The following is a 48,484-nucleotide window of genomic DNA, read 5'->3' on the forward strand; positions in this document are numbered from 1 at the left end:
ATAGTACTATGGCCTCTGCTGACTTCTCATGATAAATCTTGTTTCAACCATGGTTCATACTCTGTTTTCCCATGTCCATGAGACCTCCCCAGGTAAGAACAACAACCTTCCTCCCATGTAACCGTCACATTTACTGTAAAGAGTTCGGGTAGTATTGGACTTTGTTTTGTTAAGCAAACTCATCCTCCCTAAATCAGCCTTATGTGATTTCTGTTCGTCGGTTCAGGATTTTGCCTTCGGCTTCCTTCAGATTCCACGTCGCCATGGACACCCTTGCCTTCAGCTAACGGTTCCTACTACCAAGCCCGTAGTGGACTTTCACCACCAAGTTGTTGCCCATGCTGGGCACACTTAAAAATAGGTGTACAACTAGTTGTACACCTATTTTTAGTTTATTCTTATGGATTCCAAATTACTCTATCATATTGTCTCTAAAAAATACTATCATCCCATAGTTCGCAAGTATTTCCATAAACTGATCATGAGTTGAGCCTTCTAAGGCTTTCATCTGATTATTATCTTGATATCTTCTTTCATTTTTCTCAATCTCTTCTTCAAATATATCAATGGCTTCTTCTCTGGTTTCTAAGTTTTTAAGTAAATCTATGTATCTATCATATTCTCTAGATAACTCGTCAATTACAAATTGATCTAATTCAGGATAACGTCTTACATATTCTTTTAATACTTCTTCTTTATCTTTAATCTTAAACATAGAGCACACTCCTTTCCACTAAAGTAGTACCCTATTATTACCCAAAATTATAATAAATATTCAACTTTAAAACCATTTTTTTACTTCTTCCAATAATTTAAAATTGGTTAAATCATAATGCAAAGGAGTCACCGTTACATACCCTTCCTTTAAATAATATCTATCTGTATCCTTTTCTATTTCTGTTTCTCGTCTACCTTTTAACTTTAATATCTTTTCTCCTTTTTCATTATAGTCCATAAAATAATAATCGTAAATTACCCCACCTATTTTACAAACCTTTATACCTAATATATCTTCTTCATTTCTATATGGTATATTTATATTTAGAACTATATTAGATTTACTTAATTGCTCTTTAGATTCTTCTAATACTTTTTTTGCATATTTAGCAGCAATATCAAACTTTGCATTGCCATCTACTAATTCAGCTGACACTGCTATGGAAGGTATCTTATAAATATTTGCTTCTATAGCTGCTGATACTGTTCCTGAATAAAGAATATCCATCCCTGAATTTAATCCTATATTTGTACCAGAAAAAACCATATCCACAGGACCATCGGCTAAAACTTCTAAACCAGTTCTAACACAATCAGCTGGTGTACCAGATATACTATATGCTTTGGATTTAATCCCTTCTAACTCTACTTCCTTCACTACTAAAGGTTGAAACAATGTAATAGCATGACTCTGTGCAGATCTTTGAATTTCAGGTGCTACTATAATCACTTCATGATCTTTTTCTAATTCTTTTGCTAATGTATATATTCCCTCCGCCATTATTCCATCATCATTTGTTAATAGTATCCTCATAAATAGTCCTCCTTAATATCTTAGAATTTTGTAAATGTAATTTCTGTCTTTATCTCTTCTCCACCTCTATTTATTGTTAAAATTGCTTTATCTCCAATTCTATATTTATATAATATTTTTCTCAACTGAGTCATAGTTTCAACATTTTGGTTATCTAACTTAACTATTACATCTAAAGGTTTTAAATCTGCATTTACTGCTGGTGAATTGGGAAATAGTTTTACAATTACAACTCCATTATTTGTTTTTAACTTAACTCCAGATTGTCTTTCATACCTATCTACCTCTATACCTTGGAAACCAATATATACATTATTGAAACTACCTTCCTTGATTACTTCCTCTGCAATTGATTTAACAAGATTTATTGGTATGGCAAAACCCAAACCTTCTCCAGTCTGAATTTTTGCAGTATTTAATCCAATTACTTCTCCTTTATTATTTAAAAGTGGTCCACCGCTATTTCCTGGATTTATAGAGGCATCAGTTTGTATCAAGTCTTCTATTACATTATATTGATCTACTCTAATAGAACGATGTAATCCTGAAATTATCCCAGAAGTTACAGACCTTTGGAAATCAAGTCCCAGTGGATTACCTATTGCAATTGCTAATTGACCAACTTCTAATAAATCCGAATCACCTAAATCTGCTACTTTGAGATTTCTAGCCTCTACCTTCACTATTGCTAAATCAAGAGCCGAATCATACCATAAAACTTTACCGGGCATTTTATCCATATTTTCAATAAGAACAGTTATGCTCTTTGCCTTCCCATCTCCTATTACATGTGAATTAGTTAGAATATATCCATTCGAATCTATTATTACCCCTGAACCAACTCCCTCTGTATCCCTAGCCCAAAAGAATTCCCTAACTTCTTGAACTGTAGTTATGCCTACTACAGAGCCTATATTCTTTTTCGCCACAGCAGTTACTGTAGAAATATCTTCCGTAGGAGTTATATTTATCTTGTTTATATTTTCAACTTCTTCTCTTACAAAAATATCTGGCATGGGCAATATTTTGCCATATAAGTAAGTTGGCGCAATATATACACTTAAAACTCCACCTATAATTGCTCCCACCAATGCTACTATAAAGTATGAAAAAAGTCCCCTTTTCTTAGGTGGTCTATTATAGCTATAGTAATTATAGTCCCCCATTCTAATACCTCCTTATAGATTATAAATTATTGTTGCTTTATCCCTATAGGTTAAATCCAACTTAATATCCTTATTGACATCTATTCCATGATTTGACAACAGATTACTAACAGTTTTATAAGCAATCTCAGGTGTATTATTATCTCTACTTAAATGCCCTAACAATACAATTTCTTCATTTCCCTGTATAATTTCTCCTAAAGTCATAGCTGCATCATCATTGGATAGATGTCCATTGGCACTAAGTATTCTCTGTTTTAATGGCCATGGATAATTACCTTTCTTTAGCATATCTATATCATGATTAGCTTCTAACAAATAAAGATTAGAATTTTTTATATTTGATTTAATATTATCATTTACTTTTCCCGTATCAGTTATAATGCTAATTTTAACCTTATTATAAAAAAATATATAACCAACTGGTTCCAATGCATCATGAAAAATATTAATTGGATAAACTTGAATATCCCTAATATTGAAATAATTTTCAGATTTAAATATTTTTATATTCTTATCCTGTATCTTTCCAATTGTCTTATTCATACCTATCCATGTACTTTCATTGGCATATATAGGTAAGTCATATCTTCTTGAAAAAACTCCTACTCCTTTTACATGATCAATATGTTCATGAGTCACCACTATTCCATCTATATCCTTTGGATTCACCCCTATTGATGATAATAACTGCTCCAATCTTTTCCCAGAAAATCCAGCATCTATTAATATTTTTGATTTCTCAGTTTCAATATATTGACAGTTCCCAGAGCTACCACTAGATAAGGAACAAAATTTAACTTCCACAATAATTTCCCCTTTTTTATATTATAGTTTATATATGTAAAAAAAAGAAGAATTTCTAATTCTTCTTTTAATAATTATCTATTATTATCTTATACCCATCATCAAACAAAACTCTCCATGCTGGGAATGTATTTCCCTTTCTTGGATCATTTGGCTCCTTAACATATTTTTGTTCCATCGGACCAAAGTAATAGCATAAGGAGATATCTTTTATAGTTTTTCCATACACTTCTTCCTTACCTAGCAAGCTAAGTATAGCCTTTGGAGCAGTACTAATATATATAGGTGTCTCCCCTTCGTTTAACACCTTTAGCCATATTCTGTCTAACTTTCTGACTCCTCTACTATCTATTTCCATAGTGGTATTAGCTTTCTCTAGATATTTATCCTTATATATCTTTGAAAATTCTAGATAATAAGTATCCCCTTCATTTTTAATATATGATAATAACATATCTGAAGTATCATAATTTCTTTCCTCAAGAAATTTAATTGCAATGGTTTTAGCAAGTTCATTATTTAAATTCTTATATTTATTTTCTTGTTTTTTATTTTCATAGCTTAATATCTTTTTATTTGTAATTAATATATATTCATCATTATATATGATTCCTGTAGTTCCTTTGTCCTTTGATTCTATTTTACCTTTACCATTAAAATACTTTCTATTGGCCTCATATGAATCTAACATTTCATATTCCACTGTTAAAATATTTAAACTTGGAATTTCCTTAGGCATTTCTGTATCTATAAAAATATTTTTATTATTTAGAAGTTTAGTTACATCCTCGATAAATCCTTCCTTAGTTGTTGTTTCTACTTGTCTTTGACTTGACAGCAGAACAGCTACCAATAATATATTGGTTACTAGAAACGCAACTATTAAGATGGTTTTTGCCTTTGACCAATCCATTTAATTCACCATCCGATACTCCTTATTTTTTTTCATATACTAAAGATCCATTATAGATATCAAAGGCATAAAGCCCATCATTCATTTTTATAACCCATACTCCTATTAATTCATCACCCATATCTTTTAAACAAGGATCAAAATATGCTAAATTAATATCTTGTATAAAGGATGATGATAAGATTTCTTCTATATCTGGCATCTCTTTATCTTTTGGAATAATATTATTTTCTTCCAAGTACTTTTGAGTTATAAAATCATAATTCATATCTATTACATCAAAAGAAGCTAACATCCTTTCCCCTTGTGGAATATTGTCTACTGGTTTATTCATATCTTTTCTAATAAAATGTTTATAAGACCTTATATGATTATTAAATACCTCTATTTGAACAAAATCTGACATTCCATTGCCTAAGATTACAGGAATACCTCTAACTCTATATCTAAATGTTAGATTATAACCTAAACTATCATCTGCTCTGATTTCTTCAACCTTAGATAAATACATTCCTTTTGATACACCTACATTTTTAGATATAAACCCAGCTGCAGTGCTTAAACTTTCATATAAATTGCTCTTCTTTACTACTTGTTCTAAGGGATGAAAATACTCTAAGGTACCATTAATATTTAATTTCAGAACTCTTTGATTATAGATATACATAGTTGAGCCACTATTTTCAACTATTTCTCTTATATAATCAATATCTTTATTAAAAAATTTCTTTGCTAACTCTTTCTTTTCCTCATCATCTAAGTTTCTTATTTCGTTTTCTACATATATTTCTGGTAATGTATTTTTCATTTCATATGAAATATATATATCATTATTAATTTTTAAAGCTTCCCTTATTGAACGATAATAATTATAATTCCCAGCCTCTTCTATGGTGATAATCTTTTCCTTAAGATTGGTAGTATCAACAGATTTATCATATATAGCTATATGTTTTTGCCCATCAGAAAAGACAAAAAAAGGATCCTCTTTACCTAAATAGATATAAATGCTACTTACATTAGGTATTGTATCTACAACAAGATTAGGATCTTTGACGTCTAAGGCCTTAGCCAATATATAAGTATTTATTTTATCAGGAAAGTAAAAACTTATGGATCTTTTTCCATTATAAGTTAAAAACTCATCATTTGGTAAGTCTACAATTTTAATGTCCTTCGATCCCAAGATACCATTTAAGATTGCTCTGGAATTTGTCCATAACCCATACTTAGAATCATCATAAAAAATAGTATGATTTTTATCATTGAAATTTAACAGATACTTATTAGGCACTATCATATCTGATAATAAATATGAGGAGCCATATGCTTCTTGATCTTTGTTAAGTATATGAAACATTTCATTTGGCAATTCCATCCATAATTTCTTAGTAAATAGCAAACTAATACATACTAATGATATCAATAGGTAAGTTTTAATCCTTTCTTTCACATTAACCATCTCCAATATCATAGGTAAGTATTATTTTAATATCTGTATCATATCTGTAAGTTTTACTTCTTTTGTTTCAGCCCCCATTTCTGGAATCTTTACATATACAATTTTCTCAACAGTTGGAACTCCATCTACACCGAAATCAATAATTATTTTATTAATACCTGTTACTAAATCAAGTTGCTTATCAAAAAAACCCATATTGCCTGCTTTTACAGTTTCATTAAAAACTTCTATATAATCATTTTTGGTAGGCAATTTTAGAAGATTGAAACTCTTTCTTGTAAGATCAGTAGTACCATATACTTTAATTACAATTGAAGTTCCAGAAGGAGCCTTGCCATTTATAAAAATAACCTTATCCTCTGTAGAATAAGCATCTTTTTCAGGATTTATCACTTGATATTTAGATATATCATTTTTTTGATCAGCCTTAGTTAATTGCTTAGTCTCAGTTGATTGCTCTACCTTAGGTGTTTGTTCAACTTTAGGTAGTTGCTCTGGTTTAGTTGTTTGTTCAACTTTAATTGTATTAACTGTATTAGTTGGATTAGCCAAAGCTGTTGAACTAATAGCAATTATACTAGTGCCAATAAATAAACTAGCTAATGTCTTTTTCCACATTCCATATCCTCCTTTACACATTACTTTAATTGTATTATATATTACATATATTACAAAACTGTTACAACATAATTAAGATTGAATTACACTTTATTAAAAGGTATTCTTATTTCAACGGTAGTTCCCTCATTAAAGTCACTTTCAAGTAGAATTTCACCACCATGAGCTTCTATTATTTGCTTTGCAATAGAAAGCCCAAGCCCAGTACCTCCAGACTCCCTACTTCTTCCTTTTTCCACCCTATAAAATCTTTCAAATATCCTATTCTGATCTTCTTTAGGAATGCCTATACCATTATCTTTTATTTCTATGCTTATAAATTTATCTAAACTTCTTGAAATAATCTCTATTTCTCCATTATCTTCTGTGTATTTTATAGCATTGGAAACTATATTTAGTATAACCTGCTCTATGCCATCTTTATCTATTACAATATTTGGCAAATTCTCTTCCATATTTACAATAACATTATGTTGCTTTTCTTTAAAAGAAAATTCTAGTTTCAATAATATTTCCTTCAAAAGCTCATTAACTGAAACCTCTTGCTTTTTCCAAGTGGTTTTTTTATAATCTAAATTTGAAAGCTGTAACAAATCCCTTACAAGTCTTGTCATTCTATCACATTCATCATCAATTACAGATAAAAACTTCTTTCCAATCTCGTCATTAACTGTATTTTCCATTAATGTTTCCGTATAGCTTTTTATAGTTGTAATAGGTGTCTTTAACTCATGGGACACATTTGCTACAAATTCTTTTCTCATATTATCTAGTTTATGCTCATTTGTCATATCTTGAAACACTATTATAAGCCCACCAATATTGTTCTTTTCATTTTTAAAGGGAGCGTATTTAACCTTATATACATGACTATCTATCTCTAAAGTTCGAGCTCCATCTAGAGTTGCTTCATCATCATAATTAATCCCTTCCAGATTTATAAGTTTTAAAGAAATTATCTCTCTAAAAGTACTTCCCGACTCTAGAATTTTGCCTTGAGTGGATTCTAATATATCCATAGCAATAGGATTGGCGTGTATTATATTTCCATTAATATCTACTGCTATAACCCCTTCTGCCATATAGTTAAAAATCGTATCTAATTTAGATCTTTCTAAATCCATTTCCTGTATTGTATCTTTTAATTTTAATGTTAAATGGTTAAACATACTAGCTAATTGACCAATCTCATCGTCTGATTTCACTTCAACAAATTGATCAAAATTCCCCATTGCCATTTCTTCTGCTTTATTTGTTACATCCCTAATAGGCTCTGTAATACTTGAAGCTATTAAATAACCTAAAAACACTGTAATTAAAAGAGCCATAACAGTTGCATTTGTAAGTATCTTTTTTGATTCATTGACCGTTACATATACATTCTGTAAATCAGATACCATATATATTACTCCCTTGACTTTACCTACTCCTGTTAGGACTGGATAGGCTATATGGTTCTCTTTATTTTCTCTTGTAACTTGACTTGCCCTTTTTTCTCCTCTATAATAAGCATCTACTATTAATGTTGGATCAAGTTTAGAATATAACGCATTTTTCCCAACTACCTCTTTATATTCCTTTGATGATGAAGCTATTATAGTAGGTAATTCTTCATCATATATTATATATAATATTTCATTGCTGCCTAATCTCCACTCACTTAATGTCTGTTGTATTTCTGATTGCACACTAAGCCAATCATCTTCTGCTAAATACGAAGACGATTCTATTATAGTCTGTATATTCTGTTCCATAGAACTAGTAATATTTGCTATCTGCTGGGTTTCTAGCCTTCCAATAATAAATATACCAACTATAACCATTGCAATAAATACTAGTAAAAAATAAACTACAATAAACCTCCATTTTATACTAGCAAACATAGTTAAGCCCTCCTGAAGTAATAGCCTACACCTCTTTTAGTCAAAATATATTTAAAATCTCCACTATTATCCTCTATTTTTTCTCTCAATCTTCTAACTGTAACATCTACAGTTCTAATATCTCCATAATACTCATATCCCCATACTTCTTCTAGCAATTGTTCTCTTGAAAATACTTGATTAGCACTAGAAGCTAAGAATTTAAGTAATTCATATTCCCTAAGAGTGAGATCTATAATTTCTTCACCTTTTCTAACTTCATATTTATTTAAATCTATTATTAAATCATCGGAAGTGATCATATCATTTACATTATTTGAATTAGAAGTACTAGAAAAATCAACCCTTCTTAGATTGGCCTTTACTCTTGCAATTAATTCTCTCATGCTAAAGGGTTTTGTAATATAATCATCAGCACCAAGTTCTAGACCCAATACCTTATCTACCTCTTCCTCTTTTGCCGTAAGCATTATAACTGGAAACTTATATTTGACTCTAATTTCTCTTAAAACTTGAAACCCATCTTTTTTGGGCATCATAATATCTAAAATAACTAAATCTGGAATAAACCTATTAACAGCCTGTATTCCTTCTTCACCATCATAGGCTGTTTCTACAGTATACCCTTCCTTTTCTAGATTAAATTTTATTATATCTGCTATGGCCTTCTCATCATCAATCACCAATATTTTGTTATCCATATTGAATCACTCCAATTAATTATTTGCATAATTATTCTTATATAATTAGATTATCTAACAAAGAATATTTATTGTCAAATATTTATTATATTTTGGCCAAGATTTACAATATTTATCTTGTATTTATGATTACTTTAATATATAATTATACCATTCGAAGGGGAGTAGCTTAAAAATAGTTAATCGTCAATACGGATTTTCCCGGTTAACTACCTAGTATTCTTAGGAAGCAAGACCTTTGGTTAAATTAAATAATTTAACCAAAGGTCTTTTTGTTTTATTTTGCTCTTAGGTGGTATACTATTTATAAGATTTGGAAGGAAGGGGATATTTTTGAAGGAATGGTATAGTAAAAGTAAAGAGGAAATATTATCAGAATTAAATACTAACCTTAATTCTGGTCTTACAAAAAATGAAGTTGATCTTAGGTTAGAAAAGTATGGTTCCAATGATTTAAGAGAAGAAGATAAAAAAAGTTTTTTTTCTAAAATTGTAGCACAGTTTTCAGATTTTCTTATTCTAATTTTAATAGGTGCTGCAATTATCTCTTTTGCTGTTGGTGAATCAAAAGATGCTATAGTTATAATAGCTATAGTTATGGTAAATGCATTTCTAGGTATATATCAAGAAGGAAGGGCTGAAAAAGCCTTAGATGCACTTAAGAAAATGTCATCACCTAACGCTAAGGTTATTAGAGATGGTACTACTGAAGTAGCTCCTGCTAGTTCTTTAGTTCCAGGGGATATTGTAGTTTTAGATGCTGGGGACATCATCCCTGCTGACTTGAGGCTTGTAGAAAGTTCTAATTTGAAAATTGAAGAAGCTTCCTTAACTGGTGAATCAGTACCTGTAGAAAAAGATAGTAATGTTTTTTTTGAAGAAGAAGTATCATTAGGTGATAGAAAAAATATGGCTTATATGAGCACTGCTGTTACCTATGGAAGAGGAAAAGGTGTAGTTGTAGGTACTGGTCATGATACTGAAATCGGTAATATAGCCACAATGATTCAATCCTTCGAAGATGAGGTAACTCCTCTACAAAAACAATTAAATCAGCTTGGCAAAGTTCTAGGAATTACTACTATAATTATTTGTATCGCTGTTTTCGGTATAGGGCTAATTCAAAATAGAGAAGTTTTAGAAATGTTCATGGTAGCCATAAGCTTAGCAGTAGCTGCTATACCAGAAGGCTTACCAGCTATTGTAACCATTGTTTTAGCTATTGGAATGAACCGAATGGTTAAAAGAAATGCCATAGTTAAAAAACTTTTAGCAGTTGAAACCTTAGGTTCTACTACAGTTATTTGTTCTGATAAGACAGGTACTCTAACTCAAAATGAAATGACTGTAGTCAAAGTTTTTACAGATGGAAAGATAATAGATGTAACTGGGGGAGGATACGAACCAGTAGGAGAGTTTAAAATTGAAGGAAATACTATAAATGTGGAAGATATAGGTGACTTCCAAACTCTTCTTTCAATATCTGCATTAGCTAATGATGCTAACTTAGAAAAAACATCTGATGGATATAAAGTTATTGGTGATCCTACAGAAGGTGCTCTAATTACACTAGCTGGTAAAGGTAATATCAATAAACAATCTATAAACAAAGAATTCCCTAGAATAGAGGAAATTCCCTTTGATTCCGATAGAAAAATGATGACAACATTCCATAAAGATTATATACCTAATAAAGTTGTTTCCTTTACTAAAGGAGCTCCAGATATAATTATTAATAGATGTACTCGTATTAGTATGGATGGTAAAATCTTAGATTTTGATGATACTTTAAAGAAGGAAGTATTGAAAGTAAATAGTATTTTCTCAAAAAAAGCTTTAAGAGTATTAGCTTTCGCTTATAAAGAATATAATAACTTACCTAATAACATTTCTACTGACTCTAACGAAGTTGACATGACCTTTATAGGATTAGTTGGAATGATAGACCCTGCGAGACCAGAGGCAAAGGATGCTATAGCAAAATGTAAGGAAGCAGGTATAAAGACTATTATGATAACAGGAGATTATAAAGAAACTGCGTTTGCCATAGCAAAAGAACTTGGAATGGCAGAGTCCATAGATCAAGCTATGATGGGGGAAGAACTAAATAAGATTTCAGATGAAGAATTAAGAGAAGTGGTTAAAAATATAAAAGTCTATGCTAGAGTTTCACCAGAACATAAGGTAAGAATAGTAAGTGCATTAAAAGCTAATGGTGAAATAACCGCTATGACCGGTGATGGTGTAAATGACGCTTTGGCTTTAAAAAGAGCTGATATTGGTGTATCTATGGGTATTACTGGTACAGACGTAGCTAAAAACACAGCGGAATTAATTCTAACTGATGACAATTTTGCATCCATTGTATCTGCAGTAGAAGAAGGTCGAATAATATATAGCAATATTAAAAAATTTGTCTTTTTCTTATTATCTTGCAACATAGGTGAAATATTTTTAGTATTTACTAGCATATTATTAAACCTACCAGTACCTTTACTAGCAATTCAATTATTGTGGTTAAATTTGGTTACAGATAGTTTTCCTGCTTTAGCCCTAGGAGTTGAAAAAGGTGATCCTGATATTATGGATACTCCCCCTAGAAATCCTAATGAGCCTATTCTAACAAAAAATATGCTTTTAGGAATATTACTTCAAAGTTTAGCAGTAGGAGTGGCAGCTTTACTTGCTTATAGATGGGGACTTACTACCTATGCAGATAGTATAGATAAAGCAAGAACAATAGCTTTTACATCTCTAATAACAGCAGAGTTATTAAGGGCTTATTCTAGTAGATCACAAAAGTATACATTGTTTAAAATAGGATTTTTTACAAATAGCACTTTAGTATATGGAACCTTGTTCTCATTTATTTTATTACTGGGAGTTCTATATATACCATTTATGCAACCAATATTTCATACCTTTGCCCTTGGAATAAAAGATTGGGCTGCAATTTTAGAATATGCCTTTATTCCTTTAATAATTGGGGAAATAAGTAAACTTTTTATTAAAAAATAAAAAAATTCTACAATGCATTATTTATAAAATTTCTTGAAAATCATTTAAGAAAAGTTCTCTTTTAAGCAAAGATAAAAGTAGAACTTTTCTATTTGTTTAAAAAAAGCCCTAGGGCTTTTTTTTACTTTTTGGAACATTTTATTTTTTTATAGCATAGAATAGACCAAGGAAGGTGGTAATGGTGAAGAAAATTATAAATACAAAACTTTGCCCTATTCTAAGTGCAAAAATAATGTCACAGTCAATTGAAGATGTTCCTGTAATCATACAATTTAATAATAGTAGTTCAAATCTTAAAAAAAATATAAATAGTTTATCTAATAAAGTTAAATCTGAACTACCCTTAATAGATGGTTTTGCTGGACTTATGTCTACAGAAACCATCTATCGAATTGTATCTAATCCTGAAATAGACTATATTAGCTTTGACTCAAAAATATATACTCTATTGGACATTGCAAATCCAACTATGGATGCATACTTCCCTCATGACAAGGGCTATGAAGGTGATGGTATTACAGTAGCTGTAGTTGATACAGGTGTAGCTCCTCACTATGATTTAACAAAACCTTATAATAGAATAATTGGATTTAGAGATATAGTCAATAATAGAGAAAACCCTTACGATGATAACGGACACGGTACACACGTAGCTGGCATTATTGCTGGTAATGGCTTTTCTTCAAATGGAAAATATATGGGAATAGCTCCTAAGGCAAATATACTAGGTATTAAAGCATTAGATGAAAATGGAAGTGGAAATATATCAGATATTATTGCTGCTATATCCTATATAGTTGAAACAAAAGATAGGTTTAATACAAAAATAATAAATCTTTCTTTAGGTACTCCTGCAAATAATACCTGTGATAGGGATCCTTTATGTAAAGCTGTAGATATGGCTATAAAATCTGGATTAATAGTTATTACTGCAGCAGGAAATAGTGGACCTAAGGAAGGAACTATTCTTTCACCGGGGATTAATAAAAATGCCATAACAGTTGGAGCTGTTGATGATAAAAGGACAATAGATCCATCTGATGATACCATTGCTCCTTTCTCTAGTAGAGGACCTACTATAGAAGGTTTAATGAAACCTGATATAGTAGCTCCTGGAGTAAATATTAGATCTTTATCTAATATTAAACTAGACAGCTACTCATCATTAAGCGGTACATCTATGGCGACACCCTTAGTCTCAGGTTCTGTTGCACTTTTATTAAATAAACATGGTAATCTTTCACCACAAGAAATAAAGAATAGAATCACCTCTTCTTGTATAGACTTAAATGAAGCAAAAGTAAATCAAGGAGCAGGCATGTTAAATTTAAAGATATTATTTAAAGACGATAAAGAAACTAAATTGAATAATGACCCTTTAAAATCTAATGAATTTGGGGGAGAATTATTTGAAACATTCCTTATGATTTTAATTATAATTTTTTTACTTGATTCTAGAATATAATTATAAACTTTTGCCATTCTATATATCTTAACAATATTTTTATTTTTAATTTGCTATTCTAAAACTAATAGAGGAAGCATATGCTTCCTCTATTTTAAGTAATTACTTGGATTATAATTTTTACCATTCTTTAAAACTTCAAAATGAAGATGTGAACCTGTAGATCTTCCTGTATTCCCAACATTGGCTATATGCTGTCCTTTATAAACCTTATCTCCCCTTTTTACTAGTATCTTGCTGCAATGAGCATATCTAGTTCTAAATCCATTTCCATGGTCGATTTCAACTAAATTACCAAAGGCACCTCTATATCCAACATATACTACCTTACCACCATCAGCTGCTTTTATGGCTGTACCTGTTTTAGCTGCAATATCAAGACCCCTGTGCATCCTTCCGTTTCTCATACCATATCTAGAAGATATACTCCCTCTAGTAGGCATTGCAAAAGCTCCTGTTGCAACAGTTCTTGGTACCTCTTTTGTTCCTTTAACTATTACTTCATTAACAGGATTTTGAACTATATCTTCTTTTAGAATCTCTTTTTCTATTACAACACCATTATGCTTTACTTCATTTGCTACTATCTTTCTTTCTCCGTCAACACCAGCTACCTTAGTTTTTTTCTCATTCTTATACATCTTATCATTATATTCAATTTCTGTCTCATATTTTATCTTTTCAGTATATTCTACTTCTGACATGGTAGATACTGTAAGAATAGGCTTTGATACTACTAATTTTACTTCATCGCCTATTTGTATTTTTTCAGGTTTTTTATCTGGATTAGCATTTATCAAATCATCTACTGATAAATTATATATTTTTGCTATGGTCCAAAAACTTTCTCCTACTTCTACTATATGAGTTTTTATATCTTCTGAACCCGTTAACAAATGATTGTATAATTCTTCAGAATTACCAATCTTATATAAAGGCATTTCTTTTTTAACTATCTCTACCTTTTCAATTATTTTTATTTCCTTTATATTTGTGCCTTCCTTTACTCCATTTTCATATGGTTCTTTTATCCTATTGATTACCTTTTCAATTTCTTCTTTAGTCTTTAATGCCCCTATTTCCACATCATTAACCTTTAATACATAACCATATACTAAAAAACTCATCTTTGCTTTGATTTCTTTTTTCAATTCCTGATTAGATGTTATTACATCATCCTTTGCTTTTACTTCCTCAAATCTAATGCCTTTATCTAATACTACATCAATCTCATATGTATTTGCTAATTCTGTTTCCAAGACATTAAGAATTTCTGTAATTTCTTCCTGCTGCCTGACAGTACCAATTTTATCATTACCAAGATAGACATCAAAGGCCTTCATTCTAATTTGATTAATTTTATACCCCATAATACTTAATGCTATTATTGATATAATCATCAACTTTGTTAATGCTATTTTCATATTTATATTTTTAAAATTTATATTTTTAAATTCTATTTTTCTACAATAGTCAACAATCTTATTTGCTTGATTTCGTAAGTTTCGTAACTCTACCCTTAAATTGGGTTTTTCCATCCTGTTACCTCCTAATATAAATTATTTAAATCACGATTGTAATATGATTGTAATCATTCTGTAACAATTATATCATAGATTAATTTTTTTTCAACATTATGGCATGTCTAATTAACCTTATTATATTCTATTTCCTATAATTTATACATTTGCCAGAATAATAGAAATTTCAACATGTTTCTTCATTGATTTTTAATTTATAAAAATACAACTAAAATTATTACAAATTTTTAATATTTATTTTTATTATTATAATGAAAGTATTTATATTAATTTTAAGGCAATACTTTTAATACCTTTATATATTTAATTAGAGTAAATATATAAAAATATTAGGGGATAGGAGGAAGTAATGAATATATTTAATAAGAGCAACTATATAGATTCATCTTCACCTTTTGCTTTATCTAAATTTTCGAATCTAGTCTTTAAATATCTATCGGAAGAACATACTAAGAATGGAGATTTAATTATACTTTGTATTGGAACAGATAGATCTACAGGTGATTCTCTTGGTCCACTAGTGGGACATAAACTAAAACCCATTATTAAAAATTATAAAGATGTAAATCTAATAGGTAATTTAGAAAATCCCATACATGCCCAAAATCTTCAAGAAACAATTGATAAAATAAATCATGACTATGATAATCCCTTTATTCTCGCCATAGATTCTTCTCTTGGTAAATATGACCGTATAGGTTATTTATCAATTAAAAATTCACCTTTAAGACCTGGCTCAGGTGTAAACAAGGTTCTACCTTCAGTTGGTGATATAGCTATTACTGGAATTGTAAATGTTAGTGGAATGATGGAATTTATGGTATTGCAAAATACTAGACTATCTTTGGTAATGAATATGGCAGACATAATATCTAAAAGTATTTATTTATCTCTTTCTAGATTATATAATGAAAGAAAACAACCATATATATTAGAAAGGTAGCTTATAATATAAGCTACCTTTCTAATATATTAAATTTAAATAATCTTTTCCTTATATTCACCTATTATTGCCCTATCTATGGCTTGTATTTCTTCTACAGATAAGGGATAAATAGACTTACCAAATTTAATTGGCTTTGCATAACTAGTGGTATGCTCTCTACCGTAAATACTGGTAAGTACAAAACCATTTTGAAACTTATCCAATAACGCAATGGAAAAGCTTAAATCAGAACCCATATCACCAAAGGCATTATACCTTACAAATCCAACCTTCTGTATAGCAAAGGCTAATTTGGTTTCAATACTTTCTATTTTCTGATCTATAGTATTCATATCTAAACGAATATCTTTAAGTTCTTCATTAGTCTTTATTAGAAGTTCTTCTATATTAACACCTTTAACCCCTCTAACAAGCTCATCATATTTATCTTTTACCCTAGATATCCTTATTTCAGCTATTAGATATAATAATACCAATGTAAATAACGCTGCAATAAGCCCTATTATAATTTCTATATTGTATAATGCCACAAGTTCCCGTAGCTGAACCATATAATTTCCCCTCTCTATACTTCCTTTGCTATTTCCTTTAATGCCTTAATAGCAAACTCTATTTCTTCATGTGTATTTTCATATCCAAAACTAAATCTAACTACGCCTTGCTCAAAGGTTCCTATGGTTTTATGTGCTAATGGGGCACAATGCAATCCTGGTCTTACTGCAATATCATATTTGGAATCTAAAATATAACTTATTTCAGATGAATCTGCATCTTTTATATTTAAAGCAACAACTGGTGCATGATATCCAATATCTAATGGTCCATATAATATAACTCCATCTATCTTTTGTGATTCTTCAATGAAATACCTTGTGAGTTCTTCTTCTTTCTTTCTAATATTATCTATACCCTTTTCAAATATATACTTAATACCAGAACCAAGTCCTATTATACCAGGTGCATTTGGAGTACCAGATTCAAATTTATCAGGAATTACATCTGGCTGCTCTAAGGAATGAGAAATGCTGCCAGTACCCCCTTGAAAAATCTCGTCTAATTCTATACCATCTCTAATGTAAAGTCCACCTGTACCTTGAGGTCCTAGTAATCCTTTATGTCCTGGAAAAGCTAGAAGATCTATATTCATTTTCTCAACATCAATATTATATACACCAGCTGACTGAGCACCATCTACTAAATATATTATTCCATGATTTTTTGCAATCTTTCCAATGGTTTCTATATCCATTATGCTTCCTGTTAAATTAGAAATATGAGTAGTTACAATCATTTTAGTTTCTGGTTTAATACTTGCTTCAATATCTTTTGGATTTATCCTTCCCTTAGAATCTCCTTGTACTATTGTACTTTTAATTCCTAGTTTACTCAAAAAAGTAATAGGTCTTAAAACAGAATTATGCTCCATAGATGTTGTAATTACATGATCTCCTGGCTTTAAAACCCCCTTTATAGCTGTGTTTAAGCTTTCTGTACAGTTAAATGTAAATATTACATTCATAGGATTTTTTATATTAAATAATTTACTGATTTGAGTTCTTGTATCAAATATTCCTCTACTAGCTTCTAATGCCTTTTTATGACCTGATCTTCCAGGATTAGCACCATATTCTACCATAGCCTCCATTATGGTATCATATACTATTTTTGGTTTTGGATAAGATGTTGCAGCATTATCAAAATATACCAATGAAATCACTCCTATTTTTTTAAAAATTTTTCACTAATCTTCATTATAAACTTTAATGAAATCAAATTTTTCCACATCAAATAACCCCATATCTGTAAGTTTTACTTTAGGTATTACAGGCAACGCCATAAATGCCAATGTCATAAACGGATCTATGTTTTTGTTTATATTCAATCTTTCATGAGATAATTTTATCATTTCTTTTAGAATAGCATTGGTTTCTTCAATTGGTCGTGATGTCATTATTCCACCAATTTCTAAAGGTAAAGATTTTATTACTTCTCCCTTAGATACAATTGTAAGTCCTCCACCAATGTTTTTTAATTCATTTATTGTGGTTAAAATATCCTCATCATTATCTCCTACGACTATCATATTATGCGAATCATGGCCAATTGTTGAACCTATAGCTCCATCTTTTAATTTGAAATTTTCAATAAGCCCAGCCCCAATATTTCCAGTAGCAAAATGTCTTTCAATTACTACCATTTTTAAAATATCCTCATTGGAAAACTTAAAGTATCCATTATCTATACTTACTTCTTTTACTACTTTTTCAGTAACTAAACTATCTTCAATTACTCCTATTATATTGGCTCTATTAGTCTTCATAGGAATTTGAATATCTTCTATTTTCACATCTTTTATTTTTACAGATCTAGTCATACTTTCTGGTAAGTAAATCTTAGACTCAAATAAAGCTTTATTATTTTCAGCAACTAGATTACCATTTTTAAATACATTTATTATATTAAAGTCTTTCAAATTATCTATTACAACTAAATCAGCTATATATCCTGGTGCTATGGCTCCTTTTCCTTTCAATCCATAACATTCTGATGGATTTAAAGTAGCCATTATAATAGCATCTACTGGATCAATTCCAAGACTTATTGCCAATTTAATATTAAAATCTATACTACCTTCATTAATTAAATCCTCAGGGTGTCTATCATCAGTACAAAATAAAAATCGTCTCAAATTATCTTTATTTACTGCCTTAATTATATTTCTTAAATCCTTTGCTGCTGAACCTTCTCTAATAAGAACATACATACCAAGCCTAATACGATCTAATACTTCTTCCACTGTAGAACATTCATGTTCTGTCTTTATTCCTGCAACAATATAAGCATTTAAATCCTTTTCTTTAATCATAGGTCCATGACCATCTATTACCTTATCTTTAAATAAAGTTAACTTATCTAATACTTTATCATTTCCAGATATAACTCCAGGGTAATTCATCATTTCCCCTAAACCAATTATAGTTTCTTCATCTAATAATTCCTCTAAATCCTCTGCCTCTAATATGGAGCCTGAGTTTTCAAAATCAGTTGCCGGTACACAACTAGGTAGCATTATGCGAACATCTAAGGGGGTATTTTTACTATCATCAATTATATACCGTATACCTTCTATCCCTTTAACATTTGCTATTTCATGCGGGTCAGCTATTATTGTAGTTACACCTCTAGGTAATATTACCTTAGCAAATTGTGATGGAGATGACATAGAAGATTCTATATGAACATGACTATCTATAAATCCAGGAGATAAATATTTGCCCTTTAAATCTATTTCCTTCTCACCATGATATTGTCCTATTCCCACTATTCTGCCATTATCAATAGCCACATCCCCTTCAATTATCTCACCAGTAAAAACATTTATTATGTTTGCATTTTTTAGTACTAACTGTGAATCCTTCATACCTTTTGCCTTAATTATGAGACTCTTAAGTTGTTCCTTAAACATGCTACTCCCCCCAAGTTTTTAATAATGAAGATTATTTTATTGATACTAATATTATAATACAATATTCTTGTGAGTAAATAAAGAGAAAGAGAAGGTTTTCCTTCTCTTATCCTAATCTTTTATATACTATATTCAGCAATTCTTCTTTCAATTTCTTTCCTTCTTTTAGAATACTATCTACCTTAGCTGAAACTTCTTTCTTAAATTCCTCATCTTTTATACTGCCTAAATTAATTGTTACATTGAATAATGCACCTTCTAGACCTGAATAAGCTAATAATGTACCTACACCAACATCTGTAATAGCATTAACATTTCCATAATTAGCAAAAACATCTTGTAATTCTAATATTCTTAAACATTTCTCTGCACATCTTAAAGGCACCTCTAAAGCTACTTTATATCCTTCTTGAATTGCCTTTGTCCTTGCAATTTTTTCTTCATCAGTTTCCTTTGGAAGTTTAAAAGCTTCCATTACCTTATCGAAGGCTTTTGTATCTTCATCTACAATACCAGTTAAATCTTCAATAAGTTTTTCAACTTCTTTTGAATTATTAGCTATCTTTGATTTAATCTCCTCTGAAAGTTCCTCGTATGCTTTTTTACCAACTGTTAAATTATTAACCATGTTAGTTAAAGCACCTCCGAGACTTCCTACTAAAGCAGCAACACTTCCACCTCCCGGAGTTGGTTCTCCACTAGCTGTAGCAGCTATGTATTCCTTTAGACTTTTATTTATAAACATTTATACATACACCTCCTAATTGTATTTTACTATATATTATGAAAAAAGGGAACATAGAATGTTCCCTTTTAATAATCTTTAACTTATTATAAAATTATCTTTGTTGTTTAATAAAAGTAGTATCATAATCCTTTAATATAGCAGCTGCTTGAGGGGCTAATACTAAAAGACCTATTAAGTTAGGAATAACCATTAAGCCGTTAAACATATCTGCCATATCCCATACTACTTCAACCTTTAGGAATGAACCTAAAATAATAAAACCAAGTACTGCTATTCTATAAATATTTACAGCTTTAGCACCAAATAAATATTTAATATTTGCTTCTCCAAAGAAATACCATCCTATTATAGTAGTAAATGCAAAGAAGAATAAACTAATTGCTATAAAGTTTGCTCCAAAGTTGCCAAGACCTATTTCAAAAGCCTTTTGAGTCATTTCTATACCTGTAAGACCTAAAGTATTAGCTCCTGTAACTATATTTATAAGTGCTGTAAATGTACATACTATCATTGTATCTATAATAACTCCAACCATAGCAACCATACCTTGTTGTGCTGGATGGTCTACTTTTGCAACAGCATGGGCATGTGGTGTTGAACCCATACCTGCTTCATTGGAGAATAATCCTCTTGCAATACCATATCTTGCTGCTTGTTTCATTGTAACACCTAAAGCTCCACCTACCGCTGCTTGAGTCGTAAATGCCCCTGCAAATATGCTTTTAAAAGCAGGTCCTATTGCAGAAGGATTTTTAAATACTATTACAAAACTACCTATAATATATAATAACGCCATAATTGGCACTACTAATTCTGCAAAACTAGCAATTCTACTCATTCCACCTATTAGTATAAGAGCAGCAAATATAGCAGTTATAACTCCTATAACAACTTTATTAATTCCAAATGCTGAATTAACAGCTGTTGCTATTGAGTTTGATTGAACCATATTACCAACAAATCCTAATGCTATTATTATAGTAACAGCAAAAAACCCTGCTAAAAATTTGCTTTTTACACCTCTAGATAAATAATATGCAGGACCTCCAGTAACTTCATCACCAGATCTATCAGCATATTTTTGTGCAAGTACTGCTTCACCAAAGTTTGTAGCCATACCAAATATTGCAGATATCCACATCCAGAAAATAGCCCCTGGACCACCAGCTGCTATTGCTGTTGCCACTCCTGCTAAGTTACCTGTACCTACCTGTGCTGCTACTGCAGTAGCTAAAGCCTGAAAAGATGTCATTCCATCTGCATCAGCCTTTTTATCTTTTTTAAAGATTCCACCAAAGGCCTGTTTAAACCCTGGTCCTACCTTACTAATTTGTGGAACTCCTAGTCTAAAAGTATAATAAATTCCTGTAAGTAACAAAGCATATATTAGGAACTTATCCCACAAAAAACCGTTTACTGCATTAACAAATGATTGCATTGAACCTTCCTCCTTCATTAGTATAATAAATTTTTATGACACACTTTTTAATATATCATTATTTTATAACTTTGTAAACTGATTTCGTTAATTTTTTTACAATTGTTTTATACTTTATTACTTTATATTACCGCTCTGTCATACAAATAATTCCAATTTTAAATAAAAAAATCAACCAATTTTTGGCTGATTTTTTATATTATATGAATATAGTACCTTTTATTACTATTTTAGCATTTCCTCCAACTTTAATTATGGGATTTTCCATATCCCCTTCAATTTGGCAATATATTGTACTAGGTCTATTCATAGATTGCCCTTGATAAGATATTATACTATTATCTACAATTAGATTATTCTTTTTTAAAAAATAAATCAATGCACCATTTGATGTGCCTGTTGCAGCTTCTTCACCAATTCCAACTGCAGGAGCAAAATTTCTGGTATATACAAACTCTGAATTTACCTTGGGTAGATAAAAAGTATGGATGCCCGTTACATTTAATTGCTGAGAAATATCAGCTAATTCTCTCATATTAATATCTAAATTATCTAATACTTCCCTTTTGTTTATAGGTAATATAATATCTGGAAGCCCAGTAGAAATTATTTCTGGATATATTATATTATCCAAAACCCCTATATCTTCCATCTTTATTCCCATGGATCTAGTTAAAGAAAATATATTCACAGCAGTATCTATTTCCTTTGGAGTAGCTTGTTCCATGAAAATCTTATCCACTTCACCATTCTTAAATACTATATCTACTGATAATCTTCCTACTTTGGTATTCTGATAAACCCTCTTTATTCCATTGTAAATAGGTTTTATATACCTCAATTTAGCTAAAGTATAAAATGTTGCAATTGTAGCGTGTCCACATAAATCCACTTCACAAACTGGAGTGAAAAATCTTACTGTAAATAAATTGTCATTTTTTAAGGTTACAAATGCTGTTTCAGATAAATTCATTTCCTTAGCAATATTTTGCATTATATCTTCCGTTAAATATTCTGCATCTAAAACTACCCCTGCTGGATTTCCTCCAAATGTCTTATGAGAAAAAGCATCTATTTGATATATACTTATTTCCATATGTAATTCCCCTTTCAAATCATAAGGCTTTTTATATATCATGATAACAGATATGACTTTTCAGTAGTTTATGATTATTTATTTTGTCAAAATGTCTATTATTCGCTCCAAATCTTCATATCCATAATATTCTATTTCGATTTTCCCCTTCTTATTCCCTTGTATTAAATTAACCTTGGTTCCCAATGCCCTCATTAAATTTTCTTCTAACTCTATTGTATGAAAATCTTTAATTTTTTTATCATTATTATTGGATTCAGACTTTTTATTAGCCATTTCTTCTACCTGTCTGACATTCAAATTATTATTTATTATTTTTTCAGCAGCTAATAATTGTTGTTTTTTATCTTTAATACTTAATAATGCCTTTCCATGCCCAGATGTTAACTGTCCTTTAGAAATATAATCTATAATATTATCTTCTAAATTTAAAAGTCTAATAGTATTTGCCACATAAGACCTAGATTTTCCTATTTCATTTGCCAATTCTTCTTGTTTTAAATTATAATCTTTCATCAGCTTCTTATATGCCAATGCTTCTTCTATAGGGTTTAGATCCTCTCTTTGTAAGTTTTCAATTAAAGCAATTTTTGCTGACATTTCCGTATCCATATCTTTCAATATACAGGGAATTTCACTTAACCCCGCAGCCTTAGAGGCTCTAAAACGTCTTTCACCTGCAACTATCTCATACTTATCTTTTATCTTCCTAACTATAATTGGTTGTATCAATCCATGTGTTTTTATGGAATTAGTTAAATCTGCTAGTGCTTCCTGATGGAATTCTTGCCTTGGCTGGTTCTTATTAGGTATAATTAGATTTATATCTATATTCTCAATAGTTTTTTTTGATAAATTATTGTCCTCATTAATTATTTCCTCAGATATTAGAGCAGATAATCCTTTTCCCAACCCTCTTTTTTTCACACTCATATTATCACTCCTCAGATAATTCTAGAAACTCTTCAGCCAATTCCATATATGCTTCTGCTCCCTTTGACTTAGAATCATAATCCATAATAGACAGTCCATAGCTTGGAGCTTCAGCTAACCTAACATTTCTAGGAATAAGGCTTACATAAACCTTTCCCTTAAAAAAACTTTTTACTTCATCTACTACTTGTATAGATAAGTTTGTCCTACCATCAAACATACTGAGGACAACACCCTCAATTTCCAAATTAGGATTTAATCCCTTTTTTACAAGTTTTATTGTTTCAAATAGTTGACTTACACCTTCTAATGCATAGTACTCACATTGAATAGGTATAATTACGCTATTAGATGCAACTAATCCTATTACAGAAAGTATACCTAATGATGGAGGACAATCTATAAAAATATAATCATACTTATCTTTAATCTTTTCTAACTTACTTATTAATATGTTTTCCCAATTACCTTCTCTTGCTAATTCTATTTCTAAACCAGCAAGTTCATTATTTGATCCAATTATGCTTACACCTTCTGCTGAAGTTTTCATAATTGCATCTTTTATATCCATATTATTTACTAATACATCATAAATAATAGGATTTCCATTGTTTTTATCTACTCCCAATCCTGATGTTGAATTCCCTTGAGGATCAATATCTATTACAAGAACTTCCTTTCCCAACTTTCCCAATCCTGCACTTAAATTTATGGTGGTTGTAGTCTTCCCAACACCACCTTTTTGATTAAATATGGATATAATCTTACCCAAAAAACCCACCACCTAATATTTTTTATTACCTAATATGATATCAGATTATTTTAATATTTGAAAGAATTCTTTAATGTTTCACGTGAAACATTAAAGAATTATGATAAAAATATAAAATTCAAGACTGTTTCTAAAAGGATATATTACTAAACTCTCAACCTTATACTATATAGTAATGTTTTTCCTTCACGAAATAATTTATTAAATACATCATTGTTTTGGATTCTCAATTGATGATTTAGAAAAATGAACTTTATTTAACTTTCTTATTTCTTCTATAATAGTCAATGTACAATAAAATATTGTAAAAATAATACTAACACTAAAACTTACTATAATTGAAATATCTCATTGGAACATTAAATCCAAAATTGGGCTTATACCAAACATAGTCAATAAAAATATAAATGTTCTATATTTTATAAAAACTCATCTCTTTAGTTACAATACATTTTCATCCTTTAATTCTTTTATTGCCTTTTTTATAGCCATTTTAATTACAAAATATAGGATTATTGCTGGTATACCAACATATATAGGTAATAAAAATAAAATCGTAGGTAAAATTGCAGATAAAATTTCCATTATCTAAACCCCTCCTTAGAATTTAAGTTTCTTTACATAGATTTACATATACCAATTTAAACATCAGCTTTTAAAAACTATTAATTTCCTATTTTTTAATTAATCTTATATCATCTATAGTCAAATCATTTGGAATTAAAATATAAGATATGACAAAAAATAAAATTACTATGGACAACATAAAGAAAATTGTCAACAACAACCCTTGCTTCCATGTTTCCAATGTAGCTTCATTATATGAAATATTAAATTTTTTATCTAAAGTATATCTATAAAAAAAAGTAAATGATATGATCCCTATAGAAAGCAAAATATTTTTTATTACAACTAGAAACTCCACAAAACATCAATTCCTTCTTTAATGAGTTTTTCATAAATTCTCCTTTCTAAAACAATTGGATAGTCCTTTTCATCTAAATTATTAATTAATTTAATGTATTAGAGCAACTCTTATTTATACTTAAAAATTCTCAAGTGGATATTAATAAAAAACTACTCCTTAGATATTAACTAATCAATTTATATTATAAATAGCAAAACTAAACTAGGTTCTATATTTTTATTCTCTTTTCTATTTTATCTCTAACAAAAACAACAGCTATAATGAATAACTCTCCCTTTACATTGTTTTTCTAAAGGTGTATTTTATGTGGATAATATGATATTAACAATCATATCAGTATAAGCTAACATATATCTTCCTAATTTATATCCCTATTACCGTATATAACCAGAGTGATTACATTTAATATAATAGTAACAGTGAGAAGAACTGCTGAAACAAAAGATACAGCACCTGTTGTATCCATTAATGCAGACCAATCTGCAATCTTAACTAAATGGTTGTTATAGAAAATCTGAAAACATAGGGATATAGCACAGGAACTAATACTAATAACAGATAAAGTAGCCCAATTATCATGATTGTTTTTCTCAGACTTAACCAAGTTAATTATTGGTAATATCCAAGCAATTAAACCTAATACCAAGCTTCCAACATTTAACAAAACCATAATTATTAAAACCTCCTATTCCATATAATCATCTCCTAATAGGATTTCAAAATACTTCTTATGGTCTTTTCTATATATTTACAATTTAATAATACAAATTTTTCTACTAATATATTATATTAAGTGTAATCTCCTCAATGATAGCTAAAACTCTAAAATCCATTTAAGTGAATTAATTAAACTTGTTAAAAGGATATCTTAAATCATCACTATGTCAAGCACTTGCTTTTCACCACAATTCTTTTATATAATGTACAGACAGAAATATTATCTTTTACAAATAAAAAAATCCTTGTCCCATTTCTAAAGAACTGGAATTTAAAGAATATATTTTATATCAATCATATTTTCCACTTCTATATATTATTTCCTAAAATAATAACAAATAATTAATGTTCCACGTGAAACATTAATTATTACATTTTTCTTCTAAAAATGGAGTGTACATCATAATTGCATGATTTTCTGTTATATATTCATCATCTATTAATTTTCCTTCAAAATTATATTTCTTCCTATATAAAATATTGTGCCTTGTATAACCTCCCCAAATTTCAGAATAAATCCTATGGTCTTTTTCATAAACTTCATATGTATATATTGGCTTTGATGTACTTCTCCATTCTCCGTATAAATATTCTTTACCTATTTCTACATATAACTGATAGGGCTCTCTTGTTTCGTTTTTTATCATTAAATCCCTATAATTATAGACACAAGTTGCACCACTTCCAAAGGGTTGAGTCCTACTAGAATCAGGGAAAACATCATAACTATGTCTATATCTTTCTACAACTGTCAATGGTGTGTGGATTGTCATCCAATATATAAGATTTGATAACTGACATAATCCACCACCTACCCCTGGTTTAAAATTACCAGAAAATAATACAATACCATTTTTATAACCTTTCCATCTTGCAGGTCTTCCTATTAATTTCCAATAGGAAAAGGTTTCTCCTGGATTTATTATTACTTTATTAATCTTTTTCACTGCAATTCCCAAATTAATAATTTTATTATATTGTAAATACATATCTACGTCTTTTAGTTTCCTAATCAACGGTGTTTGATGTGTAACTTGAATATAAGGTAACAAAGCATTTGATTTTTCTTTCGAAAACCTTATCCCTCCGAATATCCATTCAATATACCTCTTAGAAGTATAATAACTCTTACCTGCTATTAACCTAAGTTTAGACCTTTTAATAGGCTTTAAATCCATTTAACTCACCTTTTTCTTTTATTATGTTTTTTTAATTTTTTCTCCTTAATTAAATAACTAATAAAAATAGTGCCTATTGAAGCAACTAACTTAATTTTCCAAAGATGAAAGAAGTTTTTTATAAAGTAGTCCAAGGACTCTAAGAATTTAGATGATTCAATAGGTGAGAAATATTTTATCCTTGTACCTGGAAAAAATCCGAACAATGTAAATATAATTATAAATGCTATAAAAACATTAGCTTTATTATCCCTCATTTACTTCACCTCTTTTATCCTAAACTTCTTAACTTGTATAAATCATATCATAAAAAAATTGCTTTTGTAATTATTAAGTAAATTGTAATCATAATGTAATTAATTATGAGAGATAATTCCATTATTTATATTTTGTTAGTTATATCACTTATTGGGTATATCTAATTTAACCATAAGTAAATTCTTAAAATAGGAAGTGATTTAATGACTAATATAAAAATATTTTCAGATTTTGCCTGTCCATTTTGCTATATAGGCTTTTCCATAGCCAATAAATTGAGACAAGAAAATCCTCATATAGATATGGAATGGATTCCTTACGAATTGGATCCTAACTTATCTTTAACGGGAGATATACTTACTAATTATATTCCTCAAGATCAAATAGACATGAGCTATAAAAGAATCGAAAGATTAGGAGCAGAGTATGGATTAATATATAATAACAAAACTAAGAAATTTAATACCCATAGATTACACAAAGCTGCACTTTATGCCAATGATAAAGGTAAATACTATGAATTTGCTAAAGAGTCCTTTAAAAGCATATTTCAATATGGTAAAAATGTTGGAGATCCTTTAATCCTTAATGAAATAGGACTAATAGTTGGACTCAATATAATAGAAATGAATAATTGTATTGATAATAATTATTTCGATGAAAAAATGAAAGAAGCTAAAAATTTAGTATCTGTTTACAATATAGATAGTGTGCCTACTTTTCTGGTAGATGGTAAAAAGAAAATAACATTATTAAAAGATTACGAAAAATTCAAAAAAGATTTATTAAAATAAACTTTAACCCTTCTCTATGATTTTAAAGCAGTAGTTCAATATCATAAATCTTTATTTTGTTTTCTAAATTTTATCTGATCAAATGAATAACATACCTGTTAAAAATTAAATATCAATTTCTTTTAAAGACTGTAAATAATTCTTTGGTTTTCTTAGATAAATGACATTATTTAAAATTACTTTATATTATATAATATTATAAAATCTATTTAAAGCCCTTATAAGCCAAAATTTAAACTTTGTTTGTTAATTATACCTACGATATGTGCTTTCATTTAAAACCCTTTTAAAACTTAAAATACAGCTTCATTTTTTAATGATTTATTTCCAAAAAACTTTTTATTAATTTACTTAATCTCTATATAATAGAAAAAGCAATAAGTAAATGTAATGATATCTTATATAAATTCTTAGAGAACTTACTTTTTCTTAATATATAAAATTTATCAAAATCCAATTCTTATACATACTATAATTATAAAGATATACTTCTCTAAATATATGGTCTTTTAAATAAAATAATGTTTCATTGGGAAACATTATTTTATTTATCTGTTAAATTTTATAATATGTACTTGCTTATGTGAATATACATATTTTATACAAGTATTTATAATTCAAAATAGGAGAATTTAAATGGAAAAAATAATAAAAACCCTTAATAATCTAATTAATATCACCATTATAATTATAATATTAATATCAATAGTAATATGTAATATGTATCCTAAAGCTATTTATACATTTTCAAATAATCCTGCTGCCATTGTATCCAAAGGACCAAAAGAAGAAAAAATTTTGGCTTTAAGCTTTGATGATGGTCCACATCCAAAATATACCCTTGAAATCCTTGATATACTAAAACAATATAATGTTAGAGCAACTTTTTTTGTTTTAGGTAAACATGCTGAATCCTATCCTGATATAATAAATAGACAAATATCAGAAGGACATGAAATAGGAAACCATTCTTACTCCCATATAAATATGAAAAAAGTATCTGATAAGATAATTAGAGAAGAATTTGAAAAAACTCAAGAAATAATTTATTCAATAAGCAATATAAAGCCTAAGGTTTTTAGACCTCCTTATGGTAATTATAATGATGATGTAATTAAAATAGTCAGTAGCGATAATTTGTCATTAGTTCTTTGGACTTTTTATCAAGATTCAAAAGACTGGAGTAACCCTGGAGTAGATGTAATAGTTGATACCACCTTATCAAAAGTGCAAAATGGAGATATTATATTGTTACATGATTATGTTTATAAAAAAGAAAGTCATACTGTAGAAGCTTTAAAAATAATTTTACCAAAATTAATTGACGAAGGATATCGGTTTGTTACTATATCTGAGTTGATTGATATTTCTCAAGAAAAAAAGGTATTAAGTAACTTTAACTAAGTCTAAAATATATGTTTTATATAGAAAATAAAGCCAAGATTATCCTGGCTTTATTTTGGTATTTTAACAACTACTTCCACATGATCACCTTTATCTACTTCTTTATATTCTGCTTTAATACCAGTATCCTTAATAGCTGAAAAAGCTTTCTTAATTGTATTTAAATATATTCTAATATTTATTAAACTTTTAATATTTTGCTTTACTTCACTTTCTTCTTTCTTAGTTAAATCATCTAATATATCATTTACTAAAGCTTCAGTTTTATTTACATTTAATTCATTATTTATTACTTTTTCTAAAATTTTTCTTTTTAAATCATCATCTGCTAATTTTAATAAGGCTCTTCCATGTCTCTCTGTAAGATTATGTTCTAATAAATCTTTCTTTATATCCTCTGGTAATTTTAAAAGTCTCAATTTATTAGCAATAGTAGATTGATTTTTTCCCATCTTCTCGGCTATTTCTTGTTGAGTAAATCCATGATCTTCTATTAAATTGTTATATCCTTCTGCCTCTTCAATAAAATTTAAATCTTCTCTTTGTAAATTTTCCATTAATGCAATTAAAGCAGACTCCTTATCCCTGTAATCCACTATAATAGCTGGTATTTCATGAAGTTCAGCCAATTCAGATGCCCTAAGCCTTCTTTCTCCAGCTATTAATTCATAGGAATCTTCATTGATTTGTCTAACACTAATAGGCTGAATTACTCCATAAGCTTTTATAGACTGACTCAACTCCTCTAAAGCTCTCTGATTAAAATCCTTTCTAGGCTGATATGGATTTGGCTTAATAATAGATATAGGAATATATTTAATTTCTGGTTGAAAATTTTTCATATGCATCCCTCTTCTCAATTGACTTTATTATATATTTCTATATAGAAAGGAATATTTCCTTCTTTATTGCCCAAGTTTTTTCCTACAAATTCTCTTATATTATAAAGGATTTTTCTTTGGTTTTCCCCCTGCCCTAGGATATTTTGTAGGAGTTTCTTGAACTTTGTTTATTATTATCAAAGAATGTACTATATCTGATTTAGGAATCCTAACTATTTCCTTCTTTAAAACTTTTCCTCCTAAGAGCTTTATTCCTTTTTCAGCTTCCTTTAGTTCTTCATCTATATCTGAACCCTTCATAGCTATAAAGCATCCTCCTACTTTTACAAAAGGCATACAGTATTCTGCTAATGTATTTAAAGAAGCTACAGCCCTAGATATACAAATATCATATTGTTCTCTATATTTTGGAGTTTTACCAAATTCTTCTGCCCTACCATGTATGGTTTCTATATCTTTTAGCCCTAAAGTATTAATAACCTCATTTAAAAAAATAATTCTTTTATTTAAACTATCTAATAAAGTAACTTGAATTTCATCATTAAAAATTTTAAGAGGTAATCCTGGAAAACCTCCACCAGTACCTATATCTATTATCTTTTTCTTTCCATCAAATAATTTAGTAACTATTGGTGTTAAACTATCTAAAAAATGTTTTATATCTATTTCGCTATCATCAGTTATGGCTGTAATATTTATTTTTTCATTCCATTCCTTTAATAAATCTTTGTATTTAATGAAATGTTTTTTTTGCTGCTCATTTAACTCAATCCCTAAATCTCCTACACCTTCTAGCAAGGTTTCAATATTACTCATCTATCCCTACCCTTTCTACTCTTCTTTTTTGCTCTAAATAAATCAATAATACATTTATATCTGAAGGTGAAACTCCTGATATTCTAGAAGCTTGTCCTACAGAATCAGGTCTTATATTATTTAATTTTTGTTTTGCTTCATTACTTAAACCCTTTATTTCATTATAATCAATATCTTGGCTTAATTTTTTATTCTCCAATTTTTTAAATTGCTCTATTTGAATCATTTGTTTCTTTATATAACCTTCATATTTAATTTGAGTTTCTACTTGAAGTCTAATTTCTCTTAATAAATCAGGTCTATCTAAATCAAGGACAGATAAAGAGTCATAACTTAATTCAGGTCTCTTTATTAAATCATAAAGAGTCGTAGGAGTATTTATTGGTGAACTATTTAAACTCTCTATTATATTATTATTTTCCATAGTTGGATTTATCTGGACTTTTTTAAGTCTTTCAATTTCTCTTTCTATAGACTCTTTCTTCGCAATGGTTTTCTTATATCTTTCTTCTGTTACTAATCCTATCTTATAACCCCGCTCTGTAAGTCTTAAATCTGCATTATCTTGCCTTAATGTGAGTCTATATTCAGCCCTTGATGTCATCATTCTATAAGGCTCATCTGTACCCTTTGTAACTAAATCATCAATTAGTACTCCTATATATGCCTCTGACCTATCAAGTATAAAGGGTTCTTCACCTCTTATATTTAATACAGCATTTATTCCTGCAATTAAACCTTGAGAAGCAGCTTCTTCATATCCTGATGAACCATTTATTTGCCCTGCAAAAAAAAGATTATTTATTTCTTTATGCTCTAAGGTTCTCTTCAATATTGTAGGATCTATTGAATCATATTCAATTGCATATGCAGATCTCATAAATCTAACATTTTCAAGTCCTATAATTTCCTTATACATTTCCAATTGAACTTCTTCTGGTAATGTAGAACTAACACCTTGTACATACATCTCCTTAGTAGATAAGCCTTCTGGTTCTATAAATACTTGATGTTTATTTTTATCAGAAAATCTCACTATCTTATCTTCAATAGAAGGACAATATCTAGGTCCTACTCCATCAATATCTCCTGCATACATAGGTGAACGATGTAAATTGTTTCTTATAATCTGGTGCATTTTTTCAGTAGTATAAGTTAAATAACAAGGAACTTGTTCTTTATCAAAAACCTTATCCATATTTAAGAAAGAAAAAGGTACGACTTCCTTATCTCCAGGTTGAATTTCCATCTTTGAGTAATCTATACTATCCCTATGAACTCTAGCTGGAGTACCTGTCTTTAACCTTCTCAACTTGAATCCTTTGTCCTTTAAGGAATCTGATAAGATTATAGAAGGAAACATCCCATCTGGACCTGACTCATAGTTAATCTCTCCCATGTAAATTCTTCCTTTTAAATAGGTACCTGTAGCTAAAACTACAGCTTTACAATTATAAATAGCTCCTGTTCTAGTTAAAACTCCTTTTACTTTATTATCTTCCAAAAATATATCTATTACTTCTCCTTGTCTTAGAGTTAAATTCGGTTCATCTTCCAATACCTTTTTCATTTCAGTATGATACAGTTTCTTATCTGCTTGAACCCTTAAAGAATGAACTGCTGGTCCCTTAGAAGTATTTAACATCCTAGACTGTATAAAAGATTTATCTATATTTAAAGCCATCTCTCCACCGAGTGCATCTATCTCTCTTACTAAATGTCCTTTACCTGTACCGCCTATATTAGGGTTACAAGACAAGGCTACTATGGAATCTAGACTCATTGTCATTATCATAGTATTCATACCCATTCTACTACTTGCCAAAGCTGCTTCCACCCCTGCATGGCCTGCCCCTACTACTATAACATCATATTCTCCTGCATAATAATGTTTTACTTCTCTCATAAATTTCACCTTTCTAAAATAAGGAGGAAAACTACTCCTCTAAATAATAATTACTTCCCTATACAAAATTCAGAAAATATCTTATCTAAAATATCTTCTCCAATGGTATCACCAGATATCTCACCTAAGTTTTCCCAACAATTCTTTAAATCTACCTCTATACAATCTATTGGCACATTTCCTTTTATATCTTTTATTGCTTGATTTATATTTTGTAATGCTTTAACTAATTGATTTTTATGTCTTACATTAGTAACTATAGTATCAGAATATACTTCAACTTCTCCACTATAAAATATATTCTTTATACTTCTCTCTAATAAATCTACACCTACACCTGATGTAATAGATGTGGTGATTATTTCCCTATTATTTATAATAGATTTTAAATAAGCCTCATCGTATTTAGTAGGTAAATCAGTCTTATTTAAAAGAATGATGCTTTTCTTATCCTTTATTAGCTCTATTATCTCATAGTCTTCATCTGACATTTCCCTTGAAGCATCAAATACTGCAATAATTAAATCCGCTTTTTCTACAGTTTCCTTAGCCTTATCTACGCCAATTTGCTCAACGAGATCATCTGTATTCCTTATTCCTGCAGTATCTATTATTCTTAGGGGTATTCCATCAATATTTACATATTCTTCTATAATATCCCTTGTAGTCCCTGGTATATCTGTCACTATAGCCCTATTTTCTCTAAGAACTGCATTTAATAATGAGGATTTTCCTACATTTGGCTTGCCTAGTATTACAGTATTTAAACCATCTCTTAATATTTTACCTCTCTCTGCAGTGGATAAAAGTTGTTCTAATTCTTCTTTTACTTTATTTCCACTTTTCTCTAAATCTTCATATGTTACTTCTTCTATATCTTCATCTGGAAAATCTATAGAAACTTCTACATGAGCAATCATTTCTAGCAATATATTTCTTATTTCTTTTATCTTTCTTGATAAAGAACCTTCCAACTGATTTAGGGATGCTTCAAAGCTTTTATCTGTCTTAGCTCTAATCATATCTATTATAGCTTCTGATTGAGATAAGTCTAATCTACCATTTAAAAAAGCTCTTTTAGTAAATTCACCTGGTTCAGCTAACCTAGCACCATTAGATAGTATTAGCTCCAAGACTTTTTTTACTGAAATTATGCCACCATGGCAATAAACTTCTACCATATCTTCCCTAGTATAGGTATGAGGTCCTTTCATATAAGATATTAGAACTTCATCAATTAATTGATTATTTTGTCTATCTACTATATGACCATATACTAATTTTCTATTATGATCATCCTTTAATTCTTGAACTTTATTTCCTTCAAATATATAATTTCCAATATTCAAAGCATCTTTTCCACTAATTCTTACTATACCAATACCTGCTTCTCCAACAGCAGTAGAAATGGCAGCAATAGTCATAATATCACCTCTTTTACATCTATATATAAAGGCTCAAATAATTTTTTTATTTAACTCTAATATATCATTAATAATAAAACAATAAAACAACTTTTAAATATAATATCTATTATTCCAAAATCATTCATTTATATAAATTTTTGTAAATTTTCTTATATCATAAGAGAAACCCAGTATAATACTGGGTTCCTAACTTTATTTTGATTGAATAACTACCCTTCTATAAGGTTCATCACCTTCACTGTAAGTAGTAATCCCCTGAATATTTTGTAATGCAGAATGTATAATTCTTCTTTCATAAGGGTTCATAGGTTCTAATTTTATAGGTCTTTTAACATACTTAGCTTTTTCAGCCATTTTATTTGCCAGTCTTATTAAGGTTTCTTCTCTCTTAGCCCTATATCCTTCTATATCTACTATAACCTTAATATAATTATCTTTATTCTTATTTATAACTAATGATAATAAATATTGAATGGCATCCAATGTATTGCCTCTCTTACCTATTAATATACCCATATCAGTAGAGCTTATGTCCTTTATATCTATAGTTAGGTTATCCCCTTCTTTTTTTACCACATTAACTGCATCTATATTCATTGAGCTTAATACTTTACACAAAAAGTTATCAGCCATTTCAATAGGATCATAGATGACTGAAACCCTAACTTTTGCATCTTTTCCGCCAATTAAACCAAATAACCCTTTACTTGGTTCATCTATTATTTCTATTTCAACATCATCTTTATTTGCATTTAATTCTATTAAAGCCTCTTTTATTGCCTCATCAATGGTTTTTGATACCTTAATAACAGACCTCATGACTTTAATTCTCCTCCTTAACCTTCCCTAAAGACCTATTGGAAACTAACTGTTGTATAATTGAAAAAGTATTACTTATTACCCAGTACAATGCAAGCCCTGCAGCAAACCCTCTTGCCGCCATAAATATCATTATAGGAAGGAACATATTCATCATTTTTTGTGTAGCCTGAGCTTGAGGATCTGTAGTTGCCGTAGCCGTCATCATGGTTTTACTTTGCAAATAAGTTGTTGCTGCCGCCAATAATGGTAATCCCCAAATATATGGATCTGGATTATTTAAATCCTTAATCCAAAAAAAAGTCTTATTCATTGCTTCATAAACTCCTGGATCTCTAAAAGCAAATGTTGTAGGATTTCCCATTACCTTAAAAAATGCAATAATGATAGGAAATTGTATTAGAAGAACTAAACACCCTGAAGCAGGATTATATTTATGTTCTTTATATAATTCTGCCATCTTTGTCTGCATTGTCTGTGGATCACTTTTATATTTATTTTGAATTTCTTTCATCTTCGGTTGAATCTCATTCATCTTCTTTGAAGACTTACTTTGATGTAAACTAATAGGTAAAAGTATAAGTTTAAATATTATAGTTGTTATAATTATAGCCATTGCATAGAAAGAAAAATTTGCTGGCTCTGTACCAATCTGGGACACCATATCATATATAAACTTCAATAAACTACCCAATATATTGCCTAAAAAAGCAGTCATTTATAAACCTCCTATCATTTAAGCGGATCATATCCTCCTTTATTAAATGGATGACATTTTAATATTCTCTTTATAGTTAAATAAGTTCCTTTACAAAAGCCATATTTATTATAGGCTTGTATAGAATATTCTGAGCAAGTTGGATAAAATCTACAATTTTTCCTAGTTAAGATGTATTTCGATATAATATTCTGATAAATTTTAATTAAAAAAATAGCAACTTTAGCCATTGTTATCACTTTGGCTTATTAAGATACCTGCTAATTTTAGAATATGAAGCATTGCACTTTCTAATTCTTTATAGGAAATATCCACTACATTTTTCTTGGGTATAAAAATTAAATCATAATTACTCTTTATACTATTAAAATTCAATCGATAAATTTCTTTCATTCTTCTTCTTATTTTATTTCTAACAACAGAATTCCCTATTTTCTTAGTAATAGAATAGCCTACCCTAGAATTTCCAACACTATTTTTTTTCACATAAAGAATTAAATTTCTATTCCAATAATTTTTTCCACCACTATAGACTCTCTTAAACTCTATATTACTTCTCAATCTATAAATTTTATTCATTAGACTTGCTCCCTCTAATTCAAGTAACTAGCCTTTAATAATAAGTTTCCGATAAAAACAAATGGTCGTTATAAAAAGGCCACCTGATTAGCGGCCTTATGCAGTTAGTTTCTTTCTTCCTCTTCTTCTTCTTGCTTTTATAATTTCTCTACCTGACCTAGTTTTCATTCTCTTTCTAAATCCATGCTCTCTACTTCTTTGTCTCTTTTTAGGTTGATAAGTTCTTTTCATTGAAAAACACCTCCTTCGATAATATACCTTCAGAAAATATATAAACAATTAAATAATATAGAGTTTTCCCATAAGAAAACATAAATACTACTAATGATTATATTTATTTGAAGTAAATATGTCAAGAAATTTCAACAAAACTAAATTTGTAAAAAAGTTATTAACAATCTGTTTAAGTTGTGGATAATTTTATTGAATATATTCTTAAATTTTGATATCATAAAATAACATGTGGATATTATTTTTGACTTATCAATATCTAAAAGTTATACACATTTTGTGGATAGTTTGTGTATAACTTTCATAATTATCCACTTTTTTTATTAAAACACACTATTTATCTATTTTTTTATTAATATATCTGTTTATTTTTTCCTGTTGATAAGTTAATAATTTTATTTATTATTTTTTTAATAACATTTTATTAATAGCTTATCCACAAATATATTTTATAGACCTAAATTTTTTATATCTATATGTTTTTATTTTTTTGTTGATAACTTTGTTTATAACTTTTCAAAATAAGTTTATTTTTTTTTCTATTGGTAATAATTTTAATGAACAGGAGGTAAAAAAATGGCTTCAAGTTTAGATAATATTTGGAATGAAGTGCTAAACCTAATTAAAGTTGAATTAACTGAAGTTAGTTTTAATACTTGGCTAAAAACAATCGAACCTATAAGTATCTCTTCTGGTAAGGTAGTATTAGCAGCACCTAATGAATTTACAAAAGGAATTTTAGTAGGTAGATATCTAAATTTAATAAAAAATGCTTTTTCCCATGTCACTGAAGAAGAATTTGATATTCAATTTATAATACCTGGAGAAGAATATTCTCTAAATATAGGACAAACTATGGTCCAAGAGGTTAATGATAATAATCAAAGATCTCAATTAAATCCAAAATATACCTTTGATACATTTGTAATAGGTAATAGTAATCGTTTTGCTCATGCAGCTTCTTTAGCTGTAGCTGAAGCACCAGCTCAAGCATATAATCCTTTATTTTTATATGGTGGAGTAGGTCTTGGTAAAACCCATTTAATGCATGCAATTGGACATTATACACTTAGTCAAAATCCAAATTCAAAAGTAGTATATGTAACATCAGAAAAATTTACAAACGAACTAATTAATTCTATAAGAGAATATAGAAATGAAGAATTTAGAAATAAATATAGAAATATAGATGTCCTTTTAATAGATGATATCCAATTTATTGCTGGTAAAGAGGGAACTCAGGAAGAGTTTTTTCATACTTTTAATGCTTTGCATGAAGCTAACAAACAAATAATAATATCTAGTGATAGACCACCAAAAGAAATTCCTACTTTGGAAGATAGACTTAGGTCTAGATTTGAATGGGGACTTATTGCAGATATTCAACCACCAGATTTAGAAACTAGAATTGCTATACTTAGAAAAAAGGCAAATGTGGAAAATATTAAAGTTAATGATAATGTAATGCTTTACATAGCTTCTAAAATTCAATCAAACATTAGAGAACTTGAGGGAGCATTAATTAGAGTAGTAGCTTATTCTTCTCTAACAAATAGTGAAGTTACTGAAGAATTAGCTGAAGAAGCTTTAAAAGACATACTGTCAAGTAACAAATCTGTAGAAATCACTGTAGAGCTAATAAAAGAAATAATAGCCAAAAACTTTAAAGTTAAAATAGATGATTTTAACTCAAAAAAGAGAACTAGGGCTATAGCATATCCTAGACAAATTGCTATGTATCTGACAAGAGAATTAACAGACTTATCTTTACCTAAAATAGGAGAAGAATTTGGTGGAAGAGATCACACAACAGTTATACATGCATATGACAAAATAAGTACAGATATAAATGAAAACTCTGATTTAAAAAGAAAAATTGATGACATAGTAAAAGAATTAAAAGGGTAAGTTCATAATTTATGTGGATACTTTTTATATTAATAAAACACTTATCCACATGTTATTAAATCAATAAAATATTCGAGATTTCCATATATAAAGATTTATCCACATACTCACAGCCCCTACTACTATTACTACTATATATTTTATATTCTTTCTATATCTGGGAAAAAAAGGAGGATTAAAATAAAAGATGAAAATAAAAATAAATCAAAGAGATTTAAGTAAGCATATAAATATTGCACAAAAAGGTATATCAGCAAGAACAACTTTACAAATATTAGATGGTATATTATTAGAAACTTACAAAGATAAACTAAAGCTCACTGGAACAGATTTGGAAATGAGCATAGAAACATATGTAGATTGTGAGATAGAAAAAGAAGGTTCTATAGTAGTTAATTCAAAGATATTTGGAGATATAATTAAAAAACTTCCAAATGCTCCTATTTATATAGATGTGGATAACAATAATATAAATATTAAATGTGAAAATTCGGAGTTTAATATATTAGGAAATTCAGCCAAAGAATATCCAGATTTACCTATAATTTTAGAACATACTACATTTCAATTACCAAATGATTTATTTAAATCTGCAATAAGACAAACAGTATTTGCTACTACTCAAGATGAAACTAGACCATCTTTAACAGGAGTATTACTTGAAATTGTGGATAATAATATTTCTTTTGTAGCTTTAGACGGATATAGGTTAGCTTTAAGAAAATTACCTATAAAATCTGATGTTGAAATTAAAATAATAATACCTGGCAGAGCCTTAAATGAATTAAACAAAATAATAGAAGATAATGACAGTAATATAGAAATTGCAACGGCATCTGGACATATAGTCTTTAATATAGGAGATACAGTAGTATACTCTAGATTATTAGAAGGACAATTTTTTAATTATAAAGAAATTATAAGGAAGGATCATAAGACATCAGTAATTGTTAATAAAAAGGCATTTCAAGATAGTTTAGAAAGAGCATCTTTACTAGCAAAGGAAGAAAAGGCTAATTTAGTAAAATTAAGTATAATGGATGGACAAATATTGATAAGATCTAACTCTGAAATTGGAAATGTAAATGAAATAATTATGACGGAAATTGATGGAGAAGTTGTAAATATTGCCTTTAATTCAAGATATATATTAGAAGGTATAAAGGTAATTGATGCAGAAGATATAAAGTTAAATTTTATGGGGAGTTTAAATCCATGTATTATAAATCCATTACAAGATGAAAATTATACTTATTTAGTTTTACCAGTTCGACTTGCTCAAGATGATTTTTAGAGGAGAGATAAATTTATGAAGGAAATATTAATAGATACTGATTATATTAAATTAGATCAATTTTTAAAACTCGTGGGTTTGGTGCAAACTGGCGGTCAAGCAAAAATTATAATTGATGAAGGTAATATAATAGTAAATGATGAGGTAGCTTTTCAAAGAGGAAAGAAAATAAGAAAAAATGATATTGTTAAAATAAAAGACTATGGATCTTTTATTATAGTATAATATTATTCGCCTTAAGGGGTGTTTATTTTGTATGTAAAAAATATTAGACTTATAAATTTTAGGAATTATCTTAGTCTAAATATAGAGCTAAATAAAAAAGTAAATATATTTATAGGAAAAAATGCTCAAGGAAAAACAAATTTACTTGAAGCTATATATATCTGTGCAACAGGAAGATCTTTTCGAACCAATAGGGATAAAGAAATAATAAATTTTAATAAAAATGAAGCTTATATTGGTACACAAATGAATATAGAAAGATATGAAAAATTTATTGAAGTTAAATTGGAAAGAGAAAAAACAAAGAGGATTAGGGTAAATAAACAAGAATTAAAAAATCATAAAGAACTATACAGTGGATTAAATATAGTTATTTTTTCCCCTGATGATTTAAAATTAATAAAAGGAGGGCCAGGGGAGAGAAGAAATTTTTTAGATATGGAGATTTCTCAAATAAAACCTGTTTATAATTTTAATATAAATAGATATAATAAAATTCTATTTCAAAGAAATAATCTATTAAGAACAAATAAATTTCAATCAAATATAAATAATCTTTTAGAAATTTTTGATTTACAACTTGCAAAAATAGGTACAGATATAATTTTAGAAAGAGATAGATATATAAAAGAACTTTCTAAAATATCGAATATTACTCATAACAAGCTAACTTTATGTAATGAAGAGTTACAGTTAAATTATTTATCTAATATTGAAATATTAGATAATAAAATGGAAATGGAAAAAAGATATTTAGATAAGTTAAAAAAATATATTCAAAAGGATATAGAAGCATCTTCTACACAGTTAGGACCTCATAGAGATGACATATTAATGACAATAAATAATAAGGATATTAAAACTTATGGTTCACAAGGACAACAAAGAACTGTAGTATTATCTATAAAACTAGCAGAAGTAGAATTAATAAAAGGGCAAAGAGGAGTTTATCCAATTTTACTTTTAGATGATGTTTTTTCTGAATTAGATGAAGAAAGGCGTAAATATTTAATTAAATCTTTTCAAGATATGCAAACATTAATAACAGTAACAGATGCCATAGATTTAAAAGAAATGGAAACAATAGAAAAATCAATATTTTATATAGAAGATGGAAAATTAAAAGAGATGGGAGTCATGATATGATCATTCATATAGGTGATAATAATTATATATTTGAAAAAGATATAATAGCTATATTGGATAAAAAAGCTGCAGAGGGTACAAAAAAAACTAGAGAATTTATAAGTAAGATTATAGAAGATAACTGTTTAATTGGAAATTTGGATTTAAATACTAAATCCTATATAATTGTATCGGATAATGATAAAACTATGGTTTATACGTCAAATATATCTTCAAAGGCATTAGCTAATAGAAATAATTATGAATAAATAATAGGATTGGAGGTAATTTAATGGCCAATGAAAAAAATGAGATAAATAATAATAGGCATTATACGGCTAAAGATATACAGGTTCTTACAGGATTAGAGCCAGTAAGAAAAAGACCAGGTATGTATATAGGTAGTACTGGACCAAAGGGACTTCACCATTTAGTATATGAAGTAGTAGACAACAGTATAGATGAGGCTTTAGCAGGAATTTGTGACACTATTAGGGTCACTATTTTTGATGATAACTCTATTAAGATATCAGATAATGGAAGTGGAATACCTGTTGAAAAACATCCGCAAACAGGAAAATCTACTGTAGAGACTGTTTTAACTATATTACATGCAGGTGGAAAGTTTAATAATGGTGCATATAAGGTATCTGGTGGCTTACATGGTGTTGGAGTTTCTGTAGTAAATGCATTATCTGAATGGTTAATAGCTAAAGTAAGAAGAAATGGAAAAGAATATATGCAAAGATTTGAAAGAGGTTTAGCAAAAACAGATCTTGAAACTATAGGAGATTCCAATGAAACAGGTACAACTATTCACTTTAAACCAGATTCACAAATATTTGAAACAATAGTATTTAGTTTCGAAACATTAGAACATAGGTTTAGAGAAATGGCCTTTTTAAATAAAGGAATTAAGATTATATTAGAGGATGAAAGAGAAGGCAAAATAAAGGAATTTCATTATGAAGGCGGAATAAAATCTTTTGTAGAATATATAAATAAAAATAAAACTCCAATACAAAAAGAGATAATGTATTATGAGGGACAAAAAGAGGGAACAACTGTAGAATTAGCATTACAATATACAGATAGCTATGCTGAAAATATATTTACATTTGCAAATAACATAAATACTCCAGAGGGTGGAACACATTTATCAGGATTTAGAACGGCTCTAACTAGAGTTATGAATGATTATGGAAGAAAATATGGTTTTATAAAAGAAAAAGATGAAAATCTTAGTGGTGATGATGTAAGGGAAGGATTAACTGGAATACTTTCAGTAAAATTAATGGAACCTCAATTTGAAGGTCAAACTAAGAGTAAGTTAGGAAATAGTGAAATAAGAGGTATAGTTGAGTCTTTAACCTATGATTTTCTAAATATATATTTAGAGGAAAATCCTAAAGATGCTAAAATAATATTAGATAAGTCCATATCTTCCCAAAGAGCAAGGGAAGCTGCTAGAAAAGCAAGGGATTTAACTAGAAGAAAATCTGTATTAGAAAATACTACATTGCCTGGGAAATTAGCCGATTGTCAAGACTCGGGTACAGAAACAACAGAAATATATATTGTAGAGGGTAATTCAGCTGGTGGTAGTGCAAAACAAGGCAGAGATAAGAAATTTCAAGCCATATTACCTTTGAGAGGAAAAATATTAAATGTAGAAAAGGCAAGATTAGATAGGATTCTAGGTTCAGAAGAAATAAAAATAATGATTACAGCTTTTGGAACAGGTATAGGTGAAGATTTTGATATTGAAAAATTAAGATATGGAAAAATAATATTAATGACAGATGCCGATGTAGATGGTGCACATATAAGAACATTATTATTAACATTTTTCTATAGATATATGAGAGAATTAATAGATAATGGACATGTGTATATTGCTCAGCCACCTCTTTATAAAGTTACTAAAGGCAAACAAGAACATTATGTATATAGTGATAATGAATTAGATAATTTATTAAATGAATTAGGAAGAACTAACTATGCCATCCAAAGATATAAAGGTCTTGGAGAAATGAATCCAGAACAATTATGGGATACAACTATGAACCCAGAAACAAGAACACTTTTAAAAGTAACCTTAGAGGACGCTGTATCTGCTGATGAGGTATTTACGACTCTAATGGGGGATAAGGTACAACCAAGAAGACAGTTCATTGAAGAGAATGCTAAGTTTGTAAAAAACTTAGATATATAGGAGGTAGAGCATGGATAGAGAATTTGATAATGTAGTAGAAGTAAATATAGAAAAGGAAATGAAAAAATCCTATTTAGATTATTCTATGAGTGTAATTATGAGTCGTGCTTTACCAGATGTTCGTGATGGGTTAAAGCCTGTTCATAGGAGAATAATCTATGCTATGGATGAGCTTGGCATGGGGCCAGATAAGCAATATAGGAAATCAGCTAGAGTTGTTGGGGACGTACTAGGTAAGTACCATCCTCATGGAGATACTTCAGTTTATGATGCAATGGTTAGATTAGCACAAGATTTTAATACTAGATATTTATTGGTAGATGGTCATGGAAACTTTGGATCCATAGATGGAGATGGTGCTGCAGCTATGCGTTATACAGAAGCAAAAATGACTAAACTTACAATGGAAATGCTTAGAGATATAGAAAAAAACACTATAGATTATAGACCAAACTTTGATGAAACCTTAAAAGAACCTGTTGTTTTACCAAGCAGATTTCCTAATTTATTAGTTAATGGTTCATCAGGTATAGCAGTAGGAATGGCAACCAATATTCCTCCTCATAATCTTAAAGAAGCAATTGATGGTGTTGTAATGCTCATAGATAATCCAGAATCTACAATAGATGATTTAATGACTGTTATAAAAGGTCCAGACTTTCCAACGGCAGCTCATATAATGGGTAAAGAAGGTATAAAAGATGCTTATAGAACAGGTCGTGGGAAAATAGTAGTAAGAGCAGTTGCGGAAATAGAAGAAACAAATAAAGGTAGACATAGAATAATAGTAACTGAATTACCATATCAAGTTAATAAAGCTAATTTAATTGAAAAAATAGCTGAATATGTTAGAGATAAAAAGATAGAAGGAATATCTGATTTAAGGGATGAATCTGATAGAGAAGGTTTAAGAATAGTTGTAGAAATAAAGAGAGATGCAAATCCAAATGTGGTTTTAAATAATTTATATAAGCATACACAATTTCAAACTACTTTTGGAGTTATAATGCTAGCCTTAGTAGATAATGAACCTAAAGTTCTTAATTTAAAGGAAATGTTAACTTACTATATAGCACATCAAAAAGATATAATAACTAGAAGAACTCAATTTGATTTAAATAAAGCTGAAGAAAGAGCTCATATAGTAGAAGGATTGAAAATAGCACTTGATAATATAGATGAGGTAATACGTATAATAAGATCTTCAAAGACTGAAGCTATAGCTAAAGAAACTTTAATGAGCAATTTTGATTTATCAGATAAACAGTCCCAAGCTATATTGGATATGAGATTGAGACGTCTTACAGGACTTGAAAGGGAAAAATTAGAAGAAGAATATGAAGGATTGATAAAGGAAATTAATAGATTTAAAGAAATATTAGCTAATGAAAGATTGGTTTATCAAATAATTAAAGAAGAAATTTTAGAAATTAAGGAAAAGTACGGTGATCCAAGAAGAACTAGAATAATGCATTCAGCTAATGATATAGATATAGAAGATATGATAGAAGAAGAAGATGTTGTAATTACATTAACTCACTTTGGTTATATAAAAAGAACCCCAGAATATACTTATAAAACTCAAAAAAGAGGTGGCAAAGGAATAATAGCCTTGACAACTAGAGAAGAGGATTTTGTAGAAGATTTATATATTACATCAACTCATGATACCATATTATTCTTTACCAATAAAGGTAAGGTGTTTTCACTAAAGGCATATGAAATTCCAGAAGGTGGTAGACAAGCAAAAGGAACAGCAATAATAAATCTATTAAATTTAACTGGTGATGAAAAGGTAAGTGCTATAGTACCTATAGATAAGAATACTATAGAAAGTAATCTTGTTTTTATTACTAAAGAAGGTATTATTAAAAAGACCAGGTTAGATAATTTTGAAAATATTAGAAAGAATGGTATTATAGCCATTAGTTTAAGAGATAGCGATGAATTAATAGGTGTTAGAAAAACCGATGGAAATAGAGAAATAATTGTAGTGACTAAAAAAGGTATGTCTATTAGATTTGATGAAAATGATGTCAGGGAAATGGGAAGAAATGCCATGGGTGTAAAAGCAATTAGCTTGAAAGACAATGATCAGGTTGTTGCAATGGAATTAGTAGAAGAAGGAAAGAAATTATTAGTTATTTCAGAATATGGATTTGGAAAAAGAACTTCACTAGATGAGTATAAAACTCAGAATAGGGGAGGAAAAGGATTAATAACCTACCACATAAGAGAAAAAACTGGTGATATAGTTTCAGCTAAGGTTGTTGACGATAATGATGAGTTATTGATGATTTCATTTACAGGTACAATTATTAGATTAATAGCTAAGGACATTTCAATCATGGGCAGAAGTACTCAAGGAGTTACTCTTATGAAGATGAAAGATGATAGAGTAGTTGCTGTAGCAAAATATGTAGAAGAAGAATAATTAAGTTAGTAAACTATAATCCTTTATTTCATTTATAAGTTTTTAATGTAATGAATGAAATAAAGGATTTGTTTTTAGGTAAAAGTTTCTAATTCCGGGTATTTTGCTTTACATTAAACTGTTTTTATTATAAAATTAATACATATTATATGTAGATAGAGGAGGGCTTATATGTCTTTAAATATGGAAGTGCAATTTGATAATATAGAAAATAAATGGGTATTCTTACCTAATGGTGAAATAGATATTTATACTTCTTCAAAATTTAAAGAGGAGATATTTAAACATTTTAGTAGTAAAGAAACAGATATAATAATAGATGGACAGAATTTAAAATATGTAGATAGTACAGGTTTAGGAGCATTAATAGCTATTTTAAAAAAGCTTAAAGATAATGACTATAAAATTTATTTATCAAATATTAAACCAAATATAAGAAAAATATTTGATATTACAGAATTAGACAAGCTATTTATTATAAGAGGTGAAAAGGATGAATAAAGATATAATAAATCTGACAATACCTAGAAAGCCAGATTATATTAGTTTAGTTAGACTTACTACCTCAGGAATAGCATATAGTATGGGATTAAATGTAGATGATATAGAAGATATAAAAGTTTCTATAGGAGAGGCTTGTATAAACTCTCTTATGTCAGATGGGAAAGAAGAAATATCCTTAGTATTTGAAATAGATGAAGAAAAGTTATCTATAGAGGTGATGAATGTAAAAGAAGAAATACCTGACGATTTAGAAGAGAAAAGAGAAAGAGAACTAGGTTTATTAATTATAAAGTCATTAATGGATGAAGTTATATTTAATGAAGATGGAATAAAAATGGTCAAGTATATAGAGGTTGATAATCAATGACTAATAAGGGGACAGAAGGAAAAGAAAATAGAGAATTAAAAGATAAGGCAGAGATTAAAAGTTTATTTAAATCTTATAATGAAAATAGGGATAAGGCTACTCGTGATAAATTAATTGAAAAACATATATATATAGCAGAGATTTTATCTAAAAAGTATGCAAACAGAGGTATAGAATATGATGATATTTATCAAGTAGCATGTATTGGCCTTATATACGCTATAGATAGATATGATATAGATAAGGGTTATGAATTCTCTAGTTTTGCAACCCCAACTATAATAGGAGAAATTAAAAAATACTTCAGAGATAAAGGGTGGACCATAAGAGTACCTAGAAGAATACAGGAATTGTCTAAGAAGATAAATAATGCAAAGGTATTTTTATCTCAACAGCTACAAAGATCACCTACAATTGAAGATATAGCAAACTATCTAAATTATTCGGAAGAAGAAATACTAGAAGCAATGGAAGCTAGTAAAGTATATACTCCTCAGTCTTTAGATATAACCTATGATTCAAATAATGAAGATAAAGATGTTAACTTAGCGGATTTAATAGGAGAAGAAGATCAATATTTTAGTAGAATTGAAGATAATGACTTTTTGGTAAAGACTATGGAAAAATTAAATGATGTAGAAAAACAAATATTAATTGAAAGATATTTTAATAAAAAAACTCAAGTTGCTATAGCAAAAACATTAGATATATCCCAAATGACAGTATCTAGAATAGAAAAGAAAGTTTTGGATAAGTTAAGAAAAGAATTAGAAAGAACATTGGTTTAACAATTGAGATTGAATAATTAGTTATTAAGTATAATTTTTTAAATAAATACAAATATTATTTATAAGGAAGCTAATCTATAAACTGCTAAAATCAATACTTTTAAAAAAAACTAAAAGTTTTTTGAAATAAGTGTTGACTTTATTCACTAATGAGAGTATTATAGTAAGAGTCGGCTGTGACATTAAACTTCATAAATCTGCAAAATGATTTAAAAAAGTTTAAAAATAACAGTTGACAGCAAAGGAAAAGTTTGCTATACTAAGTAAGTCGCCTCAAAGGGTGACGATGAACCTAGAAAACTAAACAGTGTGAGAAACTTTGAATTATAAAAAGTAATGACCTAACCCAATGAGCGTAGCGAATTGAAGGTAGGTCAGATGTCGCGAAGTCCAAATCTATGATTTGGCTAACAAAGCGACGAACACATGAATTAAGTCAGCAAATAATTTGAGCTAATCAGACTTTTTAATGAGAGTTTGATCCTGGCTCAGGACGAACGCTG

General features: G+C 28.9%; 47 protein-coding genes. 15 read left to right on the forward strand and 32 right to left on the reverse strand.

Going from position 1 to position 48,484, the window contains the following annotated elements; all coding sequences use genetic code 11:
- Positions 1-412: 412 nt before the first annotated feature.
- The 9 genes from BUB33_RS13745 to yycF all read right to left on the reverse strand — a co-directional run bounded on the left by BUB33_RS13745 (position 413) and on the right by yycF (position 9,081).
- Positions 413-715, reverse strand: coding sequence for a hypothetical protein (locus BUB33_RS13745; protein WP_072977447.1), 303 nt, complete (start codon positions 713-715; stop codon positions 413-415).
- Positions 716-781: 66 nt separating this feature from the next.
- Positions 782-1,531, reverse strand: coding sequence for a 5'/3'-nucleotidase SurE (surE, locus tag BUB33_RS13750; protein WP_072977450.1), 750 nt, complete (start codon positions 1,529-1,531; stop codon positions 782-784).
- A gap of 20 nt (positions 1,532-1,551) precedes the next feature.
- Positions 1,552-2,697 carry a serine protease HtrA gene (htrA, locus tag BUB33_RS13755; protein ID WP_072977452.1) on the reverse strand — a complete coding sequence of 382 codons (1,146 nt, stop codon included), beginning with the start codon at positions 2,695-2,697 and terminating at the stop codon, positions 1,552-1,554.
- A gap of 12 nt (positions 2,698-2,709) precedes the next feature.
- Complete coding sequence (locus BUB33_RS13760) at positions 2,710-3,504, reverse strand: MBL fold metallo-hydrolase (protein ID WP_072977454.1); 795 nt, start codon at positions 3,502-3,504, stop codon at positions 2,710-2,712.
- Positions 3,505-3,571: 67 nt separating this feature from the next.
- Complete coding sequence (locus tag BUB33_RS13765; protein ID WP_072977457.1) at positions 3,572-4,417, reverse strand: two-component system regulatory protein YycI; 846 nt, start codon at positions 4,415-4,417, stop codon at positions 3,572-3,574.
- 22 nt (positions 4,418-4,439) lie between these two features.
- Positions 4,440-5,870 (reverse strand): hypothetical protein, encoded by a 1,431-nt coding sequence (locus BUB33_RS13770; RefSeq protein WP_072977459.1) that lies wholly within the window; start codon positions 5,868-5,870, stop codon positions 4,440-4,442.
- A 30-nt stretch (positions 5,871-5,900) separates the two neighbouring features.
- Positions 5,901-6,497, reverse strand: a complete 597-nt coding sequence (locus tag BUB33_RS13775) for a hypothetical protein (protein ID WP_072977461.1) — start codon at positions 6,495-6,497, stop codon at positions 5,901-5,903.
- Positions 6,498-6,580: 83 nt separating this feature from the next.
- Positions 6,581-8,380, reverse strand: a complete 1,800-nt coding sequence (locus BUB33_RS13780) for a HAMP domain-containing sensor histidine kinase (RefSeq protein WP_072977463.1) — start codon at positions 8,378-8,380, stop codon at positions 6,581-6,583.
- Positions 8,381-8,382: 2 nt separating this feature from the next.
- Positions 8,383-9,081: a response regulator YycF gene (gene yycF / locus BUB33_RS13785; protein ID WP_072977466.1), complete on the reverse strand. Its 699-nt coding sequence runs from the start codon at positions 9,079-9,081 to the stop codon at positions 8,383-8,385.
- A 333-nt stretch (positions 9,082-9,414) separates the two neighbouring features.
- Here yycF and BUB33_RS13790 point away from each other — a divergent pair, with 333 nt between their 5' ends.
- Positions 9,415-12,099 (forward strand): calcium-transporting P-type ATPase, PMR1-type, encoded by a 2,685-nt coding sequence (locus tag BUB33_RS13790; RefSeq protein ID WP_072977468.1) that lies wholly within the window; start codon positions 9,415-9,417, stop codon positions 12,097-12,099.
- Between the two features lie 178 nt (positions 12,100-12,277).
- Positions 12,278-13,564, forward strand: coding sequence for a S8 family peptidase (locus BUB33_RS13795; protein WP_072977471.1), 1,287 nt, complete (start codon positions 12,278-12,280; stop codon positions 13,562-13,564).
- Positions 13,565-13,653: 89 nt separating this feature from the next.
- Here BUB33_RS13795 and BUB33_RS13800 read toward each other — a convergent pair whose 3' ends face one another.
- Positions 13,654-15,102, reverse strand: a complete 1,449-nt coding sequence (locus tag BUB33_RS13800; protein WP_072977473.1) for a M23 family metallopeptidase — start codon at positions 15,100-15,102, stop codon at positions 13,654-13,656.
- 352 nt (positions 15,103-15,454) lie between these two features.
- Between BUB33_RS13800 and yyaC the strand changes: the two genes are divergently transcribed.
- Positions 15,455-16,048: a spore protease YyaC gene (gene yyaC, locus BUB33_RS13805; RefSeq protein WP_072977476.1), complete on the forward strand. Its 594-nt coding sequence runs from the start codon at positions 15,455-15,457 to the stop codon at positions 16,046-16,048.
- Positions 16,049-16,083: 35 nt separating this feature from the next.
- Here yyaC and BUB33_RS13810 read toward each other — a convergent pair whose 3' ends face one another.
- The 13 genes from BUB33_RS13810 to BUB33_RS13865 form a co-directional block, all read right to left on the reverse strand.
- On the reverse strand, positions 16,084-16,602 hold the full coding sequence (locus BUB33_RS13810) for a DUF4446 family protein (RefSeq protein ID WP_072977478.1): 519 nt from the start codon (positions 16,600-16,602) through the stop codon (positions 16,084-16,086).
- Between the two features lie 14 nt (positions 16,603-16,616).
- Complete coding sequence (locus BUB33_RS13815; RefSeq protein WP_072977481.1) at positions 16,617-17,759, reverse strand: aminotransferase class V-fold PLP-dependent enzyme; 1,143 nt, start codon at positions 17,757-17,759, stop codon at positions 16,617-16,619.
- 33 nt (positions 17,760-17,792) lie between these two features.
- Positions 17,793-19,517 carry an adenine deaminase gene (ade, locus tag BUB33_RS13820; protein ID WP_072977483.1) on the reverse strand — a complete coding sequence of 575 codons (1,725 nt, stop codon included), beginning with the start codon at positions 19,515-19,517 and terminating at the stop codon, positions 17,793-17,795.
- A gap of 106 nt (positions 19,518-19,623) precedes the next feature.
- Entirely contained in the window at positions 19,624-20,262 is a 639-nt protein-coding gene (locus BUB33_RS13825; RefSeq protein ID WP_072977485.1) for a cyclodeaminase/cyclohydrolase family protein, read from the reverse strand.
- Positions 20,263-20,356: 94 nt separating this feature from the next.
- Entirely contained in the window at positions 20,357-21,703 is a 1,347-nt protein-coding gene (locus BUB33_RS13830; protein WP_072977487.1) for an alanine/glycine:cation symporter family protein, read from the reverse strand.
- Positions 21,704-21,902: 199 nt separating this feature from the next.
- The gene (locus BUB33_RS13835) at positions 21,903-22,799 is read right to left on the reverse strand and encodes a PhzF family phenazine biosynthesis protein (protein ID WP_084725479.1); all 897 of its coding nucleotides are present in this window, start codon (positions 22,797-22,799) and stop codon (positions 21,903-21,905) included.
- Positions 22,800-22,877: 78 nt separating this feature from the next.
- Positions 22,878-23,732: a ParB/RepB/Spo0J family partition protein gene (locus BUB33_RS13840; protein WP_072977489.1), complete on the reverse strand. Its 855-nt coding sequence runs from the start codon at positions 23,730-23,732 to the stop codon at positions 22,878-22,880.
- Positions 23,733-23,736: 4 nt separating this feature from the next.
- Positions 23,737-24,504 carry a ParA family protein gene (locus BUB33_RS13845; RefSeq protein WP_072977491.1) on the reverse strand — a complete coding sequence of 256 codons (768 nt, stop codon included), beginning with the start codon at positions 24,502-24,504 and terminating at the stop codon, positions 23,737-23,739.
- A gap of 441 nt (positions 24,505-24,945) precedes the next feature.
- Entirely contained in the window at positions 24,946-25,089 is a 144-nt protein-coding gene (locus BUB33_RS16135) for a hypothetical protein (RefSeq protein WP_159429208.1), read from the reverse strand.
- An 88-nt stretch (positions 25,090-25,177) separates the two neighbouring features.
- On the reverse strand, positions 25,178-25,429 hold the full coding sequence (locus BUB33_RS13850) for a hypothetical protein (RefSeq protein WP_072977493.1): 252 nt from the start codon (positions 25,427-25,429) through the stop codon (positions 25,178-25,180).
- A gap of 361 nt (positions 25,430-25,790) precedes the next feature.
- Positions 25,791-26,102, reverse strand: coding sequence for a hypothetical protein (locus BUB33_RS13855; protein WP_234950067.1), 312 nt, complete (start codon positions 26,100-26,102; stop codon positions 25,791-25,793).
- A gap of 409 nt (positions 26,103-26,511) precedes the next feature.
- Positions 26,512-27,327: a VanW family protein gene (locus tag BUB33_RS13860; RefSeq protein ID WP_072977498.1), complete on the reverse strand. Its 816-nt coding sequence runs from the start codon at positions 27,325-27,327 to the stop codon at positions 26,512-26,514.
- A gap of 5 nt (positions 27,328-27,332) precedes the next feature.
- Positions 27,333-27,584, reverse strand: coding sequence for a hypothetical protein (locus BUB33_RS13865; protein ID WP_072977501.1), 252 nt, complete (start codon positions 27,582-27,584; stop codon positions 27,333-27,335).
- 204 nt (positions 27,585-27,788) lie between these two features.
- On the opposite strand from BUB33_RS13865, the gene BUB33_RS13870 reads away from it, so the two are divergent.
- Positions 27,789-28,379, forward strand: a complete 591-nt coding sequence (locus BUB33_RS13870) for a DsbA family oxidoreductase (RefSeq protein WP_072977503.1) — start codon at positions 27,789-27,791, stop codon at positions 28,377-28,379.
- A 636-nt stretch (positions 28,380-29,015) separates the two neighbouring features.
- Positions 29,016-29,783 carry a polysaccharide deacetylase family protein gene (locus tag BUB33_RS13875; protein WP_072977505.1) on the forward strand — a complete coding sequence of 256 codons (768 nt, stop codon included), beginning with the start codon at positions 29,016-29,018 and terminating at the stop codon, positions 29,781-29,783.
- Between the two features lie 50 nt (positions 29,784-29,833).
- On the opposite strand, the gene noc is transcribed toward BUB33_RS13875, so the two are convergent.
- From noc to rpmH, 9 genes are all read right to left on the reverse strand, one after another.
- Positions 29,834-30,625, reverse strand: a complete 792-nt coding sequence (gene noc, locus BUB33_RS13880) for a nucleoid occlusion protein (protein ID WP_072977507.1) — start codon at positions 30,623-30,625, stop codon at positions 29,834-29,836.
- A gap of 99 nt (positions 30,626-30,724) precedes the next feature.
- Positions 30,725-31,441: a 16S rRNA (guanine(527)-N(7))-methyltransferase RsmG gene (gene rsmG / locus BUB33_RS13885; RefSeq protein WP_072977509.1), complete on the reverse strand. Its 717-nt coding sequence runs from the start codon at positions 31,439-31,441 to the stop codon at positions 30,725-30,727.
- Positions 31,434-33,347, reverse strand: a complete 1,914-nt coding sequence (gene mnmG / locus BUB33_RS13890; protein WP_072977511.1) for a tRNA uridine-5-carboxymethylaminomethyl(34) synthesis enzyme MnmG — start codon at positions 33,345-33,347, stop codon at positions 31,434-31,436. The genes rsmG and mnmG overlap by 8 nt, the downstream gene beginning before the upstream one ends.
- Before the next feature lie 50 nt (positions 33,348-33,397).
- A complete protein-coding gene (mnmE, locus tag BUB33_RS13895; protein ID WP_072977513.1) occupies positions 33,398-34,771 on the reverse strand; it encodes a tRNA uridine-5-carboxymethylaminomethyl(34) synthesis GTPase MnmE in 1,374 nt (457 codons plus the stop codon).
- Positions 34,772-34,966: 195 nt separating this feature from the next.
- On the reverse strand, positions 34,967-35,593 hold the full coding sequence (gene jag, locus BUB33_RS13900; RefSeq protein WP_072977515.1) for an RNA-binding cell elongation regulator Jag/EloR: 627 nt from the start codon (positions 35,591-35,593) through the stop codon (positions 34,967-34,969).
- Positions 35,594-35,597: 4 nt separating this feature from the next.
- Positions 35,598-36,311, reverse strand: a complete 714-nt coding sequence (locus BUB33_RS13905; protein WP_072977517.1) for a YidC/Oxa1 family membrane protein insertase — start codon at positions 36,309-36,311, stop codon at positions 35,598-35,600.
- Positions 36,312-36,325: 14 nt separating this feature from the next.
- The gene (gene yidD, locus BUB33_RS13910; protein ID WP_072977519.1) at positions 36,326-36,541 is read right to left on the reverse strand and encodes a membrane protein insertion efficiency factor YidD; all 216 of its coding nucleotides are present in this window, start codon (positions 36,539-36,541) and stop codon (positions 36,326-36,328) included.
- Entirely contained in the window at positions 36,534-36,890 is a 357-nt protein-coding gene (gene rnpA, locus BUB33_RS13915; RefSeq protein WP_072977522.1) for a ribonuclease P protein component, read from the reverse strand. The genes yidD and rnpA overlap by 8 nt, the downstream gene beginning before the upstream one ends.
- Before the next feature lie 96 nt (positions 36,891-36,986).
- Positions 36,987-37,121: a 50S ribosomal protein L34 gene (rpmH, locus tag BUB33_RS13920; RefSeq protein ID WP_072977524.1), complete on the reverse strand. Its 135-nt coding sequence runs from the start codon at positions 37,119-37,121 to the stop codon at positions 36,987-36,989.
- A gap of 576 nt (positions 37,122-37,697) precedes the next feature.
- Here rpmH and dnaA point away from each other — a divergent pair.
- The 10 genes from dnaA to BUB33_RS13970 all read left to right on the forward strand — a co-directional run bounded on the left by dnaA (position 37,698) and on the right by BUB33_RS13970 (position 47,981).
- Positions 37,698-39,029, forward strand: a complete 1,332-nt coding sequence (dnaA, locus tag BUB33_RS13925) for a chromosomal replication initiator protein DnaA (protein ID WP_072977526.1) — start codon at positions 37,698-37,700, stop codon at positions 39,027-39,029.
- A gap of 187 nt (positions 39,030-39,216) precedes the next feature.
- On the forward strand, positions 39,217-40,323 hold the full coding sequence (gene dnaN, locus BUB33_RS13930) for a DNA polymerase III subunit beta (protein WP_072977529.1): 1,107 nt from the start codon (positions 39,217-39,219) through the stop codon (positions 40,321-40,323).
- Between the two features lie 15 nt (positions 40,324-40,338).
- On the forward strand, positions 40,339-40,548 hold the full coding sequence (locus tag BUB33_RS13935) for an RNA-binding S4 domain-containing protein (RefSeq protein ID WP_072977531.1): 210 nt from the start codon (positions 40,339-40,341) through the stop codon (positions 40,546-40,548).
- A gap of 27 nt (positions 40,549-40,575) precedes the next feature.
- A complete protein-coding gene (gene recF / locus BUB33_RS13940; protein ID WP_072977534.1) occupies positions 40,576-41,694 on the forward strand; it encodes a DNA replication/repair protein RecF in 1,119 nt (372 codons plus the stop codon).
- Entirely contained in the window at positions 41,691-41,942 is a 252-nt protein-coding gene (remB, locus tag BUB33_RS13945) for an extracellular matrix regulator RemB (protein ID WP_072977536.1), read from the forward strand. The genes recF and remB overlap by 4 nt, the downstream gene beginning before the upstream one ends.
- 23 nt (positions 41,943-41,965) lie before the next feature.
- Positions 41,966-43,888, forward strand: coding sequence for a DNA topoisomerase (ATP-hydrolyzing) subunit B (gyrB, locus tag BUB33_RS13950; RefSeq protein ID WP_072977539.1), 1,923 nt, complete (start codon positions 41,966-41,968; stop codon positions 43,886-43,888).
- A gap of 10 nt (positions 43,889-43,898) precedes the next feature.
- Positions 43,899-46,322: a DNA gyrase subunit A gene (gene gyrA, locus BUB33_RS13955; RefSeq protein WP_072977541.1), complete on the forward strand. Its 2,424-nt coding sequence runs from the start codon at positions 43,899-43,901 to the stop codon at positions 46,320-46,322.
- 171 nt (positions 46,323-46,493) lie between these two features.
- Positions 46,494-46,823 carry an STAS domain-containing protein gene (locus BUB33_RS13960; RefSeq protein ID WP_072977544.1) on the forward strand — a complete coding sequence of 110 codons (330 nt, stop codon included), beginning with the start codon at positions 46,494-46,496 and terminating at the stop codon, positions 46,821-46,823.
- A complete protein-coding gene (locus BUB33_RS13965) occupies positions 46,816-47,193 on the forward strand; it encodes an ATP-binding protein (protein ID WP_072977547.1) in 378 nt (125 codons plus the stop codon). Before BUB33_RS13960 ends, BUB33_RS13965 begins: the two co-directional genes overlap by 8 nt.
- A complete protein-coding gene (locus tag BUB33_RS13970) occupies positions 47,190-47,981 on the forward strand; it encodes a SigB/SigF/SigG family RNA polymerase sigma factor (protein WP_072977549.1) in 792 nt (263 codons plus the stop codon). Before BUB33_RS13965 ends, BUB33_RS13970 begins: the two co-directional genes overlap by 4 nt.
- The last annotated feature ends 503 nt before the right edge of the window (positions 47,982-48,484 follow it).

The organism is Tissierella praeacuta DSM 18095 (assembly GCF_900128955.1).
GTDB classification, from domain to species: domain Bacteria; phylum Bacillota; class Clostridia; order Tissierellales; family Tissierellaceae; genus Tissierella; species Tissierella praeacuta.

Coding starts and splice junctions, on each gene's coding strand:
- ade (WP_072977483.1), bottom strand. CDS start 19,517: ATGTTTAAGGAACAACTTAAGAGTCTCATAATTAAGGCAAAAGGTATG.
- yyaC (WP_072977476.1), top strand. CDS start 15,455: ATGAATATATTTAATAAGAGCAACTATATAGATTCATCTTCACCTTTT.
- yidD (WP_072977519.1), bottom strand. CDS start 36,541: ATGGCTAAAGTTGCTATTTTTTTAATTAAAATTTATCAGAATATTATA.
- BUB33_RS13810 (WP_072977478.1), bottom strand. CDS start 16,602: ATGGTTCAGCTACGGGAACTTGTGGCATTATACAATATAGAAATTATA.
- BUB33_RS13835 (WP_084725479.1), bottom strand. CDS start 22,799: ATGGAAATAAGTATATATCAAATAGATGCTTTTTCTCATAAGACATTT.
- BUB33_RS13825 (WP_072977485.1), bottom strand. CDS start 20,262: ATGTTTATAAATAAAAGTCTAAAGGAATACATAGCTGCTACAGCTAGT.
- rnpA (WP_072977522.1), bottom strand. CDS start 36,890: ATGAATAAAATTTATAGATTGAGAAGTAATATAGAGTTTAAGAGAGTC.
- BUB33_RS13935 (WP_072977531.1), top strand. CDS start 40,339: ATGAAGGAAATATTAATAGATACTGATTATATTAAATTAGATCAATTT.
- dnaN (WP_072977529.1), top strand. CDS start 39,217: ATGAAAATAAAAATAAATCAAAGAGATTTAAGTAAGCATATAAATATT.
- htrA (WP_072977452.1), bottom strand. CDS start 2,697: ATGGGGGACTATAATTACTATAGCTATAATAGACCACCTAAGAAAAGG.
- BUB33_RS13745 (WP_072977447.1), bottom strand. CDS start 715: ATGTTTAAGATTAAAGATAAAGAAGAAGTATTAAAAGAATATGTAAGA.
- BUB33_RS13970 (WP_072977549.1), top strand. CDS start 47,190: ATGACTAATAAGGGGACAGAAGGAAAAGAAAATAGAGAATTAAAAGAT.
- BUB33_RS13905 (WP_072977517.1), bottom strand. CDS start 36,311: ATGACTGCTTTTTTAGGCAATATATTGGGTAGTTTATTGAAGTTTATA.
- rpmH (WP_072977524.1), bottom strand. CDS start 37,121: ATGAAAAGAACTTATCAACCTAAAAAGAGACAAAGAAGTAGAGAGCAT.
- mnmG (WP_072977511.1), bottom strand. CDS start 33,347: ATGAGAGAAGTAAAACATTATTATGCAGGAGAATATGATGTTATAGTA.
- BUB33_RS13875 (WP_072977505.1), top strand. CDS start 29,016: ATGGAAAAAATAATAAAAACCCTTAATAATCTAATTAATATCACCATT.
- mnmE (WP_072977513.1), bottom strand. CDS start 34,771: ATGACTATTGCTGCCATTTCTACTGCTGTTGGAGAAGCAGGTATTGGT.
- BUB33_RS13840 (WP_072977489.1), bottom strand. CDS start 23,732: ATGAGTGTGAAAAAAAGAGGGTTGGGAAAAGGATTATCTGCTCTAATA.
- rsmG (WP_072977509.1), bottom strand. CDS start 31,441: ATGAGTAATATTGAAACCTTGCTAGAAGGTGTAGGAGATTTAGGGATT.
- jag (WP_072977515.1), bottom strand. CDS start 35,593: ATGAGGTCTGTTATTAAGGTATCAAAAACCATTGATGAGGCAATAAAA.
- noc (WP_072977507.1), bottom strand. CDS start 30,625: ATGAAAAATTTTCAACCAGAAATTAAATATATTCCTATATCTATTATT.
- BUB33_RS13765 (WP_072977457.1), bottom strand. CDS start 4,417: ATGGATTGGTCAAAGGCAAAAACCATCTTAATAGTTGCGTTTCTAGTA.
- BUB33_RS13860 (WP_072977498.1), bottom strand. CDS start 27,327: ATGGATTTAAAGCCTATTAAAAGGTCTAAACTTAGGTTAATAGCAGGT.
- dnaA (WP_072977526.1), top strand. CDS start 37,698: ATGGCTTCAAGTTTAGATAATATTTGGAATGAAGTGCTAAACCTAATT.
- BUB33_RS13795 (WP_072977471.1), top strand. CDS start 12,278: ATGGTGAAGAAAATTATAAATACAAAACTTTGCCCTATTCTAAGTGCA.
- BUB33_RS13870 (WP_072977503.1), top strand. CDS start 27,789: ATGACTAATATAAAAATATTTTCAGATTTTGCCTGTCCATTTTGCTAT.
- gyrA (WP_072977541.1), top strand. CDS start 43,899: ATGGATAGAGAATTTGATAATGTAGTAGAAGTAAATATAGAAAAGGAA.
- BUB33_RS13865 (WP_072977501.1), bottom strand. CDS start 27,584: ATGAGGGATAATAAAGCTAATGTTTTTATAGCATTTATAATTATATTT.
- BUB33_RS16135 (WP_159429208.1), bottom strand. CDS start 25,089: ATGGAAATTTTATCTGCAATTTTACCTACGATTTTATTTTTATTACCT.
- BUB33_RS13800 (WP_072977473.1), bottom strand. CDS start 15,102: ATGGAAAAACCCAATTTAAGGGTAGAGTTACGAAACTTACGAAATCAA.
- remB (WP_072977536.1), top strand. CDS start 41,691: ATGATCATTCATATAGGTGATAATAATTATATATTTGAAAAAGATATA.
- BUB33_RS13830 (WP_072977487.1), bottom strand. CDS start 21,703: ATGCAATCATTTGTTAATGCAGTAAACGGTTTTTTGTGGGATAAGTTC.
- gyrB (WP_072977539.1), top strand. CDS start 41,966: ATGGCCAATGAAAAAAATGAGATAAATAATAATAGGCATTATACGGCT.
- yycF (WP_072977466.1), bottom strand. CDS start 9,081: ATGGATAACAAAATATTGGTGATTGATGATGAGAAGGCCATAGCAGAT.
- surE (WP_072977450.1), bottom strand. CDS start 1,531: ATGAGGATACTATTAACAAATGATGATGGAATAATGGCGGAGGGAATA.
- BUB33_RS13775 (WP_072977461.1), bottom strand. CDS start 6,497: ATGTGGAAAAAGACATTAGCTAGTTTATTTATTGGCACTAGTATAATT.
- BUB33_RS13965 (WP_072977547.1), top strand. CDS start 46,816: ATGAATAAAGATATAATAAATCTGACAATACCTAGAAAGCCAGATTAT.
- BUB33_RS13960 (WP_072977544.1), top strand. CDS start 46,494: ATGTCTTTAAATATGGAAGTGCAATTTGATAATATAGAAAATAAATGG.
- BUB33_RS13855 (WP_234950067.1), bottom strand. CDS start 26,102: ATGGTTTTGTTAAATGTTGGAAGCTTGGTATTAGGTTTAATTGCTTGG.
- BUB33_RS13780 (WP_072977463.1), bottom strand. CDS start 8,380: ATGTTTGCTAGTATAAAATGGAGGTTTATTGTAGTTTATTTTTTACTA.